The sequence below is a fragment of the Chromobacterium sp. CCUG 30098 genome (assembly GCF_059916605.1).
Window position 1 is genome coordinate 1 of the sequence record NZ_JAUCGS010000008.1, and the last position, 56,038, is coordinate 56,038.

Sequence of the window (56,038 nt, forward strand, 5' to 3'; positions counted from 1 at the left end):
CGAGCTGGGCGAGATCGAAGCCGCGCTGCTGGACCAGCCCGGCGTCGCCCAGGCCGTGGTCCTGATCCGCGAGGACGTGCCCGGGCAGCGCCGGCTGGTCGCCTACGCGGTGCCCGCCGCCGGCGCCCAGGCCGACGTCGCGCGCTGGCGCGACGCGCTGGCCGCCCGCCTGCCCGACTACATGGCGCCCGCCGCCTGGGTGGCGCTGGACGCGCTGCCGCTGACCCCCAACGGCAAGCTGGACCGCCGCGCCTTGCCGGCGCCGGAGCTGACACTGGCCGAACACCGCGAGCCGGTCACCGAAAAAGAAAAGCTGCTGGCCGAGGCCTTCGCCCAGACCCTGGGCCTGGAGCGCGTCGGCCTGGACGACAGCTTCTTCAACCTCGGCGGCGATTCGCTGCTGGCCTTGCGGCTGAAGGGCCTGGCGCTCAAAGCCGGCGTCTCCTTCGAACTGGCCAGCCTGTTCGAACACCACAGCGTGGCGCTGCTGGCCGCCCATGCCGAACAGGCGGCGGCCGCCGCCGCGCCGGCGGAGCCCTTTTCCCTGCTGGACCCCGCCGACCGCCGGCGGTTGCCGCCGGACGCGGTGGACGCCTACCCGCTCAGCCAATTGCAGCAGGGCATGCTGTTCCACAGCGCCTTCCGCGACGGCTCGACGCTATACCACAACATCGTCGGGCTGGCGGTGTCCCTGCCTTACGACGCCGCCGCGCTGCGTCGCGCGCTGGACGCGCTGTGCCGGCGGCACGAGCTGCTGCGCACCCGCTTCGCGCTGGACGGCTATCTCGAACCCTTGCAACTGGTATTGGCGACGGCCGCCATTCCACTGGGCGAAGGCGATCTCAGCCACTTGCCGCCCGCCGCGCAGCAAGAAACCCTTACGGCCTTCATCGCCGCCTGGTCCAAACAAGCTTTCGATCCCGGCGCCGCGCCGCTGCTGCACGCCCACGCCCACCGGCTGGGCGAACGGCGCTTCCACCTGACGCTGCGCATCCACCACGCCATCCTCGACGGCTGGAGCGACTCCGTCTTCATCGTCGAACTCGCCCAGCTCTACCAGGCCGAGCTGGCCGGCCAGCCCTGCCGGCTGCCCGCGCTGGCCAGCCGCTACCGCGACTACATCGCGCTGGAGCGCCAGGCGATGGCCTCGCCGGCCAGCCGGGATTTCTGGCGGGAACAGCTGCGCGGCTACGAAGCCGCCGCCGCGCTGCTCGCCCGCGAGGACAGCGCCGCCGCGGCCGACGGCCCGCTGCAGATCCACGCCGACATCGCCATAGACGAGCCGGTTTCGACGGCGCTGACCGCGCTGGCGCGCCGCTTGAACGCGCCGCTGAAATCGGTGCTGCTGGCCGCCCACCTGGCGGCGCTGGCCATGCTGACCGGCAAAAGCGGCGCCTGCACCGCGCTGGTCACCAACGGCCGGCCGGAAACCGCGGACGCGGAGCATATGGTGGGCCTGTTCCTGAACTCGGTGCCGCTGCGCATGGAGATCCGGCGCGAACCCTGGACCCGGCTGATAAGCCGCGTGATAGACGCGGAACGGGCGCTGCTGCCGCACCGGCGTTATCCGCTGGCCACCATGCTGCGCGACGCCGGCCTGCGCGACGCCGGCGAGGCCATTTTCAATTACACGCATTTCCAGGCGCTGGAAGCGCTGGCCGACTGGCGCCAGCAGGACAGCGCGATGGACAACAGCTTCGCGCTGCAAATCAATTTCCGCCCCGACGGCGCGCGCATCGCCGGCAGCCTGACCGCCCACCGCGACGCCCACGACGCCGACGCGCTGCGGCGCTACGCTCGCTGCTACGCCGCCGTGCTCGCGCAGCTGGCCGGCGACCCCGACGGCCCGGTGCGCCGTCTGGACCTGCTGGACGAGGACGAGCGCCGCCTGCTGCTGGATGACCAGGCCAGCGCCCGCGACATCGCGCCGCTGCCGCTGTGCGAGCTGTTCGAGCGGCAAGTCCGCCGCGCGCCGGACGCGCCGGCGCTGGACTGCGACGGCGAAACCTTGAGCTACGCCGAGCTCAACCGCCGGGCCAACCGGCTGGGCCGGCGGCTGATCGCCGCGGGCGTCGGCCCTGGTCGGCTGGTGGCGGTCGCGCTGCCCAAATCGGCGGCGCTGCTCGTCGCGCAACTGGCGACGCTGAAAGCCGGCGCCGCCTATCTGCCGCTGGACCTCAACTACCCGGCGGAGCGGCTGGCGCTGATGCTGGACGACGCCCGCCCCGCCCTGGTGCTGAGCGACGCCGGCTCCGCCGCCCGCCTGCCGCAAACCGCCGGGCCGGTGATGGCGCCGGAGGCCGACGATAGCTTCGCGGACGGCGACATCGGCCAGCAAGAAAGGCTGCGCCCGCTGACGGCGGACGATCTGGCCTACGTGATCTACACCTCCGGCTCCACCGGCCGGCCCAAAGGCGTCGCGGTCGGCCACGCCGGACTGGCCAGCCTGGCGCAAGACCTGAAAGAGCGCTGCGCGCTGGACGCGTCCGCGCGCGTGCTGCAATTCTCCTCGCCGGGCTTTGACGCCTCGGTGCTGGAAATGCTGATGGCCTTCGCCGGCGGCGCCTGCCTGGTGCCCGCCAACGCCAGGCAGCTGGACGCCGACAGCCTGCCGGGCACGCTGCGCGCCGCGCGCGTCAGCCACGCGCTGCTGCCGCCGGCGCTGCTGGCCATGCTGGAACCGGCGCCGGATCTGCTGCCCGGCGCGCTGTTGGTCGGCGCCGACGCCTGCCCCGCCGAGGTGGTGGCCAAATGGGCACGCGGCCGCCGGATGATCAACGCCTACGGCCCCACCGAATCCACCATCTGCGCCACCCTGAGCGACCGCCTGACCGACGGCGCGCCGCCCATAGGCCGGCCGGTGCTCAACAGCCAGGTCTATCTGCTGGACGAGGCCTTGCAGCCGGTGCCCGCCGGCGTCGCCGGCGAGCTGTACGTGGCCGGCGCCGGCCTGGCGCGCGGCTATCTTAACCGCCCCGCGCTCAGCGCCGAGCGTTTCGTCGCCAATCCCTTCGGCGCGCCCGGCAGCCGGCTCTACCGCAGCGGCGACAAGGCGCGCCGCCTGGCGGACGGCCAGCTGGAATTCCTGGGCCGGCTCGATCAGCAGATCAAGCTGCGCGGCTATCGCATCGAGCCGGGCGAGATCGAGGCCGCGCTGCGCTCGCAAACCGGCGTGGCCCAGGCCGTGGTCTTGCCTGTCGACGACGACGGCCGCAAGCGCCTGGTCGCCTACGCCGTCCCGCGCGCCGGCGCGAGCCTGGACGGCGCGCGGCTGCGCGCCGGGCTGGCCGCCGGCCTGCCCGACTACATGGTGCCCGCCGCGGTGACGGTCTTGCCCGCGCTGCCTTTGAACGCCCACGGCAAGCTGGACCGCGGCGCGCTGCCGGCGCCGGTCTTCGCGGCCGCGCCGCAACGCTTGCCGGCCACGCCGCTTGAACAGACGCTGGCGGCCTTGTTCGCGGAGACGCTGCGGCTGCCGGCCGTGGATCTGGACGCCGGCTTCTTCGAATTGGGCGGCGACTCGCTGCTGGCGATGCGGCTGGCCGCCCTCATTCGCGGCAAGCTGGGCGTCAAGCTGTCGATGGAACAGCTCTTCCTCGCCCCCAGCGTCGCCGAATTGGCGCGGCGCCCGGCGTTTGGCCGCCCGGACGAATCCTCGTCGGCGGCCGGCGGCCGCTCGTTCTGGCTGACCGTCCGCCGGCAAGACGGCGCGCCGGTCTCGCTGCGCTGCGACGGCGAGCTGGAGCTGCCGGCCTTGCGCCAGGCCTTGCGCGCGCTGGGCCGCCGTCACGCCGTCCTGAACGCGCCGGCCGAAACAGGGGCGACGATCAAGACCGCCAACGGCCTGGCCTTGCCCGCCGCGCTGCGCCAGGCCGCGGACAGCGGCGCCGGCGCGCCGATCGCGCCGCTGCTGCGGGAGCTGGCCCAGGCTTACGCCGCCCGCGCCGACGGCGGCGCCCCCGATTGGACGCCGCTGCCGCGGCCATACGCCGACTACGCGGACTACGCCGCGTCGCAGGCAGGACTCAGCGAGGCGACGGCTCCGTCCGGCACGCCGGCTTCGCGCCCTTTCCCTCCCTCTTCCACGACATTGGAGCAAGCATGAACACTCCCCATCCCGACGCGGCCGTCTATCTGAAAAGCGGCGTCAAACTGGAACCGCTGTTCCACCGCTGGTACGCCTGGAGTCATCTGGTGTCGCCGGTCCAGCAGGCGATCAATCTGGCCTTCCGCCAGATTCCGCTGCTGCGCTCCTTCATCGCCAACCCCAATGTGCACGTCGCCGCCTCCAAGAACCCCCAGATGCTGGGCGGCCCCTTCCTGGAACTGCCGGCCAGCGATCTGCCCGCGGTGCGCCGCCTGCTGCAGGACACGCTGAAGGACGCGGCGCCGCTGCTCCGCTTCGCCGAAGACCTGCAAAAGCTCAATCGCCAGCTGCAGCAAACCGCCAGCGGCCACAGCCTGGACGCGGTCTACGCCGAGTTGTCGCCCACGCTGGCCGGCCTGGTCGAAGTCAGCTACGACCTCAACCATCACCCCGGCCTCCGCGTGCTGGACTCCTTGCTGAGCTATCCGGACGCCGCGGACGCGGACCGGCAGGCGCTGGCTTTCAGCACCGAACGCGACGAGCAGCGCCATTTCTTTCTGAACACGCCCCGGCTGGACGGCGACGCCAGGCTGGTGCTCCCGCTGCCCTTCGCCGCCCCCCATCACGAAGCGCTCGCCGCCAGCCGGATACGCGCCGTCCCTTACGCGGAGCTGAAGCAGGCGCTGAAGGTGCCGGCGGAGCAGGAAGCCCGCTTCCGCGGCTTCTTCGACACCGAAGCGCCACAGCGCGAGCAGCCCGAGTATCACGGCGGCGACGTGCGCATCCGTTATTTCGGCCACGCCTGCGTCTTGCTGCAAACGGCGTCCACCTCGGTCCTGATCGATCCCTTCGTCACCTGGGACCGGGATGGCGAACCGCAGCGGCTGACTTTCGACGATCTGCCCGACCATATCGACTACGTGTTCATCACCCACAACCATCAGGACCACTTCAGCCCGGAGCTGCTGCTGCAATTGCGCGGCCGCATCGGCCGCCTGCTGGTGCCGCGCCACAACAGCCGCAGCCTGGCCGATCCGTCGATGAAGCTCACGCTGCGCGCGCTCGGTTTCCGCAACGTGTCCGAACTCGAGCCGATGGAAAGCGTGCGCTTCGACGACGGCGAAATCGTCAGCCTGCCGTTTTACGGCGAGCACGCCGACCTGGACATCGAAAGCAAGCACGGCATGTTCCTGCGGCTGAAAAACCGCCGCTTCCTGTTCCTGGCGGACTCGGACTGCAAGGACCGCGCGCTCTACCGCCGCATTGTGGAGCGTCTGGGCAAGGCGGACACGCTGTTCATCGGCATGGAGTGCGACGGCGCGCCGCTCAGCTGGCTGTACGGCCCGTACACCGGCAGCCCGCTCAGCCGGCGCGACGACGAATCCCGCACCTTGTCCGGCTCGGACTGCGAGCACGCCTGGAGCATCGTCGAGGAGTTCGACTGTAAGAAGATCTATGTCTACGCGATGGGGCAAGAACCCTGGATGCGCTTCGTCACCGGCCTGGAGTATTCGGCCGACAGCAAGCAGATCGTCGAGTCGAACAAGTTCCTCGAGCGCTGCCGCGCCGCGGGCCTGAGCGCGGAACGGCTGTACGGCTGCAGCAGCTTCAGCTGCTGAGCCTGTGCAATGTCCGCCGCGCGTCGCGGAAGCCGACACGGTGAAAGCCGCCTGGAAATGCTCATGCGCCCCAAGCACATGCCGTTTTCCAGCGGTTTTCGCCCTGTCTCGCCTTCGCTCGCAAAACGTAAAAGCTTCCAGGACGCCGTCGCCGGCTTGGGGCGCGGGGCTGAATAAAGGCTTGCTCTTGTCGACTGATTGCCGACCCAAGGTATTCGCTTATGAAATTTTCACTCGATGCCGGCTACGGCTGGCTTGCGTCCTTGCAACAGGAACGACTGTTCCACCTGGATCCGCTGGCGCCGGACGCCGCCTCATGCTCGTTTCCCGTCGTGCTGCGGATAAGCGGCGCGCTGGACGCCGCCGCATTGGAGACGGCCCTGGCCGCGGTCGTGGCCAAACACGAGGCCTTGCGCACGACGATGGCCTTCGACGGCGACGAACTGCTTTGCTCGACGCGGCACGCCTGGCCCGGCCCCTTGCTCCAGCCGACGCGCCCGGAACCGGCGAGCGGGGACAGCGCCGGCCTGGCCGCGGCCGTCCGGGAAGTCATCGACCGCCCCTTCGATCTGGCGACGGGGCCTTTATTTCGCTTTGCTCTCTTTCAGCCGGCGGATGATGAGGCGAGCCTGGTCATGGTGTTCCATCAGGCTGTTTTTGACGCCTGGTCGGCCGGCATCCTGGCTACAGACCTGGACACGGCTTATGCCGCCGCCTTGAACGGCGGCGATGTCGAGCTCGCGCCCAATGCGCTCGATTACGCGGACTTCGCCCATTGGCAGCGCGAACCATGGCGCGCCGGCGCGCCCCGGCCTTCGCTATTGAGCGCGGACGGTCCGTTGCCGGCCACGATATCGACGGACGGCGCTCAATGGGCGCTCAAGCTCCCCTCCGAGCAGGAACAGCAGCTGCGCCGGCTTCAACAGGAAACGGGAGACGCCTTGCTGGTCGTTTTCTCATCCTTGCTCGGCCTTTTCCTGGGCGCGGAAAGCGGCCGGGATGAAATCCTCATCGACGCGTCCGTCCCGGGGCGACGCCACGCGGAAGCCAATGAAATCATCGGCCTGTTTGAAACCCCGCTCCCGCTGCGCTTGCGCCTGGACGCCAAGCCCACTCTGCGGGAGATGCTGGACCAGGTCCGCACGCAGGGCGCGGAGAACCGGAACATGGCGTTTGAACCCTCCGCCGCCTTGGAGCCGCCAGGGTTTCAAGTCGCCGCGCGGGTGCGAAAACGCCCGCTCTGGCGTCTCGCCGGCCTGCGGCTGACCGAGCAGGCGGCGCATGCCGGACGCGCGAAGCGCGACTTGAGCTTTGTGCTGGACGAACGCGACGACGGCCTCTGGCTGACGCTAGAGTACGCCGACGCCTTGTTCGAAGCCTCGGCCGCCCAGCGGCTCTTGAACGGGCTGGTCCGCTTCGCCGCGCAATGCCTGGCCGATCCCGCCCGCCGGCCGGACGCCTTGCCGACGGCTGATGAGCAAGAACTCGCCAGCCGCGGACAAGAACGGGACACCGGCGCGCTCGCGGCGTTGGCGCGGCCCCAGGCCGACGCCCGGCTGGGCCAGCTGTCCAGCAATCAGCAAAGCCTGTATTTCTTTGAGAAACTGGCCCCGGACCGCGCCTTGTACAATGTCCCGCTGCATCTGGAGATGCGCGGCCAGCTGGACCCCGCCCGCCTGGAGGCGGCGCTGGAACAGCTGCTGAAACGCCATGAAGCCCTGCGCGCGCGCTTTGTGGAAACCCCGGCCGGCCTGCGGCAGGACATCGGCGCGCCGCCCTCCCGCGTACTCGAAACCGCGGATCTCAGCCAACTGCCGCCGGACCGCCGCGACGCCGGCTTCGCCAGCCTGGAACGGGATGTCAGCTCGACCCCTTTCGACCTCGCCGCCGGCCGGCTCTTCCGCTTTTGCCTGGCGCGCCGCGGCCGCGAACACTGGGTGTTGCTGATGGTGTTTCACCACATGGCGTTTGACGGCCATTCCGCGCAGATATGGCTGCGCGATCTGCGGACCCTGCTGCGAGGCGGCGCCTTGCCCGCCGTGGGGCCGGCGATGACGGTGAGAGAGGCCGCCGCCGAGGAGCGGGCCTGGCAGCGCAGCCGCGACTACCAGAGGACGCTGAGCCGCTGGCTAGACCGCCTGGCGGGAACCGCGGCCCCGCTCAATCTCAGGCCGGACCGCCCGCGCCCGCTGCGACGCGACTACGCCGGGGCCTTCCTGGAATGCGCCTTGCCCCAGGCGCTGCTGGGCGAGCACATCCAGCGCGCCGCCCAGCTTGGCGCCTCGCCGTTCATGGCCGTCGCCGCCCTGCTCGCCGCCTATCTGTCCGCGCGCGGCAATCAGGCCGACGTCTGCCTGGGCTTCCCCCATGGCGGACGCGGCGACGGCGCGATCGAGGACACCATAGGCAATTTCGTCAATTTGCTCGCCATGCCGGTGCGGATAGAGACCGCCGACACCCCGCGCAACATCATCGAAAAAGTGCGCCAAACCGCCCAGGCGAGCTACGCCGGCTACCGGGTGCCGTTCTCCTCCCTCGTCGATCGGCTTGGCCTGGAGCGCGTTCCCGGCCAACACCCGGTCTTCCAGGCGGTGGTCACCGTCGATCAAGACTTCGACGGCTGGACGCAGGACGGCCTGACCGTGGCCTTGCTGCCGGGCAGCAACCCTATCGCCAAGTTCGACCTGGCCTTCGGCTTCAATCTGGCGCGCAGTTGCGTCCGCATCGAGTACGCGACCGATATGTTCGACCCGGCGTCGATTGAAGCCATGGGCGCGGAACTATCGGCCTTGCTGTCCCAGTGCGTGCGGGGCTTCGACGCGCCGCTGCGGCAGGCCGCCGGCGCGACGGCCGCCGGGGAGGTGCCGCGCGCCACGCCCAAGCTGCTGAGAAAACCCAAGCCGGCCGGCGCCGGGAACGCCGGCTTGGCGGCGGACGCGACGTGAGCCCATGTCAAGCGCCGACAACTGACCAACCGCCGGAGGGCGCAAAGCGCTCTAGCCGGCAGGACATGCAAAACCAATGACTCATCCAACAGAACTCAGCGCCTGCCAAACGCTTGCCGAGGCCTTCTCCCGCTCAGTCCAGCGCTTTCCCGACCGCATCGCCGTGCAATGCGCGGCGGCTTCGCTCAGCTACCGGCAACTGGATCAGCGGGCGGACGCCCTGGCCCGCCGCCTCCGCGCCATGGGCGTGACCGCCGAAACCCTGGTGGGCTTGTCCGTGCGCAGATCATCCGATCTGATCGTCGCCATGCTGGCCATCCTGAAAGCCGGCGGCGCCTACCTTCCGCTGGACCCGGAGTATCCGGCGGAGCGGCTGGACTACCTCGTCGGCGACGCCCGGCCCAAGCTCATCGTCGTGGATGCGGCATCGCGGGAACGGCTGGCCGCCGCCGCGTCCGCCAAGGACATCCCGCAGCTTGATCTGGACGCTTTTGCGCCATCGCGCGACGAGACGCCCGTGGGCGGCGGCACGCCGAATCGCGACAACCTGGCTTACGTCATCTATACCTCGGGCTCGACCGGAGGCCCCAAAGGCAGCCTGATCACCCACCGCAATGTGCTGCGGCTGTTTGCCGAGTCCCAGCCTTATTACGACTTCGGGCCGGAGGACGTCTGGCCCTTGCTGCACTCCTACGCCTTCGATTTTTCGGTCTGGGAAATCTTCGGCGCGCTCTTGCATGGCGGCGCCCTGCTGGTCCCGGACCTGGCCACCATTCGAGACCCTTCCGCGCTGCTGGCGTATTTGCGGCGGCATGGCGCGACGGTGCTCAATCAGACACCGTCCTTCTTCTATCAGCTGGCCCTGTATCTGAGCGAACATCCGGAACAGCGCGAGGCCCTGGAATCGCTGGCCTTCGTGGTGTTTGGCGGCGAGCGGCTGGACCTGACCCAGCTCAAGCCCTGGTTCAAGACCATGGGCGACGAGGGCCCGGTGCTGGTCAATATGTACGGCATCACCGAGACCACCGTGCACGTCACCTTGCACGTGGTCGACGCCGACGAGACGAAGCATAGGAAGTCCGCCGGCATCGGCTCGGCCTTGCCCGACTTGTCGCTGTTCCTGCTCGACGAGGACTTGCAGCCGGTGGCGCCCGGCGAGGTCGGCGAGCTGTATGTCGCCGGTCCGGGACTGGCGCGCGGCTATCACGGCCGGCCCGGCCTGACCGCCGAGGCCTTCATTCCCTGCCCCTTCCCCGGCCGCGAAGGCCAGCGGATGTACAAAACCCAGGATCTGGCGAAGATCGATCCGCACGGCGAGCTGGTTTACGAATCACGCAAGGGCGGCTACCTGAAGATCCGCGGTTTCCGGGTTTCGCTGGCCGAGATCGAATCCGCGCTCTGCGAGCTAGACGGCGTCGCCAACGCGGTGGTCCAGACCTCGTCCGAGGACGGGCGAGATCTGGTGTCGGCCTATCTCCGCTTTGCGTCCGCGCCGATGAGCTTGCGGGAACTCCGCCAGGCGCTGGCGGAAAAGCTGCCCGGCTTCATGATGCCGCACCACTTTCATTGCATCGACAGCCTGCCGCTGACCGCTCACGGCAAGATCGATCGCAGCCGTTTGCCGCACATGGCGCGGGCCCTGAGCGACGAACGCCCGCCGGACGCGCCGGCCTCGGCCAATGAAGCCGACATGACGGCGATCTGGAGCCGGATACTCGGCGTGGAACGTCTTGGTCCTAACGATGATTTCTTCGCCTTGGGCGGGGACTCCATCCGCGCCGTGGAACTGATCATGGCGCTGAATCGCGCCGGCTGGGCCGCCACGGTGGAAGACGTGTTTCACTCGCCCAATGTCCGGGACCTGAACGACCGCAGCCTGCGGGGCGAAACCGGCTTGCCGCCGACGCGGGCGAAACGCGCGAACGCCGCGTCCGACATGCAGCGCCTGATGCTGGAGCACTATCAGGCGGCCCCGGCAGGGCTGGGCGTCTATCACGTGCAGCAGTGGTTTGACTGCGTGGACGCGGCGCTCGACATCGGACGGCTCATGGAGGCCTTCCGCTTGGAGTTTTCCCGGCATCCCGTTTTCCGCACGCTCTTCGTCCGCGACGGCGACGCGATTCTCCGCACCGACGCGGGCAGGGAACGGGTGCGCCTGGACGCCGTCGACCTCCGGCGCGACGCCCCTGCCCGGCGGCGGGCGCGGATTGCCGAATACGCGCGCGCCGATCTCCACGCGCCATTCGCGCCCTTCGAGGAGGCAAGCGAAACGGCGCGGCTGCGCTTCTTCCAAACCGAGGACAGCCGCTGCGTCGTTTTCCTGAGCATCCACCACGCGATAGACGACGGCTGGGGGCAGCAACGCTTTTTCGACGCGGTATTCCAGCGCTATCAGCGCCATGACGCCATCGCGCCGCCGGCGCGCGCGGACGTGTTTTCCGAATACGTCGCCCTCCAGCAGCGCATGGCCCTGGACCCGGCGGCGATTGAATACTGGCGGCGAGCGCCGTTTGCCGGCGCGCAGACGCTTGAGCGACGGAGAACGCCGCCGGCCGGAATGACGGAGCACAAAAAACGCATCGCGCCCCGGCTGGTGGCCCGCGTCGGCCACTGCGCGCGCGCGCGGCGCATCCAGACGCGATCCTTGTATTTGGCCGCCGCCGGGCAAGCGATCGCGCGCGCGACCCGGGACCCCCAGGTCTTGATCGGAATGGTGGTCAACGGCCGGGTGCCGGAACTGAGCGATCCGCTGGACGCGGTGGGCCTGTTCTGGAATTTGCAGCCGCTGTCGTTTCAGGCCTTGGCGTGTCCGCTGGAAACGGCTGAGGCCATCCACCAGCGCCTGCTGCTGCAGGAGAAATACGCGCTCTACCCGCTCAGCGCGATTTTCGATGCGCGCAGCCCCGGCCGGGAGTTCCTTTACACCTTCAACTTCACGAATTTCCGGGCGCGGGATTCGAAAACGGCGGATTTGCGGGACTGGGACGGCGTGGATCGCTTCCACTACCCCGTCAATATCGCCGTCCATCTGGACGAAGGCTCGGACATCGCCGAATTCCGGCTGAGCGGCGATCCCGCTTATTGCGGCGAGGCCGCGGCGGACGCGCTGTTCCAGGCTTTCGAAGAAGCGCTGGGCGTCGCCGTCGGGGAGCTGGCCGGCCTAGGCGCTTGACGCGGCCGCGCGAGGCCGGCGCTCCCGGCCTCAGCGCGACAGCAAGGCGGCCACTCGCTTGGCGGTGGCCTTGGCCGACTGCGGGTTTTGCCCGGTCACCAGCCGGCCGTCCACCACCACCTTGGGCATGAACGGCAGCCAGGCTTTTTCATAGCGGGCGCCGCGCCGCCTCATTTCCTCCTCGGCGTTGTAGGGCACTTTGCCGGCCACGCCGGCCAACACTTCCTCCCGCCAGGAAAAGCCGGTCAGCCGGCGGCCGGCCACCAGCAGCGCGCCGTCGGACAAGCGGATATTCAGCAGGCCGCAATAACCGTGGCACACCGAGGAAACGACGCCGCCCTGCTCGTAGATCTCGCGGGCGAGCCGCTGCAGGCCGGCGTGCTCCGGAAAATCCCACATCACCGCGTGACCGCCGGTGAAATAGATCGCGTCGAACGCCGCCGGGGCGATGTCTTCCGGCTTGGCGGTATCCGCCAGCAAGGCCCGCTTATCGGCGCTGGCCAGCCAGGCCCGCGCCGAGGCGTCGGCGTTCGGCCATTTCAGCGAGCGCGGCTCCAAGGGAGAGGCGCCGCCCAGCGGGCTGATCAACTGCTGCTCCCAGCCTTGCGCGGCGAACACCTCGTAAGCGTGGCTCAATTCAGACAGCCACAAACCGGTGGCTTCGGACGGATCGGCGTAGTGAGCGACATTGCTCACCACATGCAGAATGCGCTTGCTCATGACGGCTTCTCCTCATCAAAGCGCCGCTGGGGTTTGAACACGGTTTGCGTCGGCCGTTTCCGGCGGCGGGCCTGCGCCACCTTAAGCTTCAAGTCCGCTTGAGGGTCAAGGCATTTCACCTGAGCCTAAGCGCCCGTTTACGACTTTTCCGGGAGCGGGCCTTGCCCGCTTCCCGGCGCTCCGCCCGCCGCGCCGTCCTCGTCGCGCAGGCGGTTCAACACCCATTGGGCCCGCTCGTCGCAGGCCAGCCCTTCCGGCCCGTTCTCCATGCTGGCGATCACCAGCCGCAACTGAGCCTTGTTCTGCTCCAGCCGCTGCTGCAAGCGTTCGATCTCGGCCACTTTGCGCATGAGCCCCGCCAGCAGGTCCTCATGCTGCCAGGCCTTAGGCTCCGTCGGCAGCAGACGGCGAATCTCCTCCAGGGAAAACCCGGCGCTCTGGGCGCTGGCGATGATGTCCAATATCCACAGCGCTTCCGGGCCGTAATCGCGGTAGCCGTTGGCCCCGCGCGCCACCGCCCGGATCAGGCCGCTGGCTTCGTAAAAGCGAATGCGGGAGGCGGTCATGCCGCAGCGCTTCGCCAATTCTCCAATTTTCATCCGCGTTCTCGATCGGGGCTTGACATTAAAGTTAACTTTAAACCTATGGTTGAGCCAAGATCAAACCCGGAGCGCGCGCTCATGACCCTATTCAGCCCCTTGACCCTTCCCAACGGCTCCAGCCTGCCCAACCGCATCGCCAAGGCGGCGATGGAAGAAAACATGGCGGACGCGGACCAGGCTCCGTCCGATGCCTTGATGAGGCTTTACCAGGCCTGGGCTGACGGCGGCGCCGGCCTGCTGATCAGCGGCAACGTGATGGTGGACGGCCGCGCGATGACCGGGCCGGGCGGCGTGGTGCTGGAGGACGAGCGCCAGATGGAGCGCTTCCGGCGCTGGGCCCGGATCGGCCGCTCCCGCGGCGCGCAGTTCTGGTTGCAGATCAACCATCCCGGCCGTCAGATGCCGGCCAATCTGGGCCAGGCCACCTGGGCGCCGTCCGCGGTGCCGCTGGACCTGGGCAAGATGTCCAGGCATTTCGCCCTGCCGCAGGCGATGACGCCGCAGGGGATCGCCGATGTGATACGGCGCTTCGCCCGCAGCGCGGGCCTCGCCGAGCAGGCCGGTTTCGACGGCGTGGAAATCCACGCGGCCCACGGCTATCTGCTCAGCCAGTTCCTGTCCCCGCTGTCCAACCAAAGAACGGACGCCTGGGGCGGCCCGCTGGAAAACCGGGCCCGCCTGTTGCTGGAGATCGTCAAAGCGGTGCGCGCGGAGGTGTCCCCGGGCTTCGCCGTGGCGGTCAAGCTCAATTCCGCCGATTTCCAACGCGGCGGCTTCAGCGCCGACGACGCCCGCCAGGTGGTGCTCTGGCTCAATGAGCTGGCGGTGGATCTGGTCGAGCTTTCCGGCGGCAGTTACGAAGCGCCGGCAATGCAGGGCGAGGCCCGCGACGGGCGCACCCTGGCCCGCGAGGCCTATTTCCTGACGTTCGCCCAAGCGCTCCAAACCGTGGCCGCCATGCCGGTGATGGTCACCGGCGGCATCCGCCGCCGGCCGGTGGCCGAACAGGTGGTGGCCAGCGGCGTGGCCATGGCGGGCATCGCCACCGCGCTGGCCCTGGACCCCAGGCTGCCCAGCGACTGGCGCCAGGGCAAGGACACCGCTCCGGCGCTGCCGCCCATCGCCTGGCGCAACAAGCCGCTGGCGGCGCTCGCCAATATGGCCGCGGTGAAGTTTCAGCTGCGCCGGCTCAGCCAGGGCAAGACGCCCAAGCCCCAGGTGTCGCCGCTGCGGGCGCTGATCCAGCAGCAGCTGGCCGCCGCCTGCCGCACCCGCCGCTATCGACGCTGGGCGGCGCAACGCTGAGCCGGCGGCCTCAAGCGCCCGGCAGCGCGGCCAGAAAGCGCTTCAGCGCCGGGTTGGCCGCGTCCTTGCGGCTGACGAAGCTCAGCGGCATCGGCAAGGACAAATCCCGCAACCGGAAGAAGCGCGCCTGGGCCGGCGGCCGGCCCAGATTGGCCGAGTTGACGATGGCGGCGCCGATGCCGGCGCAGACCAGCGACAAGATCGCCGTTTCGGTGCCGGCCTCCTGCGCCACCCTAAGACGCACGCCCAGTTGCCGGCAAGCGCTGATCAGGCGGTCGTAATAGCCGGGATAGGCCTCGCGCGGCATGGTGACGAAGGGCCGGTCCGCCAGGCTGCGCAACGCGATGGGGCGGCTCTCGTCGTGGCCGGTGTCCCAGCAGCGCGGCAGCGCCAGCACCACGTCGTGCTCCAACAAGGGCAGGCCGGCCAGGCTTTCCGGCAAGTCTTCGTATTGGTAGATGAAGCCGCCGTCCAGCGCGCCCTCCTCCAGCGCGCTCAATTGCTGCGGCGTGTTCAGCACGCTCAGCTCCAGCGCCACCTCCGGCGCCTCCGCCTGGAAGCGGCTGAAAACCTGGGGCACCAGGCCGTCCCAACCGGCGTTCTCCACGCAGCCCAGCCGCAGCCGGCCCAAAAGTCCGGCGGCCACGCGCCGCGCGCTCTCGGCCGCGTCGTCCAGCGCGGCCATCGCTTTGCGCACCTCGCGCAAATAGCTTGCGCCGGCCGCGGTCAGCTTGAGGCCGCGCGGCGAACGCTCAAACAGCGGCAGGCCCAGCTCTTGTTCCAGGTCCTGGATCTGCCGCGACACCGCCGGCTGGGTGATGTGCAGATGCTCGGAGGCCAGGCGCACGCTTTGGTGCTCGGCCACGGCGATGAAGTAACGAAGATGGCGCAATTCCATGCGGGGTCTTTCAGCTTGGATATGCCTTTAAGTTATCACGAATTAATAATTCGGCATTGGAAAGCATGGATAATTTCCGCGATAGTGACGGTCAAGCCGCCGGCCGCGCCGGCGCGCACCCTAGCCGCAGAGACCCAAATGGACACCATCAGCCCCACTTATCAACTTGGCGACGCCAAGATCACCCGCGTGACGGACACCCTGCTGCACGGCCTGGCCCCGTCCTTCCTCTACCGCGACTGGAGCGAGACGCTGCTGACGCAAGAGCCGGGCTTGCGCGGCCTGCTGGACGCCGACGGCGCGCGCCTCACCCTGAGCGTGCACAGCTGGGCGGTGGAATGGGCCGGCCAGGTTTTCCTGATCGACACCGGCGTCGGCAATGACAAGGAACGCGCGTTCAACCCGTTGTTCCACCGGCTGCAAACGCCCTTTCTGGAACGCCTGGCCCGCGCGGGCATCCAGCCCGCGGACGTCGACCACGTGTTGCTGACCCATTTGCACGCGGACCATGTGGGCTGGAACACGCGGCGGATCAACGGCCAGTGGACGCCCACCTTTCCCAAGGCCCTCTATGCTTTGCCGCAAGGCGATCTGGATTTCTTCGCCACGCCGGAAGCGGACAGCCGGCGCATGGTGTTCGACGACAGCGTGGCGCCGGTGATCGCCTCCGGTCAGGCGCGCGTGATCGGCCTGGACGGCGGCGACTACCAGGACGGTTTCCGCTTCCACCCCACGCCCGGCCATTGCGCCGGCCATATGTCGATTTCGCTGAGTTCGCGCGGCGAGACGGCGCTGTTCTGCGGCGATGTGATGCATACGCCGATGCAGGTGTACCGGCCGGAATGGAATTCGGTGTTCTGCCGGGAGCAGGACGCGGCGCGGGCATCCCGGCGCTGGCTGCTGGACTTCGCCGCCGAGCGCCGCGCCCTGGTGTTCAGCGCCCACTTCGCCGACAGCTCCGCCGGCCGGGTGACGCGCCGGGACGGCGGCTTCGGCTGGACCTTCCTCTGAGGCGCCGCTTAACGATCCGCCGCCTCCGTGGGGCGTCCCCGTCCACGCGGCTTTGAAACGCCGACGACAAGCTGCTCTAATCCTTAATCTCAATGCCTTGCGCCAAGCCTTGCACAGGCCCCCAACCTAGGAACTCCTCATGGCCCTTCCCACCCTCGCGCCGGAGGCCGTCGCCGCCCTGGCCCAGGCCGCCGGCCTCAAGCTCGCCCCCGATCGCCTGGAGGCCGTCGCCGCCACCCTGGCCTTCATCCGCGCGGAAATCGCCAAGCTGGACCGGCTGAGCCCGGCCGACGCGCGCTCAGCGCCCCCCTTCGACCCGGACTGGAGGTAAACGCCGTGCAAGCCTATCAATTGAGCATTGTGGACGCGGCCCGGCAGATAGCGGACGGCCAGTTGTCGCCGGTGGAGCTGACCCGCTCGGTGCTGGAGCGGGCGCAAGAGAAAGAAGACCAGCTGTCCGCCTATGTCACGCTCGCCGCGGATCAGGCCATGGACGCCGCGCGGCGGGCCGAGCAGGAAATCCGCCGCAAGGAATACCGCGGCGTCTTGCACGGCATCCCCTACGCGCTGAAAGACCTGATAGACGCGGCCGGCCTGCCCACCACCGCCAGTTCGCAAGTGCGCCGGCATCACCTCGCCGCCGCCGACAGCGAGGTGGCCGCCCGGCTCAAACAGGCGGGCATGATCTTGACCGGCAAGACCCATACCCATGAATTCGCCTTTGGCCTGACCACGCCGCAAACCAACAATCCCTGGGAGCCGGAGCGTTCCCCCGGCGGCTCCAGCGGCGGTTCCGCCGCCGCGGTGGCTTATGGCGGCGCGCTGGCGGCGCTGGGCACCGACACCGGCGGTTCCATCCGGGTGCCGGCCGCCTTGTGCGGGCTGGTGGGCCTGAAGCCCACTTACGAACTGGTGTCCCGCCAAGGCGTGGTGCCGCTGTCCGGCTCGCTGGACCATGTCGGCCCCATCACCCGCACCGTGGCGGACGCCGCGGCCTTATTGGACGCCATCGCGACGCGACGGCCGCCATCGGCCGACAGCTACCGCCAGGGCCTGGGCCAGGGGGTGGAGGGGCTGCGCGTCGGCGTGGCCGGCAATTATTTCTGCGAGCATATCGCGCCGGACATCCAGGCCGTGCTCCAGGATCAGCAGGCCGAACTCGCCGCCGCCGGCGCGACGCTGGTGGAGGTCGAGATCCCGCTGACCGATTTCATCCTGCCCATCCAATGGGGCCTGATAGCGCCGGAAGCCGCCGCCTATCACCGGGACGCGCTGCGCCGCGCGCCGCAGCTGTACGGCGACGAGGTGAGGACGCTGCTGGAAGCCTGCATGCTGGTGCCGCAGAACGAACACGCCCAGGCCCAGGCCGCTCGGATCGCGCTACAAACCGCCTGGCGCCGGCTCTTCGCCGACATCGACCTGCTCTTGGTCCCCACCGTGCCGCACACCGCGCCGCTGCACGGCCAGGACAGCTTCGTCTGGCCGGACGGCGTCGAGGAGAGCGTGGTCTCCGCCTATATACGGCTGAGCACGCCCGCCAATGTGCTGGGCCTGCCGGCGCTGACGGTGCCGGCCGGCCTGGACCGGGCGGGGCTGCCGTTCGGCGTACAGCTGATTGGCCGGCCTTTCGACGAGCTCACGGTGCTGCGCGCCGGCCAGCTGATAGAGAGCCGCTGCCAAACCCGGTTTGACCTGCCGCGGGCCTAAGAAGCTGTTCACAGCCTGCCGCGCTTCGCGACGCGTGGCGCGGCGGGCGCCGCTTAAACATGCTCATGCGCCGCCTGCGCATTCCGCTTTCTCAGCGGCTCCCGCCTTGTCTCGCCCTGGCACGCGAGATTTTGAACAGGCTTGTGGACTGTCCGCATCGCGTCCGCTCACAAACCGCCCAGCGAACCGTCGCGCAGGCTCTTGGCCATGGTTTTGCAGGTATGCAGAAAAGCCGCCACCGCCGGGCTGACGTGCTTCCGGCTGGGCACCGCCAGGCCCACCGCACGCCGCACCATGGGCGCCAGCGGCTTTTTCACCACGCCGGGGCATAAGGCCAGCAAGGGCGCCGGCACCGCGAGATCGGCGACGATGGACACCCCGGCGCCGTTCTCCACCATTTTGACGATGGTGAGAATCTGGGCGTAGCGGTGCTTGACCCTGGGCCGCAGGCCGGCGGTTTCAAACAATCTCTCAATCAGCGCGGTATTGCCCGCCAGCGTCATGATGAAGGGCATGTCGCACAAATCCGCCAGCCGCGCCGCCGGCTGGCCGGCCAGCGGATGGCCGGCCGGAATCAAGGCCACGAACTGGTCCTCCACCAGCGGCAAGGTGTCGAAACGATCGTCCGGCAGCACCACGAAGCCCACGTCCACCCGGCGCTCGCTGACCCATTGCGCCACTTCGTCGTCCTCGCCCTCTTCCACGAACACGTCGATTTCCGGATAGCTGGCGCGGAACTGCTCGAGGATGCGCGGCAACAGCAGCAACGAGGAGGTGGTGCCGAAGGAGCCGATGCGCAGCACGCCGCGGTTCAGGCCGCGCGCCGCCGACGCCTCCTGACGGATCGCCTCGGCCACGCCCAAGAGTTCGCGCACGCGCAACAGCAGGCTGTTGCCGGCCTCGGTGGCCTCGATGCCGGCCTGGCCGCGCGTCAGCAGGGTCAGCCCCCATTCCTTCTCCAATTGCCTGATCGCGTGCGACACCGCGGATTGGCTGATGCCCAGTTTGTCCGCCGCCGCGGTGAAACCGCCCAGCTCCGCCACCAGCGCAAAGATTTCCAGCTGCGTAAAGGTCATGACCGTCTCGTCCACCCATGAGCAAATGCTCATTTTTCCATGAATTCAAACAATCAATAGTATATACGCACCCACATAGCATCAGGAGGCCGGGCGGCGCGCCCGGCGCCCACCATGAATCACTCAAGCACCCTCGCCGTCGCGGCGCAGCCCGCCCGCGCGCAAACCGCGCTCAGGCCGGCCCTGTCTCTGAAACTGGCGCTGACCGCGCTGTTCTGGGGCGGCACCTTCATCGCCGGCAGAGTGCTGGCGCAATCCATGCCGCTGATGACCGCCGCCTTCGGCCGCTTCCTGGTGGCCGCCCTGCTGCTGGTGCTGGTGGCTTGCCGGCTGGAAGGCGGGCTGCCGCGGCTGAACCGCTCGCAGATCGCCGTCACCGCGTTTCTGGGCTTTACCGGCATTTTTCTCTACAACGCCTGTTTCTTCGGCGCGCTGGCGCGCATTCCCGCCGGCCGCACCGCCTTGTTCGTCAGCCTCAATCCCATCATGACCGCGCTGGCCGCCAGCCTGATTTTCCGCGAGCGCCTGGGCCTGCGCCGCTGGGCCGGCATCGCCGTGGCCTTGCTGGGCGCCATGGTGGTCATCACCCGCGGCGATCTCGTCGGCACGGTCCACGATTTCAGCCAGTCCTTCGGCGCCGGCGAAGCCCTGATGAGCCTGGCGGTGCTGAGCTGGGCGGCCTATACGCTGGGCTCGCGCAAGGCGATGGAAACCCTGAGCCCGATCGCGGCCACCACCTACGCCACGCTGTGGGGCCTGGCCTTCCTGTCCCTGGGCGCGGCCGGCGAGATCGGCTCCGTTCCCTGGGCCTCCTTCGGCTGGCGGATCTGGCTGTCCATGCTCTATCTGGGGGCCATAGGCACCGTGGTGGGCTTTATCTGGTATTACCAGGGCATCCGGGAGATCGGCCCCTCGCGCGCCGCCGTGTTCACCAATCTGGTGCCCGCCTTCGGCGTGCTGCTGTCCGCGGGGCTGCTGGGCGAACCCATTCTGGCGTCCATGTTGGCGGGCGGCGCGCTGGCGGCGGCGGGCGTGTCCCTGACCAACCGCAAGTGAGCGTTCGGCCGCGGCCGCCCCCGCCGGGCGCGGCCCTCGGGCAAGCCCTTAGTATGAATACCTAAACCACGGCTTTTGATTTGCAAAACGAATAAAATCGCATTGACAGTCAAGGTCGCGCTGCTAGGCTTCAATTCCCAAACCCCTTAGGGAGAAGCCCCATGGCCAGCCCGCTCACCCTGTTGATGCCGGTCATTCCCGGCACCAGCCTGGAAGCCATCGCCGCCACTCTGGCGGAATACGAACCCACCCTGCATCAAGCGCTGACTTCGATCGGCACCGTCCATTACGCGCGCACCTTGCTCTTGGACCGCTCCGCCGCCAATCTGCAGCCCACCGGCAAAAGCAGCGACAACTACGTGATCGCGGTCATCACCGAGTACGACGGCAGCTTCAACGCCTACATCAACGACTTCGTCGCCCAGGTGGGCACCGTCTTCGACGCGCTGCTGCAATTCGTGGTGGGAGGCAAGGCGCTGACCCCGGTGGCCAATAATGTGGCGGCCTTTCAGGCCTTCATCGCCCAGAACGACGCGTCCCAGCATATTCCCAACAACGGCGGCGGCGGCAAGGACGACAACGGCTTGTACCAGGCCTATCCGTACACGGTGCAGACCATACTCGCCGCGCTGGACTGAAGCGCGCCCGCCAGGCGCAGGCGGCCCGCCCGCTTGCGCCTTAGAGCCTGTTCAAAGTCTCGCGAGCAAGCGCGAGTCAAGGCGAAAACGAGCGAAAAAGCGGAATGTACGCGTGGTACATGAGCAGCTTGAGCGGGTACTCGCCGAGCAGCGTTTCACGAAGCGCAGCGGACTTTGAACAGCCTCTTACACCCGTCCCATTGCTGAAAGGCATGCCATGAACAGCCCCGACCTCCCGTACGACGACATCCAAGGCACGATTCTGCGCGGCTACCGCGTGGACCTGGCCCGGCATTTCATTCTGAGCGTTAGCGACAAGGCCGCCGCCGGCGAGCTGATCCTGAAACTGGTGGAGGGCCGGGACGGCCTGCCGAGCATCACCAGCGCCAAGCGCTGGCTGCAAAAACCGAACAGCTTCCTGAACATAGGCTTCACCTGTCCCGGGCTGCGCATGCTGGGCGTCGGCGCCGAGCAGCTGGCCAGTTTCGAATCGACCTTCCAGCGCGGCGCCACCGATGGCGACACCGCCAGCCTCGTTGGCGACATCGGCGCCAGCGCGCCTGAAAAATGGATAGGCGGCCTGGCTAATGGCGAGCAGGTGCACATCGTGCTCAGCTTGTGGGTGGCCAAAGACCCGGCGCTGCTGGAAAGCCTCAGCGCGCGGCTGCGTCAGGCCTTCGCCGGCGCCGTCAGCGAACTATCCGCCCATGACGCCCAGGCGCTGCCTGACAATCAGGTGCACTTCGGTTACCGCGACAGCATCGCCCAGCCCACCATCGCCGGCGCCCCGCCGCGCAAGCGCCCGGAACCGGACGATCAGGCCGTCATCGCCACCGGGGAATTCCTGCTCGGCTACACCAACGAGGGCAAGGGCGTGTACTCGGTGCAACCGCCCGAGCTCAGCCGCAACAGCAGCTATGCCGCTTTCCGCATTCTGGAACAGGACGTGGCCGCTTTCGACGCGTTCCTGAGCGAATACGCGGCCAAGGCCGGCATCGATCCCGAACTGCTGGCGGCCAAGGTATGCGGACGCTGGCGCAACGGCAACCCGCTGACGCTGCGGCCGGACGAGGCCGGCGCCACGCTGCCGACCAGTCAATTGAACGACTTCAACTACGTCAATGCCCAGCCGTCCCAAGACGACACCCTGGGCCTGAAATGTCCAATAGGCTCCCACATCCGCCGCAACAATCCGCGCAACGGCGCGGTGGTGGGCACCGACAGCGCCCACCACCGCATCGTGCGCCGGGCCATGCCTTACGGCCCGGCCTACGACCCCGAACACCCCTCGGCCGCGGCCCGCGGCCTGATCGGCTACTTCATCAACGCCAGCCTGAGCAATCAGTTCGAATTTCTCAGCAGCCAGTGGAACCTGCTCAGCGACTTCGTCAAATCCGCCACGGAACCGGGCAATCCGGACGCCGGCAACGCGGTGTTCAACATCAGCGGAGAAGACGTCTTCCTCGGCGTCAACGACGCCGCGGACAGCAGCTTCACCCTGGCCGCGCCCGGCCGCTCGGGCAAGAACAACACCGTGTTGCAGGGCTTCTCGCGGATGATCACCACCCGCGGCGGCGCGTATTGCTTCCTTCCCGGCATCGGCGGGCTGCGCTACCTGGCGCGGCTGGCCAGCGGCTAAGAGCCTGTTCAAAGTCTGCTGCGCGTCGTGAAGCCTTGCACGGTGAGAACGAGCTCAAAATGCTCATGTACCACGTGTGCATTCCGCTTTTTCGCTCGTTTTCGCCTTGTCTCGCCCTTGCTCGCGAGACTTTGCACAGGCTCTAAGACGCGTCGGCCGGCCGCCCGTACTGCTCGCGGATGAAGTCCGTCATGTGCGCGGCCAGGATCTGGTGCACCTCCTGGCTGGGGTGCACCTCGTCGTGGAACAGGTGGCGATGCGAACTGTCCAGCGGCCGCGCGTCGCCGGCGAAGCCGAGCACGCGCGGCAGGTCGATATAGCCCTCGTGCTTATTGTGCATCGTGTCGTAATCCACTGTTTCCGCCAGCTCCATCAGGTAATCCAGCTTGGCGCCGATATCGAAGAAACGGAGGGTCACCCCGGCGTCGCGGTAGCGGGCTTGCAACGCCTCCACCGTCTGGCTCAGCTGCCGGTTATGCCGCTGAGACAAGTCGTGCAGCTTTTCGGCCTCCGCCGGCGGCTGTTTGCGCGCGTTCACGGTTTTGGACAGATCCGGCGCGCCGGCCACCAGGATGTCCTTGACCCCCTTGGCCACCAGCTTGTCGATCTGCCGCTCGTAGGTGCGGATCACCTTGTCCACGTCGGTCTTGCCGAAAGTCATGTAGTCGTTGGAGCCCAGGGCCAGCACCGCCATATCGCCCGGCTGGAAGTGGTGCTTATTGATCTGGCGCTCCATATGGGAGATGAACATGAAGGCCGGGTTCCACTTGGAATACTTGCCGGCCACCGCGCCGCCCTCGGCGTAATTGACCACCGGCTTGCCCAGAAAAGCCCTGGACGCCAGGAAGTCCGGCCAGGCGAAGCCATTGGTGAAACGCCCTTCGTAGTACTGGCGCGAGGACGGCATCACCCCCAGGGTTTTGCTGAGCATGCGGCCTTCGGAGTCCGACAGGCTGTCGCCTATCACCACCAGGCGCTGGATATGCCCCAGGCTCTTGCCCTCCCCGGCGGCCGCGGCCGGCGTCTTGGCCTGCACCGCCTGGTTTTTCAGCGCCAGCGCGAACAGCGCTTTTTTGTCGAAGCCAAGCGAGGCGACGGAGTCCGAGCGCGACAGCGTGGAAGGCTCGTGCCGCAATTGCCGCAGCCGCATGATCAGCCTGGACGCCTCCGCCAAGCGCGCCTCCTCGCGCCGGGCGCAGTGCCTGGGAACCAGCAGTTTTCCGGGTACGAGTTTGCAAGTCATCGGCATGGCGTAAGCTCCTGTGCGCGATCCGCGGCGCGGTCAATGGGTTTTCAATGTGCCGCAGCATGCCCAAGCGCGAGCCCGCAAGCTTGCTTAAAACGATCACGCCGCCGGTCAAGGCGCGCAAAAAAGCCCTGCCGAGGCAGGGCGCTTGCCGTAGGCCGCCGCGATCAGCGGCTCTTATCCCGATGAAACGCCAGATGCTCGCTGGCGTAACGCCTCTGCTCCCGCAAGAAGCCCTGAATGCCCTGCCGCATCGCCACTGCCATGTCCGGCCGCTTTTCCGGCTTGCAGATATAGGTCCACAGAAAATCCTCCTGCGTGTCCGGCTGGATGTCCTCCATCTTGGCGTGCTCGAACTCGGTTTCCCGCGATTCGCCGTTCACATCGAAAGCCACCGTCATCGGCATCATGATCAGGCGCTGCCGGCAATGGATCTCGTACAGGGACTGGCTGTAGGCGTAAGCCGTCATCGGCTTGTCCGCCTCGAATCTGGGCGCGCACAGCGTCCAGAACTTGACGGTGCCGTGCGGCGATTGCGCAATGCTGTCGGTATCGATCAACAAGCCGCCCTCGCTGGGGTTGAAGTAGGTGAAATCCCAGCTGGAGGCGCTGGCCATGGAGGACAACAAGATAAAAACGCAGGCAATGACTTTCAACATTCTGATTCCCAATATTTTTCCAATCGATACGCGCAATGCAGCGGCGGCGGGCATGATAACAGCCCTGGTTTTTCCTTGTGAATGGCCGGGCCCACTCTGAGTCAAGCCCGCGGAGCCGAAACACGGCAAGGCGAATCGGCGCTGCTCAAGGCCAAGGCTGATAAATGGGTCGCGGATCAAGGGCTTTTTCTTACACTTGAGCCAACCGTCCATCGGCCCGCGGCCGGAATCGTTTTCTGAAAGTCTTCCCCGCCACTCAGCCTTCACACTGCGCCCCAATAAAATAACCATGCGGCAAACCTGGGTTCGCTCCCCAGCGCGTCCGTCGCCGTCCCCTTCGGACGGCGCGCCGAGACGCCGCCGCTCCAAATCAGCACCTCGCCGGGAAAACCGCCATGAGCACCATTCCAACCGCCATCCAACTGCGGGCGCAGCAGTACGACCTGTCACGCCTGCAAGACCACAAGGAACACAGCCGCGTCGGCATGCGCAAAGACGGCATGCTGGTGCTGTACACCGGTCGCAGCTATCTGCTGCACCCGGAACAAACCCGGCGCGCCAGGGACTTTCTCCGCGCCCGGGGAGCCGTCGTCGGCTCCGGCCCGCTCAAGCTGTCCGCTTTATTGCGCCTGAGCCCGCCCGTCGTCGCGCCCCGCAACGCTCCGCCGCCGGCTGGGGACAGGAGCTCCTGCCTGCTGCTGCGCAGCCTGATGCAACAGCAAGTCCGCGTGATTCGAGAAGAACTGGGCCTGCTGCGCAGCGCCTGCGTGGTGACGCGGGCCAAGCAACGCCTCGCCCAGCCAGAGGCCAAGGCGGACGCCCCGCTCCCGCAAGCCATGCCGCCGGCGCTGCTGCGCCGTTTCAAGATGGTGGGCGTGGCTTTCGAGCGCCCGCCGGCAAGCTACGCCGAATTGTTGTCCGGCATCCAGGCCTGCGGCCGGCCGAAACAGATCGCCGTCGCGGAAAGAAAACTGGGCAAGGTCGATCTCAGCTCCGCGCCCAAGCCCGGCAAGGTCAAAAGCCTGCTCGCCGCGCTGGCGCGCGCATCGGAGGACGCCTGGACCCAATGTGCGCGCGCGCATGGCGGCGAGCAGGCGCGCGCTTTCCGGCAAACCGCGTTCATCCAGGGGTCGACGATAGGCGAACAAGGCGTTTGCTTCCCGCTGGTCGTCAAATGGTTGGCCAGCCAGCGCAGCTGGCCAAACGAGGCCGAGGCCTTTTTCCGCGACATCGAAACCGAGGGCGGACGGGACGAGGTGATGGAACTGGCGGTCAACAGCTATGTGTGGCGAAGCGTAGACGCCATCGCCGACTATTTCGCCGTCTATGGCTTGAGCCCTCGCGGCTACAGCGAAAGTCCGGGCTTCAAGATCGCGCTGGAGCGCGACGGCCTGTACAACATCGGCATCCGCCCCGCCCAAGGCGTCGGCCACGCCTTGGCGGCCAGGGTGGATCATGCCGCGCGGACATTCCGGTTTTTCGATCCCAATAGCGGGGAATACGCGCTGCCGTCCGCCGAGGCCCTGGCCGGCTTTGCGCAAGACTACCTGGCGCTGGCCTACCCTGCGCTGGACAAGGGCAGCGATGTGATGCGGCTGGAGTAGCGCCCGCTCCAAACCTCATCGCCTGAATTTTCCGCGCGCCAATCCGCATAGAATGCGCTTGCTGCGCGCGGCGCTACTTCCCTCTTCCAACGCTGAAACGCCGACAGGAGGCCCATCTACTTGCGCGCATCCGCGCCGCCCGTTCCATTTGCCAGTCCCCCCCTCTTTCGCCAACAAAATCCGTATGGCATTTTGTGCGTTTTCCCGGCTCGCGCCGCCCTACCTCTGTCTACCGGAGAACGTTTTGAAACGCACACTTTCGATGCTGGCCCTGGCCGGCGCCGGCTGGCTGGCCTGCGCCGGCGCATCCTGGGCGCAAGCCTCCCCCGCCGGCAGCGCTCCCAGACTGGCGGCGCGGCTGGCGGTCTGCGCCGCGCCGTGGAAGGCCGCCACGCCCTATCCGGCCGGCAGCGTGGCCAGCCATCACGGCGTCAACTTCACCGCCGTTTACTGGACCCAGGGCAACACGCCGGACGCCAGCAGCGGCGCGGCGGAAATCGGCCAGCCCTGGACCGCCGGCGCGCGCTGCGCGCTGCCCGGCAAGGCCAAAGCGGCCAATCCGGACGCCAACTTCTCCCCCAGCACGCTGAAATTCCTGAAAGCCAACACCGGGCTGGACGGCGAGCAGTGGAACAACATCATGAAGTTGGTGAACAAGCCGGAGCAAGACTCGCTGGATTGGCCCAAGTTTTACGGCTATTGCGAGGACATCGACGACGAACGCGGCTTCACCATCGGCATTTTCGGCGCCACCACCGGCGGCCCGCGCGATCAGGGGCCGGACGGCCCGACGCTGTTCAAGGAGTTCGACGCCGCCAGCGGCGCCGGCAATCCCTCTATTGCCGGAGGACTGGCGCGCGCCGGGGTGCGCGGCGGCATGCAAGGGCCGGTGCTCAAGATCAGCGACAGCGAGAAGGTGTTCTGCGGCAAGATAGCCGCACTGCAAAACAACGCCGCCTGGCGCGAAGCGATGTGGCAGACCTTTTACAAGGTCTACATCCAATACAGCGTGCAACAGGCGCGCCAGCGCGGTTTCGGCAGCGCGCTGACGATAGGCTCCTTCGTGGACACCGCGCTGAACCAGGGCGCCAGCGGCGGCTCCGACACGCTGCAGGGACTGCTGTCCCGTTCCGGCGGCAGCGGCGACGAAAAAACCTTCATGAACCGTTTCCACGCCGAGCGCAGCAAGGTGGTGGACACGAATGAATACAACCAGCCGCCCAATGGCAAGAATCGCGTCAAACAATGGAGCGGCCTGCTGAGCCAGGGCGAGACCGATCTGAAAGACGCCGACGCCGCGGTGCTGAAAGCCACCAGCTGGAAGATGAAGTAAACCTAGGCATGGGAAAAGGCCCTGGCCCGCGCGGCGAAACTCCCCGCGAGGGCCGGGCCTCGGCATGGAAGCTTGGCCGATGAAGGGCTGGGACGTGCGCTTCCGCCCAGGAGATTGACTACGGCGTCAACAGCGCTCGAATGTGACGATCGGCTGTTCTGGTGCTAATCAGCGTATCCAAAGCGTTCAAGCCATGGTTCAGCTCGGCCGAGCGCTCCGTCTGCCCAAGATTCGGAACAATCTGATAAGCCATGCGCCCGCTAAAAGGCTGGCGTCCGATAATTCTTTCCGCCACCGCCTGCTTCAACTCCGCGCCGCCCAACTCTGCTCCCGCCTCTTTAACAGCTTCGGCCAATGGTTGTTTCCATGGCTGCATATCGTAGTAAGGCATTTTTCCGGTCAAGGACAGAAACTCGCCCAAGGATTGATCGCCGCTGGCCATGCCTGAATGAGCAAGACACATGAAGTCATGGAAAATATTCTGCGGCAAGGCATTGGCAAAGACAATATTGAGCTGCCCCTGTCCCTCGCCCTTGATTTCCATCTTGTTTTCAAGCCGGCCCGTATCAGGATCGGCAAACGCGATATTGGCCTTGGCGAACAAGGCCGGAAAATCATGTTGCTGGCTGCGCAGGTTCAATATTTCACTGACCTTGTTTGGCAACACCTTCTTGGCGTATCCATCCAGCTGCCTCAACACCATGACGTAATTGGCGTCTTTCCCACTCCCCTTGTTCTCAGTGAGGGTGTTGGCGATAAAAACTTGCGACGCAGTAATACAAGTATCCGAACTGATGTAGGCCAGATGATAGTGACTGTCTTTCGCCAACGAAAGATTGCAGCTATCCAACAGCTTGACCAGCTCCCCTTCAAAACGGTCTTTGACAGTATTGACAGTAAGCGGATCAACGGGCAGATAACCAATCGCGCCCTTGCCGAAACCCAGATTGAACGCGTCAACCTTGCCAAACCCCATTTTCTGCAACAATTCCTGGCGCTCCGGCAACTGCTGACTGGGAGAGGCCAATAAATCCATTTCCTCAATGAGAGCAATGTCACCCTTGGGAAATTGATATTGATCGCATAATCGATTGATGGTCTCGCCCAGCTTCTCGGTTGTCAAAATACCCACGGGAGCCACGATGAATACCGGATTACTAAGGCTGCTGGCATCGTGACCACCCCCATGCAGAGAGATATTGCGCTGACCGGAATCACTTTCGCCACCTCCATTAGCGGAGACGGGCACGATCGTCACGCGGCAGCCTTCCTCTAAAGCAAGATTGGCTATTTTATTCGCCAAGGCATGATCCCCGCCTCCCTCGCAGAATGGGTTGATTAAGACCACGTCGCGGCCACGGATTGATTTGCCTGAGAAATCCTGAACAGGCTGATTTTCGCTATTGGGTACGACAGTTTGAGGCGTATAGGCTGCGATATGATTGATCGGCATGACAAAGCTCCTTTGGTTTCAGCAAAGTTACCAAGGAAGCCAGAAAGCGGCTTGTAAAAAACACTCACGCCAAAAATCAAAAACCATGCGAAACAAATAGACGTGTTGCCGATAAAAAAACACACAGCGATTTATCGAGCGGCCAAGATCAGGCAAGCACGCCTCATGCGAATAAAATAACGGCCTGCTGGCCAGAGCCAATGCTTCCGATGAAGATGCGCGCCGCAGTGCCGGCAGACAATAGATGGTCAGGCCTCGCCCGCCGGCTCCAGGCCCTCCTCCGCCGGCGCCGAGGCCTGCGGCGCGCGGCGCAGCCAACCCAGCGCCCGCGGATGGTCCACCCGCGGGACGCCCTGCTCCATGAGCAAGGGCAGCCGCTCGCGGGCCTCGCCGAACGGGCCGGGGTTCTGCTGAATGATCTCGATGAAATCCGGCCCGGTCCGGCTGACGATGGCGACGTGGCCGTAACGGTTGAAGGTCCAGGGCGCGAACACGATCAGGTCTTCCGCCCGCGGCGCGTCGCCGCCACCGTTGCGGTATTGCAGCAGGCCGCGCTCGGGATTGAGCGCGCCGTTGCCCAGCCGGGACTGGAAGAAATCCCGGGCATGGCCCTTGTCTTGCGGCATCTTGTGGCCAAAACGCTGATAGTAATAGCGTTTGACGAACTCCACGCACTGATAGCGCAGGCCCAGGTTGTAGCCGTCCGGCGCCAGATTGCGTCCTTCCACATGCTGCACGCCGCCGTTGTAATACACGGCGACGCCGTTGAAGGCGTCCACAGGCTCGCCCACCGCGCGGCCCCAGTTGCTGTTCAGATGCGTGGCCGCCCAGTAGGCGCCGCTCAGCAGCGCGAGCAGCGTCAGCGCCGCCTTGCCCTTGCTCAGCTTCATTGCGGTCCGGGCCCGGCTTTGACCGGCTCGTCCAGCCAATCCTCCAGATGACAGGACTCGCCGGAACGGATCGCGTCGATGCGCTCCACTTGCAAGGCCGGCTTGCCGTCCCGCTCCGTGAATTCGCCCAGGATCCGGGCCGAGGTTTTGGCCTGTTCTTCCAGCGCCTGCGGCGACAGGCCCGGCCATTCCGCCAAGGGCCGGCCTTCCTGGCTCAGCAACTGATAGATAGGTTTGCCGATGCTGCAGCGGGTCAGCCGCAAGCTCCCCTCCTGCGCGCTCAGCATGCCGATATAAATATCCGCCGCCATGGCGGCAAACGGCGTCAGCGCGCCAAGGACAAACAGCATCGGTTTTCGCGGGAACATCTCGGTCTCCTTGCGGCCGCCATCGAGACAGGCGGCCTAAAATTCGATCGGCATGTTAACAGTTGCCGTGCCGATGAACCAGCCTCGCCCGGAGCGCGGCTAGCCGCCGCCGGCCGCTCTTGTTATATTGGCGGCCTTCCGTCCTCAGCCCGAACGCCGCCCATGTCCGTCCCCGCCCGTTTCCTTTTCGCCAGCCTGGCGCCGGTCCTGCTCGTTCTGCTGGCCGGCTGCAAGCCGCAGGCGATGCAGGCCAGTTACCACTGCGCCGACGCCACCCGCTTCCACTTCAGCCGCCAGAGCCAGACGGTGGAGCTGATTCGCGGCGAACAGCGTTTTCAGGGCTATATGGACGAACGCGGGCTGCTGACCTGGCCGCGCGACAAGGCCGGCCTGGGGCTGCCGGACAGCTTTTTCATCACGCGCAAGCTGCCGGATGAAATGAAGCTCTACGGCGGCTTCGCCGGCACCGGCCTGGCCTGCAAGCTGGATAAAGGCCGCTGAGCGCCGGCAAGCTATCCGAAGTTCCCCTAGCCGACCTCGCCGAAAGATCAGCGGCTAAAACCCCCATCGCCAACTTTAATGAAATAAGCATATTCCTCGCGCCGTCGGCGCGACGTCGAATCTGCTTTCTCTCACTTTCATTTTGGAGATTCACCATGGCTTGGACCGGTACTGTCGCTGCGAACAATCCCAACGGGGAACCCACCACCATCACTTACAATCCCGGCGATGTGATCACCATTGTCGCGTCGGGCTGGGCAGGCTACGGCCCGCAGCCCAACTGGGGCCCGCAGGGCGACAAGAGCCACCCCAATCAGGGCCTGATCTGCGGCGACGCCTACTGCGGCGCGCTGGTGATGAAGATCGGCGCCGGCGGCTTCATCCCGGTGAACACCGGCCTGTTCCGCTGGAAAGCGCCGGCCAACGCGCAAGGCCAGATCACGCTGTACTACAACGATGTGCCCAGCACCTACGGCAACAACTCCGGCTCCTTCCAGGTAAGCATCGGCAAAGACGCGGTCTGATCCCGCTCTTCCGCTCGCAAGCAGCCCCGCAAGGGGCTGCTCCGCGTCCTTTCCCCGCCTTCACGCTGTCCGAGCCGCTACGCGCTCAATGCTGCGCCGCCAGCCAGGCCAGAGCCGCCTCTCTATCGTCGAACACGCGAAACTGCCGGCCACGGCGCGCTTCGCTCAGGTATTCGCCAAAACGTTCGCCGTAGGCGGCGCCGTCGACGAACACCCCGGCCACGGCAAGACGGTAGTTGACCAGCTTCTGAACGAACTCGCCGGCGAAGCGGCTGCTCAAGTCGAAAAAAGCCGGCGGTAAGGCCTCTTCCGCCAGCAGCACGCGCGGCGCGTCGTGCTCCACGCACAAGGCCACCAAATCCAGCGCCTGGTCCAGGCTCGCCACCCCGGCGCTGCACTCGATCAACTTCGTCTGCTTGACGGTCGTCACTCGGGTTTCCATCGGCACGCTCTCCCTTGCATGAAAAACAAAAGCAAATCATGACTAAGACATGGCCGCGCGACAAGCGCCGTTTGAGCATGGCTCTTAAGACCTGCTCAAAGGCTCGCGAGCAAGAACGCGCCTAGACGGCAAGCACAGAGAGAAACGTGTTTAACACCGCGTCGCCGAAGCGCGACGGACCTTGAACTGGCTCCTAGATCATTCATGCGGATTTTCAATATGGTGGTAGTACCTATATCGGCAGTCTGATCCTTAAACCATATTGATGTCTGCGCAAGCGTAAAAGAAACCGGGCCGGCGGCCGCTCCGCCCGGGCCGCCGCGGCGCTCAATGCAAGCAAGGGTTCCGTTCATGCACCGTCTCAGCCAGATCATCATGCCGGTATTGCGGGATTTGCCCGCGTCCCACCTCAAGCGCGAGCTGCTGCAAGCCTTTGAACGGCACGGCAGCCACTTCGACGCGATCGAATCCGGCTTTGCGCGCCTGACCGCGCGGCGGCAAAGCCCGGAAACGCTGCGGCGCTTTTTCCAGAGCTGGAGCCAGACCAACAATAGCGCGATGACGGTGGCCGGCATCAGCAACCGGCTGACGCTGCTGGTCCACACCGGCCAGCCGGTGGCGGACCGCGAGGCCTTGTTCGCCGCCATGGTCTGTTTGAACCGCATCGTGGACGAGGATTTGGCGGTCACGCACAAGGTGCTGCACGCGCAGATGTACTACAACATGGCCACGGGCATTGTCGGAGATGACCAGTGGCTGTCCCATGCCTATCTCCACCCCAGCGCCAAGGCCTTCAAAAGCTGGAAGGATCATCAGTCGCTGCGCGAGCCGGACCTGGCCGTCGCGCTGCTGACCACGCTGACGCACGAGATCTACACCCATGGCGAGGTGGAATTCATCCTGCCGCTGTTCCGCCGCTGGCTGACCCGGACGCTGGGCTTCGCCGAGCGAGACGCCACCCGCACGCTGGGCTGGATCAGCGTGCACTGCGGCCCCACCGAGAAAAACCACTTCTTCCACGCCATGAACGCCCTAAACCACTACGCGCGGGCCATGGCGCTGGACCTGGAGCGCTACAGCCTGGACGGCATCGTCGGCGCCTATCTGGAGCAAAAGGCGGCGGTGCTGGCGACGGTGCCGCGGGACGCCGCCGCGGAGGCGCTGTGAGCCGGCCGCGGCCTCCGCTTTTGCGGCTGGCGGACCAGGCCGCCGCGCCGCCGCCCTGGCCGCCGGGCGCGCCGCCCCTGTTCGCCCCGGAACAGTTGGCGCGCGCCCGCGTGGAGGTGTCCGCCGACTATCTGAGCAGCCTGCGGCGCCTGAGCGCGCTGCTGGACGCCGCCTTCCGCGCCATTGTCGGCCGCTACTTTCTGGACCCCCGCATCCGGGCGCTCTATCAGCTGCCCAAGGCCATGGAAGCGCTGCTGCGGCGCGCGCACGGCCGGCCTTACCGCGTGGGCTTCTACCGTCCGGACTTCATCTACGACCGCCATGGCCAGCCGCGCATTTGCGAGGTGGGCGCGCGCTACCCGATGAACGGCTGGATGATCAGCCGCTGGCTGGGCCAGCCGGCCGGAGACGACGCCTTCTTGCAAACCCTGCGTCAATGGCATCCACCCGGCTGCGTGGTGGCGCTGACGCACGCCCGCGAACCCGGCACCGAGATTTTCCTGCTGGCGGAAACGCTGCGCCGCGACGGCGTCCACTTTCTGTCCGCCCGGCCGGAGGCGCTCAGCGTCCGCGACGGCAAGCTGCGGCTGGACGGCCGGACGGTGAACCGCTGCATCCTGGAAATGGATCGCAGCGAGCTGCCGCTGCTGCCGGACCGGGTGCTGGACCAGCTGCTGGACGGCGGCGCGTATTTCAACGACATCCGCACGCTGATCCTGGTGCACGACAAGCGGGTGCTGGCGGTCCTGAATCGCGCGGACATCATGCGGGACTGCCTGGACGCCGACGATTACGCGGCCTTGCGCCCCTTTCTGATCCCCTCCTTCGCGCCGGCCTCGCGGGACGAGGCCGAGGCCCTGCTGGCGCGCGCCGGCGACTTCATCGCCAAACCCAGCAGCGGCGGCCGCGGCCTGGGCTCGCTGGTGCGCTCCGCCTGCGGCGAAACCGCCTGGCGCGAACTGGTGCTGGGGCAATGGCCGCAATACATGTTCCAGGACTACATCGAGCAAAGCGAGTTCGTGGACCCGGAAAGCCGGCAGCGCATCCGGCTGGTGGGCATGCAGCTGTGCCGCGACGCGGAAAGCTACGGCCCCGGCGTGTTTCGCGGCTCGGACGAGTTGATCATCAATCTGCACCAGCGCCGCGGCAAGCTGTACTCCGCCGCCGCGACGGCCTGAACCGGTTTCGCGCACAGGGGGCTTCATGCGGCATTCCGTCATTATTCCGCTGTACAACAAACGCGCCTACATCGGCGAGACCATCGCCTCGCTGGCGGCGCAGGAAAAGGCGCCGCACGAGATCATCATCGTCGACGACGCCAGCACCGACGACGGCGCGGAGGCGGCGGAGCAGGCCTTGCGCCACCACGCCCAGGATTTGAGCCGTACCCGCAGCGTGCTGCTGCGGCTGCCGCGCAACAGCGGCCCCGGCGCGGCGCGCAACGCCGGCCTGGCGCGGGCCGGCGGCGAACTAGTGAGCTTCCTGGACGCCGACGACTGCTACCGGCCGGACTGCCTGCGCTTGCTGGAGCAGAAAATGAACGAGCACCGGCTGGACCTGGCGGTGCTGGGCTACGACAGCGCGCCGCCTGAGGAACGCTTTCCGCAGCTGGACGCCTTGCGCGCCGAACTGGAGCCTTTGGAGGACGAAGCCTTCCTGCTGCCCCGCCCGCTGCGCACCGCCGGCCACCCGGACTTCTTCATGGGGCGGGCCAGCAATGTGGCCGCGCGGCGGCAATGGCTGCTGACGCAGCGCTATGTGGCCGGCGCGCGGCTGAACGAGGGCATCGATTTCTGGTACCGGGTGCTGAAAGAGATCGTCGCGCACGGCGGACGCGCCGGCCTGCTGTCCGCGCCGCTGATCCGCTTCCGCATTCTGGCGGACAGCCTGTCGCACCGGCCGTGCCGGGACTGGCGGCTGCTGGCCACCCCGCCCACGGTGCTGCGCTACGCGGGCAGCCAGGACGCGGACGAATTGCGCCTGGCTCGCATGCTGGCGCAGCGCTGGCTGGACTACGCGCAAGAAGCGCTGCCGGACGCGGCGCAGCGGCGCGCCTTCCTGAGCCGCCACCGTCCGCTGCTGATCCAGCTGGGGCTGACGCCGATGGACGCGGCCAGGCTGCCGGCATGAAGGCGCCGCCCGCGCCGGCCCGCCAGCAGGCCTTGCTGCGCGAGTGCTTCGAACTGGCCCGCGCCCACCCCTTCTATCGCACGCTTTACCGCGGCGTGGCTTGCGCCGAAGACGCGCCGCCGCTGGAGAAGGCGACGCTGCAAGCCGCGCTGGAGACGTTTTCGCCGGAGCGGGAAGCGTCCGGCCTCTATCTGGTGCGCTCCGGCGGCAGCACTCGGGCGGCGCTGATCTTCCCGGTGGACATTGCGGAAAACCTGGCCCAGCGGCAGGCGCTGGCGGACCGGCTGCGCGCCGACGGGGTGTTCGGTCCCGCCAGCATCGCCTTGAACCTGTTCGGCTACGCCAATCTCTACCGCACCGCCGCCATCGTCGACGATGTGCTGGAACGTTGTCAGGCCACCACGCTGCCGATGAGCGCCCACGCCGCCGACGCCGACATCCTGGCCGCGGCGCGGCGATTCCGCCCCAGCCACGTGCTGGGCACCCCGTCGCGGCTGGCCTTGTTCGCCGCCCATCTGGCAGCCGCCGGCGAGCGGCTGGAGATTCCGCAGCTGCTGTACGCCGGCGAAACCCTGCACGCGTCCACGCTGGCGCGGCTGCGCGCCGCGCTGGGCGCGGCCCAGGTCTGGTCGCTGTACGGCGGCGCGGAAACCGGCATCTGGGCCTGGAGCGACGCCAGCCGCCGCCCCGGCCTGTTCCGGGTGCTGCCTCGGGTGGCTGCGGAGGTCCTGCGGCCGGACGCCGCCGGTTACGGCCGCATCGCGGTCAGCAACGCCTGGCGGCGGCGCCTCCCTGTGTTCCGTTACTGCCTGGGCGATATCGGCCGCTGGGTGGAGTGCGACGGCGAACGCTGGCTGGAATTGCGCGGCCGCGACGGCCGGTCCTTCCGCCTCAATGAAACCACGTACGAGTTGGATGATTTCGCGCAACTGGCCGGCGCGGAGCACGCTTTCCAGATCCAGCTGGACCGCGACCCGGCCGGCCGCGAGCGGCTGACCCTGCTCTTGGCCGAACATCTGGACGCCGGCCCGGAAGCGGCCTTGCGCGCGCGCCTGGCGGCTTTGCTGGGCCTGGCGCCGGATGACGGCGCCTTCGCGCTCGGCTTGGCCGCGCGGGCGCGATGGCGGCTGGACCCCGTCACCAGCAAGACGCCGCCCATCGTAGATTTGCGGGACTGAAGCCGCCGGCGGACCGCCGTTCCGGCCGTCCGCCGCCCTTGCCCGCCGCGCGCTTACAAGGTCTGGAAGTAGAAGCGGTAATCGCCCTGGCCGAACAACATCGACATGCTGGTCAGATTGCTGTTGGCCGGCGTGCCCACCAGGGTCAGGATGGGAATGGAATCGTGACCGTATTGGTAGGCCTGGGTCTGCGGGTTGTAGCCGAACTGGTAGAAGGTGTCCACGCTGCCCACCTTGAAGGCGTACAAGCGGTACGTGCTGCCGTCGAACAACATCGACCAGCGGTGGAAGTCGGTGTCTCCCGGCGCGCCGGTGACGTTCAGGGTGGGAATGGAGTTGTAGCCGTACTCATAGTGGTTGGTGGAGCGGTTGAAACCGAACTGGTACAGCACCGTGGGCGCGCCCAGGCGCCGCAAATACAAGCGATAGGTGCTGGTGCTGCTGTCGTAGAGCATGGACACGCTGCTGGCGTCCGCGTCCGGTGGCGCGCCGGTGATCTTCAACTCCGGGATGGAGTGGAAGCCGAACTCGTACTTGGACGTGGCCGGATTGAACGCGGCCTGGTACAAGGTGTCCGCGCTGCTGCCCTTGAAGAAATACATCCGGTAATACTCGCCGTCGTTGAGCATGGTCCAGCGCGCCCAATTGGTGTCGCTGGGCATATTGGCGATCGACATATTGGGAATGGAGCCGCCATAGGCGAACTTATACGTGCTGGTATTGGGCACATAGGCGAACTGATTGACTGATGGCATGACGCTTTCCTCCAAAGTGAGTCAGCTGCCCAGGCGCGGGCCCAAGGCCGGCGACCTCCCTACGGCAACAGCAGCTGACAAAACCCGCGCAAACGGCATGACGCCGGCGCGGCGCGCGGGCTGGCGCGTTCAAGCGGGTTTTGCCAGCGGTTCTACCCCTGGCTTGAGGTGATGATTGCGTGATTGCGCATGGATCTCTCCTCCCCCGCGCGGCGGCGCGGGCGAACAAACAGCCACTAAGTCGTCAATCAGGGGCGGGCGCCTTGGCGCGGACGAGGCGGGGCCGATAATGGCGGCGATAGGGACTTCGACTAGCCAGTAATAGCATCTTGAAAACCGGGCGTGCCTGTACTTTCGGACTGGGTCGGCGGCTCTGGTTACAGTCGTTACATATTGCGCGCTATGCCGTCCACCGCCTCCCCCCTAAAATGCACGCCATCTGACGGCGCCGCCGGCGCGCCGCCTCATCCAAGGGAAAGCAAGATCAATGAGAACAAAGGGATTCATCAGCCTGGCCCTGGCCGCCCTGCCGGCCTTGAGCCAAGCCGCCATGCCCATCGCCCAACTGAACCAGCACGCCGAGCGGATTTTCAAGGATAGCCAGGCGGTGGGCATGGTGATGGTGGTCGTCGACAAACAAGGCGGCCTGCAACGCTTTTACGGAGAAACCCGCCCGGGCAGCCGCCAGACGCCGGACGCCAATTCGCTGCTGCGCATCGCCAGCCTCAGCAAGCTGATGACCAGCGAAGTGCTGGCGGCCATGGTCCTGGACCAACGGCTCAAGCTGGACGATCCGCTGCGGAAGTTCGCGCCGGCGGGAAGCGCGCAGTCCAAGGCCCTGGCCGGCCAGCCCATCACCCTGCTCCACCTGGCCACCCACACCAGCGGCTTCCCGCGCGAACTGCCGGGCGTCAAGCCGCGCGACACGCCGGTTTTCGTCTGGCCCAATCAGCAGCAGCGCTGGCGCTGGCTGGCCAAGACCAAGGCCCGCTTCGCGCCGGGTCAGAGCGCGCAATACTCCAATCTGGCTTACGACTACCTGGCCGACGCGCTGGCCGTCGCCGCCGGCAAGCCCTATCCGGCACTGCTGCGCGACACCGTCACCGGGCCGCTGGCCATGCGCGACACCACCTTCAGCCCCAGCCCCGCCCAATGCGCGCGCCTGCTGCGCGGCGTGGAGGCCAGCCCCTGCGTCAACACCAGCGCGGCCATAGGCAGCGGCGGCGTCTATTCCACCGCCGCCGACATGCAACGCTGGCTGCAGGACCTGGTGCGGCCGCAAAACGAGCAGCGCAAGCGCCTGTACCAGCAAACCTTCCAGATGCGCTATCAGCGCGCCGAATTGCGCAGCCTCGCCGGCATGGACGTGCCCGGCAAGGCCGATGCGCTGGGCCTGGGCTGGGTGGCGATGCACGAACAGCCGGACACCCGGCCCTTCCTGCAAAAAACCGCCGGCGGCGGCGGCTTTTTCAGCTACGTCGCCATCGATCCCCAGCGGCAGACCGCGGTATGGGTGGCGCTGACCCGCGGCAAGCAGACCCGCTACCAGGCGATGAGCGACGGCGTGAACCAATTGCTGCTGGCGCTGAACCGCTCCTAAGAAAGCCGCTTGCGATTCGCCGCGCGTCGCGGTGCCCGATGCGGCAGACGCCGTTTCGAAATCCCCCTATCGCCCAGGCGCATGCGGCTTGATCGGACGCAAGGCCTCGCCTCGCTCGCGGGGCCTTGAACAGACGCCAAACGGCCCTGGCGACGCGCAGACGCCATGACTCGCGCCGCTCCTTCTTTTCCCACATCCTCATCGACAAGGAGGCATCGTCATGCCCGCAATGAATCGCCGCGTCCTGCTGCTGGCCTGCGCCGCGCTATCCGCCCACGCCCTGGCCGCCGCGCCTTCGCCCCAAGCCGCCGTCGACGCGGAAATCCCGGCGCTGATGCGCAAGCACGGCATCCCCGGCATGGCGGTGGGCCTCGCCGTCGACAGCGGCGTTCAGGTTTACAACTACGGCGTCGCCTCCAAGGCCGACCATAGGCCGGTAACGCGCGCCACGCTGTTCGAGATCGGCTCGCTCAGCAAAACCTTCACCGCCGCGCTAGCCAGCTATGCCCAGGCCGAAGGCCGGCTCTCGCTGGCCGACCCCGTGACCCAGCACCTGCCGGCGCTGGCCGGCGGCGGCCTGGAACGGGTCACGCTGCTGAACCTGGGCACTCAGACCTCAGGCCTGCCCTTGTTCGTGCCGGACGACGTCGACAACGCCGGCACATTGCGGCGATTCATGCGGCGCTGGCGCCCCAGGCAGCCGGCGGGCGGGCAGCGGGTCTATTCCAATATCGGCATCGGCGTCCTGGGCCAGATCGCCGCCGCCAGCATGCGCATGCCCTACGCGGCGGCGGTGGAAGGCAGGATCTTCGCCAAGCTGGGCATGGACAGCAGCTTCGTCAACGTCCCCGCCCAGAGAATGCGCGACTACGCCCAGGGCTACGACAAGAACGACAGGCCCGCGCGGCTGACTCCGGCCCTGCTGGCGGACGAGGCCTACGGCGTCAGGACCAGCGCCGCCGACCTGGCGCGCTTCCTCAACGCCAATATGGGCCTGCTGCCCATGGCGCCCAAGCTGCGGGCCGCGCTCGAGGACACCCATATCGGCTACTACCGCGCCGGGGTGCTGACCCAAGGCCTGATCTGGGAACAATACCCGTATCCGGTGGACCTGCCGCGGCTGCTGAGCGGCAATGCCCCCGCCTACATCTATCAGGGCATGCCGGCGCAGCGCCTGGATCCGCCGCTGCCGCCGCAAACGCGGGCCTTCATCAACAAGACCGGGTCCACCAACGGCTTTTCAGCTTACGCCGCCTATATCCCGGAAAAACGACTGGGCATCGTGCTCTTGGCCAACAAGTCCTATCCGCTGGCCGAGCGAGTGAGCGCCGCCTACCGCATCCTGGCGCGGCTGGACGGCGGACTCGCGCCCGCCGCTCAACCATGATCCCGCACGGCCGTCGTCGCTAACCGGCGGTCTTGAGCACAACGATGGACGCGACCAGCAGCGACAGATAGGCAAGCTTTTTATTGCTCTTTTTATCGCCCCAGAACAGGATGCCGGTCACCACCGTGCCCACCACGCCAATCCCGGTATAAGCGGCGTAAGCAATAGACATGTCTATGGTTTTCATCGCCAGATAGAGAAGGAACAAGGAGCTGCTCAAGCCCGTCGCATACAGCGCGCAGCCCCTGACATACCGCTTCAGCGCGATGTCCCGTATCCCCACCACCACCAGAATTTCCAGCACGCCCGCCGCCAACAGATAAAGCCAGTCCATTTCAGTCTTTCACTTGCTTGAGTTGCACCACCGAAAACAGGATCACCGCAATCGCCAGCATCGCCACCGGACTGAACGGCTTGCCGAACAAGGCCACATCCAACAGATAAGCGCCTACGGTTCCGAAGATCACGAAAAACACATAGGCGGTCGACGCGCCCATTCTCTTGGTCGCCAGCACCAGCAAGGAGAAACTGCCGATGATGCAGACAATGGTCGCCAACCATTCCAATGCGCTTTCCGAGCGCTTCAAACCCGCGGCCCACAGTACTTCCAAACCGCTGGCAAACAGCAACAATACCCAGCTAAGCATCTTTAACGCCCCTTCCCCGACTCAATCATCAAAGCCCGTTCAGCCGTCGCGGCACACGCCCGGAGCCTATTTACGCACCCTCGGGCAAGAACGGAAAAACCCTGCGGCGGCCCACTTGATAATGAGCGCGCCAAGAACGTCTTCAGCGCTCCGCCAATCGCTCAATATCTTGGAACGCGTCCCGCCACTCCTGCTCGCTCATCTCGGCCAGGCCGAAGTAGCGCAGCATGAACGCCCCTTCCACCGCCAGATAGGCCACGCGCGCGCGGCGGCCCTCCTCGGTGGCCACGTCCAGCTTGCCCAAGCGCTCGGCATGCCAGGCCCGCACCCAGTCTTTCTGATCCTTGGACTCCAGCATGGCGCTCAGATGGCAGGCGGCGCGGGCGATCAAGGCCTCTTCCGTCGCGGTGATGCGGACATGGGTTTTGACTTGCTCGACGCTGGACAGCTGTTCGGCGGCGACGCCCGCGGTTTTCTCGAAACACGCGTCGTAGTGCTTGCCCCAGCGCTCCAACATGGCGTTGACCAGATTGCGCTTGGCGCCGAAACAGGACTGGACCCCGCCCTTGCTGATGCCCACGGCCTTGGCCACGGCGTCTATGGTGAGGGCGGCCGCCCCCTTGCGTTCTATGATCTCTTCCGCCGCGTCCAACACCTGATTGCGATCGATGGATCTGGGTTTGCTCACGATGCCTCCCGGCTCATTGAATACATACGTATGCATTCTATTGAATCCCAGGAAATAGCGTCAAGCGCGCGATGGGCGTCGCAACTAGGCCGGCGCCAGTTCCTGAGTGAACAAGGTCTGGCCGGCCACGTCCTTCAGCCTCACCGTCATCGCGCGGCTGCGGGCGTCTATGTCCACCTGGCCGAAGAACTGCATGCCGGCCAGCGGCGACAGGTTCTGCGTCTCCGGCGCCTTCTGGTACACCACCTTGGGGCCGAAAGTCATGTCCAGCGGATTGGGACCGAAGGTGCCGGCGTTCAACGGACCGGAGACGAACTCCCAGAACGGATTGAAGTCCGCGAAAGCGGCGCGTTCCGGATGGTAATGATGGGCGGCGGTGTAATGCACGTCGGCGGTGAACCACACCACGTTGCGGATATCGCGGCGCTTGATCTCGCCCAGCAGCCAGGCCAGCTCCAGTTCGCGCCCCAGCGGCCGGCCGTGGTCGCCGTTGGCCATCGCCTCCCAGCGCGCGCTGCCGTCCGCGTTCTTGCCGTCGGCCACCTGCAGGCCCAGCGGCATGTCCGCCATCACCGCCTTCCAGACGCCCTTGGAAGCCTGCAAGCCTTCCAACAGCCATTGCAGCTGCGCCCGGCCCATGAAGTTCGCGCCCGGCTCGCCCTCCCGCTGCAGGTTGGCGCCGTTGGCGTCGCGATAGCTGCGCATGTCCAGCACGAAGACATCCAGCAACGGCCCTTGCGGCAGATGGCGATACACCCGCTCGTCCTCGCCGTTGCCGTGAAGCCGCAGCGGCGCGTACTCCAGAAAGGCGCGGGTGGCGCGCGCCTGCAACACGCCTATGTTTTTCTCGCGGTAACGCGGGTCGGCGGACAAGTCCTTGCCGTCGGACCAGTTGTTGACCACCTCGTGGTCGTCCCATTGCCAGATCTGCGGCACCTCGGCGGCAAAGCGCCTCACATTGGCGTCCATCAGGTTGTAGCGATAGCGGCCGCGGTATTCGTCCAGCGTCTCCGCCACCTTGCTCACTTCCGGCGTCAGCAGATTGCGCCAGATCTTGCCGCCCTCCACCGCCGTCTCGGCCGCCATCGGGCCGTCTGCGTAAATGGTGTCGCCGCAATGCACGAAGAAATCCGGCCGCTGCCGGCGCATGGTTTCGTAGATGCGCATTCCGCCCCAGTCCGGATTGATGCCGTAGCCCTGGCCGGCGGTGTCGCCGGACCAGACAAAGCGCAGATCGCGCGCCGTTTCCGCCACAGTGCGAAAGCTCCCTGTCACCGGCTCGGACCAGGCCCGCGGATGGACCGCGTCTTCAAAACGCGCTCTCACATACAGCCGCTCGCCGGCCGGCAGGCCGCTCAGATCCACGCGCGCGGTGAAGTCGCCGGCCTCGGTCGCCCAGGGGCCCCGCACCTGGCGCGGGCTGGCGAAGCGCTCGCTGCGGTCCCACTCCACCACCAGGCGCGAGGTCCGATCGGAGCGCGCCCAGACAATGGCGCGGTCCGCGCTCGCGTCGCCGATCTGGATGCCGGAATTCATCCGCGGGCGCAGACGGTCCGAGCTGACGACGGCCGGCGCGGCCAGCGCCGGCCCGGCCAGCAACAGGCCGCCTCCGGCAAGCGAGGTTTTCAAAAAACGGCGGCGATCCATGGCGTTCTCCGGTGTTGATCAAGACAGTCAAAACGCCGATCTTGCCGCGGCAAGATGACGCCAGGATGTCCCGCTAGCGGATTTTACGTATTTCATTCGCGCGCTTGATCGCATATACCTCAAACACCCCGCCGCGCGGCCCCCCGAGCCGGCCCGCAGTCAACGGGCTCCGCCAACAGGTTCAAAGGAAAGCACATGCTCTGGGACCCCGGGCCGCCCCCGCCTTTCTCCTCGCTGTTCGAGCACGCTCCGCTGGCAAGCTATCAGGCTCTCCCGGCCAAATTCCGCCTGGAATGGGGCCCCGTCTACTATCGCGGCCGCCTGGACGGCAGCGCCAAGGTGCTGATCGTGGGACAGGACCCGTCCGCCGATGAAAACCTGACGCGCCGCGCCATGGTCGGCACCGCCGGCCAGCGGGTGCAGGGCTTTTTGCGCAAGCTGGGCCTGGACCGTTCCTACGTGATCGTCAACGCCAGCCTGTACAGCATTTACGGCCAGTTCGACACCGAGATGGCCGGCTTCATGGACCAGGCCGCGGTGCGCGCCTGGCGCAATCAATTGCTGGACCAGCTCAAGCAACCCGGCCTGCAAGCGGTGATCGGCTTTGGCAAGGCGGCGGCCAAGGTGCTGGACGACTGGCCCGGCGCGGCGTCCTTCAAGGCCGCGCAGCGGCTGTTCCAGCCGCAGCATCCCACCGCGCGCTCGCCCGGCGCGCTGCTCAAATCCTGGAACCAGACCCTGGCCGCGCTGGCGCCCTTGCTGAACCCGGACCCCGGCCTTGCGCCGGACCCCACGCCCTATGAGCTGACGGGCTTTCGCGAGCAGGATCTGGCGCGGATTCCCGCCGCGGACCTGCCCTTCGGCATGCCGGCCTGGCTGGGCCAGGGCGATATGGCCACGCGGGTGATCAAGGGCCAGGCCAAACTGAAAACCCCGGCCGCCAACGCCTCCATTCTGTGGACGGCGCAGGCGGACCAGGGCTGAACCGGCGGGAGAAGCAAATGAAAAGCCTGGGATGGCTGCTGTGCGCCGCCGCGCTGTTGCCGGCCCACGCCGGGGTGACGGTGACGCCGGGCGACGACGAACACTTGGTGATACGCGGCCGCCTGGTGCTGGCGGAACAAGAGAGCGACGGCCGGCTGGTGCTGGCCGGCGACCGCATCGTCTGCGCCGGCGCGGACTGCGCCGAGCCCCCCGGCGCCACCGTGCTGGACGTGAGCGAGGGCTACGTCTTTCCCGGCTTCATCGACGCCCACAACCACGTGGCCTACAACGCGCTGCCCAAGTGGACGCCGCCCAAGCTCTACCAGAACCGCGGGCAATGGCAGCGCGCCGCCGCCTACAAAACCTTCAAACGCCCCTACGATCAATTGAAGAAAAGCGGCCTGATCTGCGAAATGGTGAAATACGGCGAGGCCAAGGCGCTGATCAGCGGCGTCACCACCATACAAGGCTCGCCCGCCGGCCGCTGCCTGCAAGGGCTGATCCGCAATGCGGAGAACCCCCAGTCCGGCCTGCCGGTCTCCTCCGCCCACGTCCGCACCTTCATCCTGGACGTCGGCGGCGCGCCCAAGATCGACTGGAACGCGACCGACGCCTTCCTGATCCACGTCGCCGAAGGCGTGGACGCCGACGCGCTGGCGGAGTTCTCCACGCTCAAGGCCAAGGGCCTGCTCGCCCCCGGCACCGCCGTCATCCACGGCACCGCCTTCGGCGACGAGGAGTTCCGCCAGATGGGCGCGGCGGGCAGCAAGCTGATCTGGTCCCCGCAAAGCAATCTGGCCCTGTACGGCCGCACCACCCGCGTCGACCTCGCCTTGCGCCACGGCGTGCCGGTCTCGCTGGGCGTGGATTGGAACCCCACCGGCAGCGACAATCTGTTCGACGAACTGCGCGTGGCGGAAAGCGTCAACCGCCGGCAATTCCAAAGCGCGATCCGGGAACGGGACTGGGTGGCCATGATCACCCGCCACCCGGCGCGGGCGCTGGCCCTGGACGACTACATCGGCGAACTGCGCGCCGGCCTGAAAGCCGACGTCGTCATCCTGTCCAGCCGCGCCGCCGCCCCCGGCCAGGCGCTGCTGGACGCCAGGCTGCGCGACGTGGCCGCGGTGCTGGTGGGCGGCCGGCTGCTTTACGGCGACAGCGACGCGATGGCGGCGGCCGGCCGCGCCGATTGCGACGCGCTGACCGTGGACGGCGCGCCCAAACGGCTCTGCATGCAAACCGCCAAAACGCCCAAGGGCGAGCAGCGGCTGGACGACGTCCGCGCCGCGCTGCGCAGGGTCTACGCCGGCGTGGCGCCGCTGGCGCCCTGAGCCCGCCGCTCAAAGTCCGCGCTCCGCGACAGCGCCGATCCGGCGGCGCGCGCCCATGCCCGCCGGTCCCCGCGGCGTCTCCGGCATGCGTGGATACGCAATGGACATTCCACTCCCTGCTTACGAGTGCATATGCTATAAAACAGCAAAATATGATTAATTCATAAACACCAAATCCGTTGATCAATGGAGCTTTGGCGCATGCAGCAAACTCCCGCCTCCGGCAACGACGCCTTCGAGTTTCTGTCCACGCTGCCGCCCAGCCGCGCGCAGCGCCGGCTGGCCCTGGCCGCCATCGTGGTGTCCATGCTGGTCTTCGTCTGCGCGCTGCCCTTCGCCAAGCTGCCCCTGCCCAAGGTGCCCGCCTTCATTCCCGCCTATCAGGCGGCGATGGCGGTCTGCGATCTGGTCACCGCGGCGCTGTTGTTCGGCCAGTACGCGATCTTGCGCGCTCGCGCCTTGCTGGCCTTGGCGACGGGCTATTTGTTCACCGCGCTGATGGCGATGGCGCATTCGCTGACCTTCCCCGGCGTGTTCGCGCCGGGCGGCCTGCTGGGCGCCGGGCCGCAGACCACGGCCTGGATGTATATGTTCTGGCACGGCGGCTTTCCGCTGATGGTGCTGGCCTACGCGCTGCTCGCCCAGCGCAACGACGGCCCCAAGCGCTTCGCCAGCGCGCTGCCGGCGGTGCTGGGCTGCGTCGCCGGCTCGCTGGCGCTGATGGCGGCGCTGACGGCGCTGGCCACGCTGGGCCATCCCTGGTTTCCCCCCATCATGCAAGGCAGCCGCTACACCCCCATCATGTTCGGCGTGGTGTCCGCGGTTTGGGGCTTCAGCGCGCTGGCGCTGCTGCTCTTGCTGCGGCGCTGGACGCGCACCTTGCTGGATGTCTGGCTGGCGGTGGTGATGACGGCCTGGCTGTGCGACATCGCCCTGTCCGCCATGCTCAACGCCAGCCGCTTCGACCTGGGCTTTTACGCCGGCCGCGGCTACGGCCTCTTGTCCGCCAGCTTCGTGCTGATCATCCTGCTGCTGGAAAACGGCCTGCTTTACGCGCGGCTGGCGGACACCGCCGGACAATTGCGCGTGGCCAAGCAGCAGGCGGAAGACGCCACCCAGGCCAAATCGATGTTCCTGGCCAATATGAGCCATGAAATCCGCACGCCGATGAACGCCATCATCGGCATGTCCTATCTGGCGCTTAAAACCAAGCTGAGCGGGCAACAGCGCGACTACGTCAACAAAATCCACAACGCAGGCACCTCCCTGCTGGGCATCATCAACGACATCCTGGACTTCTCCAAGGTGGAGGCCGGCAAGCTGGAAATGGAGGCCGAACCGTTCTGGCTGGACGATGTGCTGGAGGCGGTGTCCTCGCTGGTGGCGCAAAAGGCGACGGACAAATCGCTGGAATTGCTGTTCGAAGTGGGGTCGGACGTGCCCAAGGGGCTGGTGGGCGACGCCCTGCGGCTCAGCCAGGTGCTGATCAATTTGAGCAATAACGCGATCAAGTTCACGGAAAAGGGCCAAGTGGCCATCATCATCAGCCGGCTGGAACAAGTGGGCGACAAGGTCCAGCTGCGTTTCTGCGTGCACGACACCGGCATCGGCATGAGCGAGGAACAGGCGGCGCGGCTGTTCCAGCCGTTCAGCCAGGCCGACGGCTCCACCACCCGCCGCTTTGGCGGCACCGGCCTGGGCCTGACCATCGCCAAGCGGCTGGTGGAGCTGATGGGCGGCTCCATCCGGGTGGAATCCGCCCCCGGCTGGGGCAGCCTGTTCATGTTCAACGCCTGGCTGGGCGTGTCCTCCGCCGTGGACACCCGCCGCCAGGGCCTGCCCGGAGAGATCAAGGGCCTGCGCGTGCTGGTGGTGGACGACAACGCCTCGGCGCGGGACATCCTGTCCGACCAACTGCGCTCACTGGGCTTCTACGCCCACGCCTGCGCCTCCGGGCCGGAGGCGGTGGCGGCGATCGCCCAGGCCAATCTGGACCGGCCTTTCGACGCGGTCTTCGTGGACTGGATGATGCCGGGCATGAACGGGGTGGAAACCATCTCCCAGATTCGCAGCATCAGCCGCAGCATCAAGGTGGTGCTGGCCACCGCCTTCGGCCGCGACGACGTGCGCGCCCAGGGCGAGCTGAGCGGCTGCGACGCGGTCCTGATCAAGCCCGTCAGCCTGTCCTCGCTCTACGACGTGGTGCTGGCGATGTTCGGACCGCAACGGGACCACGGCCTGGTGGCGCTGACCGAGGAATTGCCGCGGCTGGACGGCGTGCGCCTGCTCTTGGTGGAAGACAATCTGGTGAATCAGCAGATCGCCGTGGAACTGCTGGGCGACGCGGGCGCGCTGGTGACCTTGGCCAATCACGGCGGCGAAGCGCTGGCGCGTCTGGCCGCGATGGGGCCGCAAGGCTTCGACGCGGTATTGATGGATGTGCAGATGCCGGTGCTGGACGGCATCTCGGCCACCCGGCAGATCAAGGCCGATCCCCAGTTCGCCTCCTTGCCGGTGCTGGCGATGACGGCCGACGCGCTGTCGGAGGAGCGGGAGGACTGCATGAGCGCCGGCATGGACGACTACATCGCCAAGCCGATAGACCCGCATACGATGTTCCAGACCCTGCTGCGCTGGGTGAAGCCGATCCCCCCAGGCGCGGAGATCCACCGCGCCTCCTCGTCCGCGCTGGCGCTGCCGGACATCCCCGGCCTGGATCAACAGGCCGGCTTGAAACGCGTGGCCGGCAAGCGCGAGCTGTATCTGCACCTGCTGCGCCAATTCATCGCCGAGGAAGCGGACGCCGCCGCGCGGCTGTCCGCGGCGCTGGAAATCGGCGACTACGTCCAGGCCGAACGCACCGTGCACACGCTCAAAGGCGTCAGCGGCAATGTGGGCTGCGTGCAGTTGCAGGAGGCGGCCACCGTGCTGGAGCGGGATTTGCGCGCGCGCGGCGCCATTCATCTGGCGCCGCTGGAACAGGCGCTGGAACAGGTGATGACGGCGCTACGCGCCGGTCTGGAAGCGGAAGACCGCTTATCCGGCGCCGGCGCGCCGACGGCGGACGCGCCGGCCGGCCCGGCGCTGCTGCAACAACTGGCCGCCCTGCTGGCCGCCAGCGACGGCGACGCGCTGGAACTGTTCCTGCAACAGACGCCGGCGCTGCGCGCCCTGTTCGGCCCCGATGAATTCGCCGACTTCGAAAAAGCGCTGAACCACTTCGATTTCGTCAACGCGCTGACTCTGCTGCGCCACGCCGCGGCCGCCCAGCGCATCCCCTTGCCGGAGGACATAAGATGACGGACTCCGCCCCGACGGCCCCGCGTCAGACCGTTCTGATCGTGGACGACACCCCGGAAAACCTCACCTTGCTGTATGGCTTGCTGAAAGACCATTATCGGACCCAAATCGCCAACAGCGGCGAGCGCGCGCTGGAACTGCTGGAAGGCGACGCGCTGCCGGATTTGCTGCTCTTGGATGTGATGATGCCCGGCATCGGCGGCTTCGAGACGTGCCGCCAGGTCAAGGCCAACCCGCGGACCGCGCGCATCCCGGTGATCTTTCTGACCGCGATGGGCGAGAACGAGAACGAACAGGCCGGCTTCGACGCCGGCGCGGTGGATTACATCATCAAGCCCATCTCGCCGCCCATCGTGCTGGCCCGGGTCAAAACCCATCTGAGGCTCAAGGCCGCCGCCGACTTTCTGGAAGACAAGGCCGCCTTCCTGCAAACCGAAGTGGAACGCCGCATCCACGAGGTGCAAGTGGTTCAGGACGTCACCATCCTGGCGCTGGCCTCGCTGGCGGAAACTCGCGACCATGAAACCGGCAACCATCTGCGCCGGACGCAGAACTACGTGCTCGCCCTGTGCACCCAATTGCGCAATCACCCGCGCTTCCAGGCCGTGCTGGAAGAGGAGACCATCCAGGAACTGTTCAAATCCGCGCCCTTGCACGATATCGGCAAGGTGGGCATTCCGGACGACATCCTGCTCAAACCGGGCAAGCTGACGCCGGAAGAGTTCGAAATCATGAAAACCCACACCACGCTGGGACGCGACACCATCGCCGCGGCGGAGCGGCTGCTGGACTCCCCCAGCAGCTTTCTGCGCCACGCCAAGGAGATCGCCTACAGTCATCAGGAAAAATGGGACGGCAGCGGCTACCCCCAGGGCCTGACCGGCGACGACATTCCGGTGTCCGCCCGGCTGATGGCGGTGGCGGACGTCTACGACGCCCTGATATCCCGCCGCGTCTACAAGCCCCCCTTCCCCCATGAGCAGGCGGTCGCCATCATCCGCGAAGGCAGCGGCAAGCATTTCGACCCGGACATCGTCGCCGCCTTCCTGAGCATGACGGAAACCTTCCGCGCCATCGCCCTGCGCTATACCGACTAAGCCCCCCCCTCCCAACCAAGCGCCGCGCCAAGACCGCGCAGTATTCCGCAACAGCAATAAAAAAAACAGCCCGCGCCGGATAAACGGCGAAGGCTGTTTTTACATTCCAATCAAAGCGCCATGGCCGCCCTCAGCGCTTTTTCATTTGTGGGGACGCCGTTTAGGAAAGCAGAGATTTAACGGTGCTGCTGGTTTTATGCTCCACCAGCAAGGGCTCCATACTGTCTCTTTTAGTCACGTCCAGATCATGCTTGGAAATGATTTCCTTCAATTGGCAAGCCAATTCCGACATGCTGTACGAGCCCGCTTCAATATCGATCAGCAAACCGTCCACCCGGCTGCGGCTCATGCGGTTGCTTTTCCACTTGCGCTCGAAGCCGCCCGCGGCGGCCAGGCTGGACAAGGCCGCGGCGATCGAGGTCAACACCGTGGAATAACCCTTCAGGTCATGCCCTTGCACCTGCAGCAAGCCGCCCACCACCACGCTGCAGAGAATCGATCCGAAAATGGCCGTATGATGGGCGAAGCTCCAAAGCCGCTGACCTTTGCTAAACCAGTTTCGCCATCTCATGGCTTCCTGCCTGAGCGCCTCTTTATCCATCATATTTCCTCCTCGCTGAGAAGTACGCATTTGCGGCCAGTCATGAAGTCAACATAGTCAATCCAACTGAAGTTGCAAATATTGACGCGTAAAAAGCCCATTAATTTGAAATGGCCCTGGCCGAATTCGACGCTTGAAGGAACAACGCTTAAAAACTGAAATTTCCCGGAAGACCCGGCGCGTCCCAGAAAAGCGGAAAGAGAAAATCCGGGACGCCCCGCTCAAAAGCGCATCGATAAATCTATCAATCTAGACCACGGTCTTGATTCCCGAAAGTCTGATTTCCCCCTTTCCGCGCGGCGACGCTTGCAAGAGAAATCCTGAATCTGTTTCAAGCGGAACCCTATGACAATCGTCGTCTCTCGCCGACGCCGCGCCCTGCTCCGGCCCCCGACGGCGCTTGAATTCGTACGAAAAGCGCCGCGGAACTAGCCTTGGCCGCGCATTGTCTATATAATCTGGATTCTTATCTGGGGGCGACCTGGTTTCGACGAGGGTTGCGAAGCAGATGAGGGCATACCGGGATTTCAGTCACCCCGTAAAACACTGAGTTTATTTAGTCGCAAACGACGAAACTTACGCTCTGGCAGCCTAAGGGCTAGCTAGACACTACAACGGTTCGCAGATGGGCCGGGGGCGTCAAAACCCTGTAGTGTCACTTTACATCTGCTAGTGCTATGTCGGGTTACTTGGCATAGTGCGAAACAATAGGTAACTCGCCAAAGTCCAGCCTGTCCGTCGGCGTGGCAGCGGTTAAATCCAAATGACACGACTAAGTATGTAGAACTCACTGTAGAGGACTTTCGGACGCGGGTTCGATTCCCGCCGCCTCCACCACCAATTCCTAGCAAAATCAATTGCTTACGAAACAAAGCCCCGTTCATACGGGGCTTTTTTTTGGGCTATTTGGGGTAGGTTGGTCAGCCTTTTGGTCAGCCTTCCCGGTGCCCTATTCTTCCGTTCTTACCACCGTCCCCAGATGCATACCAATGGGCGGCGCACAGCCGCTATCAGCATCGCATGCCATTCCATCCGGGACAAGTGCCTCCATCGACCAGCCCCGCCGGGTAAACCTTCAGTACTCGGTTGACATCCAACATCCATCGTGTAATTTGAATTTGTACGCATTCAAATTTCACGATCATGACTTCACACCCACCCAGCCGGCCAGCCGCCGGCGGCCTGCTGCTGCCCGTCGCCGCCGCCCCGGTGCGCGCCGGCTTCCCCTCCCCGGCTGACGACTACCTCGACGACGCCATCAGTCTGGACGGCTATTTGATCAGCGACCCGGCCGCGACATTCCTTGTCCGCGTCCGCGGCGACTCAATGCGCGGCGCCGGCATCGATGAAGGCGATCTCCTGGTTGTCGACAAAGGTCTGACGGCAAATCACGGCGACATCATCATCGCCGTTGTCGACGGCGAGTTCACCGTCAAGCGGCTTCACAACACCTGGCGCTCGATGTACCCCCGGCAGATCGTGGACGGCATTCAGCGCGATTTGATGCTGACGTGCTACAAGGGACTGACGGATAAGGGTGTGTCGCGGAGGTAGAACAAAAGAAGCCAAGTGGGCCCCAACACCGGGGCTCACTTAGTAAAATCAAGAGACAACGTCGTTGCGGCAGCGCAACTGTTGCCCCGGTGAAGCAATCCTGTTCTTGCTATCTTGAATTTCGTAATACATAATTCAAGTAACAAAACGCCACATGGAGCAGGACATGGAACTGTTTCACACCTCGCAGGAAGCCATCAGCCAGATCAATGCCCACGGTCGCTATGGCTCGTTCCTGTTCTTCTCCAGCCATATCTATGCAATGACCGCCGGCAGCGTCAAGGCTTACTCCATCGAACTGGACGAATCGGAATGCATCGGCGCCGGCGAACTGTTCTATCACGACGACGCCGCCAAGCTGGAAGGCCTGGTAGCAGAGCTGGCCACCCGCTACGGGATTGACGAAGACACCGCCGGGGCGCTGATCGATGAATCGAAATCCATCTACGACATCGAATCCAACGTAGAACCGGAAGACCTGGGCGACGCCTCTTGGGACATCCAGCACGCCACCGCCCGCGCCGCCGCCCTGCTCGGCTTCCGCGCGGTGCGCGTGTTCGACGAACAAGGCGCCAGCTACATGGTGGAGATGCTGGGCCGGGAGCAAGAACTGAAAGAGGTGGAAGCATGAAAGCCAGCAAATCCCAAGCGGCCAAACGCGCTGCCGATCAGGCCTTCGACGTCGATCTGGAGCATGTCCTTCATGGCGGCGCACGACCAGGGGCCGGCCGCAAGGCCTCGCAGAACCCGGCCAAGTCTGGAAGCATCCGCTTAACCCCGGAACGCTGGGATAAGCTGCGTGCGCTGGGTATGGACTGGCTAAGCAGCCAGATCGACGCGGCCACGTTGCCGGAAGGCGGACGAAAATGAAGGCTACATGGACGCCGGATGAAATAGCACTCCTCCGCAAGCACTACCGGCGTATGCCGGCTGAAAAGCTACAAGCGCTCTTGCAGCGCTCGGCGCCGGCCATCCGGGCGAAGGCGAATAGCCTTGGCCTGTCAGGGGACAGGCACCGCCCAGTCAGTCAGATCGAGTGGTCCGATGATGAACTGGCATTGCTGGGGAAGGTGTCCGATGCTGAGCTTGGCAAATTGAAGGGGGTAAGCCTGGACGTGGTGAGGAGAAAGCGAGTTAGCCTCAACATCCCGGCTACAGTGCCTGTGGTGTGGCATCAGTGGACTGACGAGGAAGCCGCGCAGTTGGGGACCATGCCCGATGCGAGTCTGGGCAAGAAACTAGGCCGATCTTTGGGGGCGGTTAGAGCCCAGCGTCTGCGGCTTGGCATCCCTGCGTTTGCTCCGCACACAAAGTGGACGCCAGAAATGGATGCCTTGCTCGGCAAAAGCAGCGACAAAACCGTGGCGCAGAAGTTGAGCGTGAGTCTTGACCTCGTCAGACAGCGGCGATCCCGTCTCGGGATTCCCGCACACCCCGAATCGCAGACAGCCATCCACTGGCCTGCATCCATTTTGGAGAGGCTCGGGTCTGTCAAAGATAGCGTGCTGGCAAGAGAGGCAGGCATTCCCGCTCGCACCATCACCCGCAAGCGAAAACAGTTGGGCATTCCGCGCTACCGCACATCGAAGAAACCTCGGCTAGCCCCGGCAAGCGCCAGACCAGAATGGCGCACCGTCATGGATTTGAGCCAGCCGGATTTCTATCGTGCCATATCCGCCCACCACCTGGCCGCCACCGGTCAGCCGCTAACATACGCGGCACTGTCCGAACTTTGCCTGTGGCCTGCCAGCCGCCTGCAAGAATGGCTTACTTCTGGCAGCAATCAACAGCCCATGGCGCTGCCGGTCCGGCATCATATCTGGCTGGCGGTGTGTAACGGCATTACTGCGCGCGATCCGAGTTGAGGATCACTTGGCAGGCACCGAGCCCCTTGGCTGCTTTGTCGGAGTCGCTAGCGATTGAGTACTGCTCAATCCCAAATCGCTCAAGAGCCTCTGCAAGTTTTGCTCGCTGCGCTCCAGAAAATTCGGCGGCTGCTTCTCCATCACGCTGGCCGGCGCCGGCGGAAGCTTCGGGCAGATTTCCGGCACCGGCAGCGCGCTGGTCGCGCAGCCGGAGAGCAGCACGCAGACGAGCAACAGCCCCCTGCTGTTCAATTTTCCCATGCTCCAACTCCTTCTGATAGGCGGCAGCTGCCGCGTTGTCACTGCGAGCGGTTGCCTGTTCCTGTGCCCTGGCCGCCTTCTCGCCGGCCGCAACCCGCTCCGCCGCCTCGGCGCGCTGGCCCGCGGCGTCACGCTCGGCCAGCGCCGACCGGTAATGCCAGCCGGCGGCGGCCAACGCCCCCACCAGCGCCAGCACAGCCAGCAGTTTCAATTGCGCAAACATAGCTCCCTTTCCGCGGCTCGCCGCTTGACCAGGCCCGGCAGTTGCACGCCCTTCGCGTAGCTCCAGCGCGGCAGCTCATTGCACGCGCCGCGCCAGTCGCCGGCGTTCAACTTGCGCAGCATGCTGGAGCGCGAGAACGCCGTTTCGCCGACGTTGTAGACGAACGAGCCCAGCGCCGCCTTGCGCGTGTCCGGCAGCGGCACCTTGACCAGTCGGTCAACCGCGGCCATCGATTTGCCCAACTCCCCCGCCAGCAACTCCTTGCACTCCTCCACCGTCCGCGTCTGCCCCAGCTTTACCCCGGCCGTGCTGCCGTAGCAGATCGTCGGGATGCCCACCGGGTCGAGGTACGCTTTGGTCCTCAGCCCTTCGAACTGCGACACGATGGCCACGCCCAGCGCCAGCGCACCGCTCACGATGAATTTCGCCTTGCTCATTTCCCCGTCCTCCATTCCTTGATCACCGCCACGTAGCGCCGCGCCGCCGCGACGACCTTCGGCCCCGACGTGAAAAACAGCATCAACAGGTAGGCGATGGTCAGGATGCTGACCCAGTCCGCCACGCTGATGCCGTACAAGCTGACCGCGCTAATCGTCACCGGCGGCGCAGCCTTGACCGCTTCTGATGCGAACTCCCCCGCTTTGCCCATGTCCCGCATTTCCCCTCCCAGAAATAAAAAATGGGCCGTAGGCCCAGGTGGTGTATCTATTCGTTTACGTGCATTAGGCCGGCGGCGCCGGCCATGCGATTGAGGCTGGGTAGCCTTGTTGTTGAGAAATTCTGGCGAGTTCCACGCAGTAGCGCTTCCACGCAGTTAGCAAGCGTTGCTCCTGCGCTGTCGCAAGGCCTAGTTCCTGCGCGTCATCCAAAGGCCGGCGCTGGATATAGGCCGCTGCCAATCGCTGCTGCATTTCATGCTGCGCCTGCACATCTAGTGCCGCGCGCTGAGCATCCTCATCCACTTGCCAGGTGTTTTTGTCCCACACGGCAAATGGTGGAGGCTCCAGCTCAGTAGCCTGCATGCCGTCTGGAGTGTCACCAATTTGTGCCTCCACCGGTAATCCGCTGGACTTACTCCACAATTTGAGCGCACGAAAATCCGCCATCAATTGCCAGCCTCCTTCGCGATAGATGGCAACTTGCATATCTCCTACTTGAGGCGGTTCTTGATCGGTGGCGTGAGCCGGAATCAACCAGGTCTCTATAACATCAAGCGGCGAGAGATCGGCCATCGTAGTTCCCAGATATTCACCAGATTCTGGGTGATAGACATATACGATTTTTCCCATTTCATATCTCAAGTCTTGATGCAGGCCAGCATCGCAATATTCCGCGGCCTAGTTTCTGCATTTTGATCGTTCGGCAAGTTCTGATAGCCAACATTGGCTGTCGCAGCCTGCCCCAGGATGATTGGATAATTACTCCCACTTGTAGGATTTGGCCCAACGAAGTAATTCGTCCAGACATCGCGAAGCTTCACGATATCTGTTTGCGCGCTGCCAAACGCCCGACCAACGTCAACAGGACGACCATCACACCAACCGCGGATAAACTCACCTCGCAAATCAGGTAAATTAAAGGTCGTAGAGCCATCCCCTCCGCCATATGTAGTGCCAATTGCAGCGAATAATGCGGAGTATGTCGCCCTAGAAACCGCGGCGCCATTGGCTTTTAACCATCCCGATGGAGCAGAGGAAAACGCAAAGTACGCTACCTGTCCAGCCGGTGACGCTTGCGCAACACTCTGCGTACTAGCCTTGCCCACTGTCAGACTCTTAATGTCTTTCCCAACCTCCGTGAAACCATCAAAAACCCTAGAGGCAAGCGTCATTACGCTTTACTCGCGTTGTACACTGCCACGAAATTGGTCTCGGGGTCCCCGATGCCAATGTTGGCGCAGGCCTGGGCCTTTTGGGATGTAGTTAAAGTCTGAGCATCGGCATAGCTAACTCGATTATTGACGGCAGTCAGCAGGCCAGCGATGGCGCTGTCGTCCGCCCCGAGCTTCTGCTCGATCTCCAGCAGCGTGTCGTAAGCGGAACTGGCGCCGCCCAGGATCTGGGACTTGAGGTCGGCCAGCAGTTGGACGACCTTGGCCGACGAATAGGCTTTGCCAGCGCTCGCC

General features: G+C 65.8%; 51 protein-coding genes and 1 other RNA gene (1 of these 52 cut by a window edge). 30 read left to right on the top strand and 22 right to left on the bottom strand.

All coding sequences use genetic code 11. The features are described from left to right. From QUG03_RS17095 to QUG03_RS17110, 4 genes are all read left to right on the top strand, one after another. Positions 1-4,105 (top strand): amino acid adenylation domain-containing protein (locus QUG03_RS17095; protein ID WP_500820472.1); only part of this gene is annotated, 4,105 nt, incomplete at its 5' end. Continuing rightward, positions 4,102-5,706: an MBL fold metallo-hydrolase gene (locus QUG03_RS17100; protein WP_500820473.1), complete on the top strand. Its 1,605-nt coding sequence runs from the start codon at positions 4,102-4,104 to the stop codon at positions 5,704-5,706. The genes QUG03_RS17095 and QUG03_RS17100, both read left to right, overlap by 4 nt. 221 nt (positions 5,707-5,927) lie before the next feature. After that, positions 5,928-8,651 (top strand): condensation domain-containing protein, encoded by a 2,724-nt coding sequence (locus QUG03_RS17105; RefSeq protein ID WP_500820474.1) that lies wholly within the window; start codon positions 5,928-5,930, stop codon positions 8,649-8,651. 76 nt (positions 8,652-8,727) lie between these two features. Beyond that, positions 8,728-11,823: an amino acid adenylation domain-containing protein gene (locus QUG03_RS17110; protein ID WP_500820475.1), complete on the top strand. Its 3,096-nt coding sequence runs from the start codon at positions 8,728-8,730 to the stop codon at positions 11,821-11,823. Positions 11,824-11,853: 30 nt separating this feature from the next. On the opposite strand, the gene QUG03_RS17115 is transcribed toward QUG03_RS17110, so the two are convergent. Both QUG03_RS17115 and QUG03_RS17120 read right to left on the bottom strand, forming a co-directional pair. Further along, on the bottom strand, positions 11,854-12,543 hold the full coding sequence (locus QUG03_RS17115; protein WP_107799548.1) for a type 1 glutamine amidotransferase domain-containing protein: 690 nt from the start codon (positions 12,541-12,543) through the stop codon (positions 11,854-11,856). Positions 12,544-12,680: 137 nt separating this feature from the next. Continuing rightward, the gene (locus QUG03_RS17120; RefSeq protein WP_500820476.1) at positions 12,681-13,142 is read right to left on the bottom strand and encodes a MerR family transcriptional regulator; all 462 of its coding nucleotides are present in this window, start codon (positions 13,140-13,142) and stop codon (positions 12,681-12,683) included. Between the two features lie 81 nt (positions 13,143-13,223). On the opposite strand from QUG03_RS17120, the gene QUG03_RS17125 reads away from it, so the two are divergent. After that, positions 13,224-14,450, top strand: coding sequence for an NADH:flavin oxidoreductase/NADH oxidase family protein (locus QUG03_RS17125; protein ID WP_500820477.1), 1,227 nt, complete (start codon positions 13,224-13,226; stop codon positions 14,448-14,450). A 10-nt stretch (positions 14,451-14,460) separates the two neighbouring features. Here the strand turns inward: QUG03_RS17125 and QUG03_RS17130 are convergent, their stop codons facing one another. Then, positions 14,461-15,348: a LysR family transcriptional regulator gene (locus QUG03_RS17130; protein WP_500820478.1), complete on the bottom strand. Its 888-nt coding sequence runs from the start codon at positions 15,346-15,348 to the stop codon at positions 14,461-14,463. A 138-nt stretch (positions 15,349-15,486) separates the two neighbouring features. Here QUG03_RS17130 and QUG03_RS17135 point away from each other — a divergent pair, with 138 nt between their 5' ends. The 3 genes from QUG03_RS17135 (at position 15,487) to QUG03_RS17145 (ending at position 18,066) form a co-directional block, all read left to right on the top strand. Continuing rightward, positions 15,487-16,359 (top strand): MBL fold metallo-hydrolase, encoded by an 873-nt coding sequence (locus QUG03_RS17135; RefSeq protein WP_500820479.1) that lies wholly within the window; start codon positions 15,487-15,489, stop codon positions 16,357-16,359. A 139-nt stretch (positions 16,360-16,498) separates the two neighbouring features. Continuing rightward, positions 16,499-16,690 carry a hypothetical protein gene (locus tag QUG03_RS17140; protein WP_227103504.1) on the top strand — a complete coding sequence of 64 codons (192 nt, stop codon included), beginning with the start codon at positions 16,499-16,501 and terminating at the stop codon, positions 16,688-16,690. Between the two features lie 5 nt (positions 16,691-16,695). Next, the gene (locus QUG03_RS17145) at positions 16,696-18,066 is read left to right on the top strand and encodes an amidase (RefSeq protein ID WP_500820480.1); all 1,371 of its coding nucleotides are present in this window, start codon (positions 16,696-16,698) and stop codon (positions 18,064-18,066) included. 167 nt (positions 18,067-18,233) lie between these two features. Here the strand turns inward: QUG03_RS17145 and QUG03_RS17150 are convergent, their stop codons facing one another. Continuing rightward, complete coding sequence (locus QUG03_RS17150; protein ID WP_253315290.1) at positions 18,234-19,142, bottom strand: LysR family transcriptional regulator; 909 nt, start codon at positions 19,140-19,142, stop codon at positions 18,234-18,236. A 114-nt stretch (positions 19,143-19,256) separates the two neighbouring features. Here QUG03_RS17150 and QUG03_RS17155 point away from each other — a divergent pair, with 114 nt between their 5' ends. The 3 genes from QUG03_RS17155 to QUG03_RS17165 all read left to right on the top strand — a co-directional run bounded on the left by QUG03_RS17155 (position 19,257) and on the right by QUG03_RS17165 (position 22,475). Then, a complete protein-coding gene (locus QUG03_RS17155; RefSeq protein ID WP_107799555.1) occupies positions 19,257-20,198 on the top strand; it encodes a DMT family transporter in 942 nt (313 codons plus the stop codon). 161 nt (positions 20,199-20,359) lie between these two features. After that, on the top strand, positions 20,360-20,836 hold the full coding sequence (locus tag QUG03_RS17160; RefSeq protein ID WP_227103511.1) for a hypothetical protein: 477 nt from the start codon (positions 20,360-20,362) through the stop codon (positions 20,834-20,836). Positions 20,837-21,053: 217 nt separating this feature from the next. Then, the gene (locus tag QUG03_RS17165; RefSeq protein WP_500820481.1) at positions 21,054-22,475 is read left to right on the top strand and encodes a Dyp-type peroxidase; all 1,422 of its coding nucleotides are present in this window, start codon (positions 21,054-21,056) and stop codon (positions 22,473-22,475) included. A 142-nt stretch (positions 22,476-22,617) separates the two neighbouring features. On the opposite strand, the gene QUG03_RS17170 is transcribed toward QUG03_RS17165, so the two are convergent. Both QUG03_RS17170 and QUG03_RS17175 read right to left on the bottom strand, forming a co-directional pair. Then, positions 22,618-23,724, bottom strand: coding sequence for an SGNH/GDSL hydrolase family protein (locus tag QUG03_RS17170; RefSeq protein ID WP_500820482.1), 1,107 nt, complete (start codon positions 23,722-23,724; stop codon positions 22,618-22,620). Between the two features lie 164 nt (positions 23,725-23,888). Then, the gene (locus tag QUG03_RS17175) at positions 23,889-24,380 is read right to left on the bottom strand and encodes a surface-adhesin E family protein (RefSeq protein WP_227103517.1); all 492 of its coding nucleotides are present in this window, start codon (positions 24,378-24,380) and stop codon (positions 23,889-23,891) included. A gap of 395 nt (positions 24,381-24,775) precedes the next feature. Between QUG03_RS17175 and QUG03_RS17180 the strand changes: the two genes are divergently transcribed. Then, a complete protein-coding gene (locus QUG03_RS17180; RefSeq protein ID WP_500820483.1) occupies positions 24,776-25,984 on the top strand; it encodes a hypothetical protein in 1,209 nt (402 codons plus the stop codon). A 244-nt stretch (positions 25,985-26,228) separates the two neighbouring features. Next, the gene (locus QUG03_RS17185; protein WP_227103522.1) at positions 26,229-27,317 is read left to right on the top strand and encodes a chitosanase; all 1,089 of its coding nucleotides are present in this window, start codon (positions 26,229-26,231) and stop codon (positions 27,315-27,317) included. Positions 27,318-27,435: 118 nt separating this feature from the next. Here the strand turns inward: QUG03_RS17185 and QUG03_RS17190 are convergent, their stop codons facing one another. From QUG03_RS17190 to QUG03_RS17200, 3 genes are all read right to left on the bottom strand, one after another. Beyond that, positions 27,436-28,770: a hypothetical protein gene (locus tag QUG03_RS17190; RefSeq protein WP_227103524.1), complete on the bottom strand. Its 1,335-nt coding sequence runs from the start codon at positions 28,768-28,770 to the stop codon at positions 27,436-27,438. Between the two features lie 248 nt (positions 28,771-29,018). Then, positions 29,019-29,660, bottom strand: a complete 642-nt coding sequence (locus tag QUG03_RS17195) for a CHAP domain-containing protein (RefSeq protein WP_500820484.1) — start codon at positions 29,658-29,660, stop codon at positions 29,019-29,021. Next, the gene (locus QUG03_RS17200) at positions 29,657-30,028 is read right to left on the bottom strand and encodes a hypothetical protein (RefSeq protein WP_235088306.1); all 372 of its coding nucleotides are present in this window, start codon (positions 30,026-30,028) and stop codon (positions 29,657-29,659) included. Before QUG03_RS17200 ends, QUG03_RS17195 begins: the two co-directional genes overlap by 4 nt. Before the next feature lie 162 nt (positions 30,029-30,190). Here QUG03_RS17200 and QUG03_RS17205 point away from each other — a divergent pair, with 162 nt between their 5' ends. Both QUG03_RS17205 and QUG03_RS17210 read left to right on the top strand, forming a co-directional pair. Continuing rightward, positions 30,191-30,529 carry a hypothetical protein gene (locus QUG03_RS17205; protein WP_500820485.1) on the top strand — a complete coding sequence of 113 codons (339 nt, stop codon included), beginning with the start codon at positions 30,191-30,193 and terminating at the stop codon, positions 30,527-30,529. Between the two features lie 155 nt (positions 30,530-30,684). Continuing rightward, a complete protein-coding gene (locus QUG03_RS17210; RefSeq protein WP_107799565.1) occupies positions 30,685-31,053 on the top strand; it encodes a LecA/PA-IL family lectin in 369 nt (122 codons plus the stop codon). An 85-nt stretch (positions 31,054-31,138) separates the two neighbouring features. Here the strand turns inward: QUG03_RS17210 and QUG03_RS17215 are convergent, their stop codons facing one another. After that, complete coding sequence (locus QUG03_RS17215) at positions 31,139-31,495, bottom strand: DUF4180 domain-containing protein (RefSeq protein ID WP_500820486.1); 357 nt, start codon at positions 31,493-31,495, stop codon at positions 31,139-31,141. Between the two features lie 351 nt (positions 31,496-31,846). On the opposite strand from QUG03_RS17215, the gene QUG03_RS17220 reads away from it, so the two are divergent. From QUG03_RS17220 to QUG03_RS17235, 4 genes are read left to right on the top strand one after another with little or no spacing between them, the layout of a single operon-like run. Continuing rightward, complete coding sequence (locus QUG03_RS17220) at positions 31,847-32,662, top strand: hypothetical protein (protein WP_227103532.1); 816 nt, start codon at positions 31,847-31,849, stop codon at positions 32,660-32,662. Beyond that, on the top strand, positions 32,659-33,840 hold the full coding sequence (locus QUG03_RS17225; RefSeq protein ID WP_500820487.1) for a hypothetical protein: 1,182 nt from the start codon (positions 32,659-32,661) through the stop codon (positions 33,838-33,840). The genes QUG03_RS17220 and QUG03_RS17225 overlap by 4 nt, the downstream gene beginning before the upstream one ends. Positions 33,841-33,865: 25 nt before the next feature. Then, positions 33,866-34,792, top strand: coding sequence for a glycosyltransferase family 2 protein (locus QUG03_RS17230; protein WP_227103534.1), 927 nt, complete (start codon positions 33,866-33,868; stop codon positions 34,790-34,792). Next, positions 34,789-35,970, top strand: a complete 1,182-nt coding sequence (locus QUG03_RS17235) for a hypothetical protein (protein WP_500820488.1) — start codon at positions 34,789-34,791, stop codon at positions 35,968-35,970. Before QUG03_RS17230 ends, QUG03_RS17235 begins: the two co-directional genes overlap by 4 nt. Positions 35,971-36,023: 53 nt before the next feature. Here the strand turns inward: QUG03_RS17235 and QUG03_RS17240 are convergent, their stop codons facing one another. After that, entirely contained in the window at positions 36,024-36,725 is a 702-nt protein-coding gene (locus QUG03_RS17240) for a hypothetical protein (RefSeq protein WP_107799571.1), read from the bottom strand. A gap of 487 nt (positions 36,726-37,212) precedes the next feature. Between QUG03_RS17240 and ampH the strand changes: the two genes are divergently transcribed. After that, entirely contained in the window at positions 37,213-38,325 is a 1,113-nt protein-coding gene (ampH, locus tag QUG03_RS17245; RefSeq protein ID WP_488905807.1) for a D-alanyl-D-alanine-carboxypeptidase/endopeptidase AmpH, read from the top strand. A 220-nt stretch (positions 38,326-38,545) separates the two neighbouring features. Beyond that, positions 38,546-39,712: a CHC family extended-spectrum class C beta-lactamase gene (blaCHC, locus tag QUG03_RS17250; protein ID WP_199225878.1), complete on the top strand. Its 1,167-nt coding sequence runs from the start codon at positions 38,546-38,548 to the stop codon at positions 39,710-39,712. A 19-nt stretch (positions 39,713-39,731) separates the two neighbouring features. Here the strand turns inward: blaCHC and QUG03_RS17255 are convergent, their stop codons facing one another. The 4 genes from QUG03_RS17255 to QUG03_RS17270 form a co-directional block, all read right to left on the bottom strand. Further along, positions 39,732-40,046: a DMT family transporter gene (locus QUG03_RS17255; RefSeq protein WP_227103540.1), complete on the bottom strand. Its 315-nt coding sequence runs from the start codon at positions 40,044-40,046 to the stop codon at positions 39,732-39,734. A gap of 1 nt (position 40,047) precedes the next feature. After that, on the bottom strand, positions 40,048-40,359 hold the full coding sequence (locus QUG03_RS17260) for a DMT family transporter (protein WP_235088289.1): 312 nt from the start codon (positions 40,357-40,359) through the stop codon (positions 40,048-40,050). Positions 40,360-40,501: 142 nt separating this feature from the next. Continuing rightward, on the bottom strand, positions 40,502-41,047 hold the full coding sequence (locus tag QUG03_RS17265) for a TetR/AcrR family transcriptional regulator (protein ID WP_227103543.1): 546 nt from the start codon (positions 41,045-41,047) through the stop codon (positions 40,502-40,504). Between the two features lie 84 nt (positions 41,048-41,131). Next, complete coding sequence (locus tag QUG03_RS17270) at positions 41,132-42,694, bottom strand: alkaline phosphatase D family protein (protein WP_500820489.1); 1,563 nt, start codon at positions 42,692-42,694, stop codon at positions 41,132-41,134. Positions 42,695-42,889: 195 nt separating this feature from the next. Here QUG03_RS17270 and QUG03_RS17275 point away from each other — a divergent pair, with 195 nt between their 5' ends. The 4 genes from QUG03_RS17275 (at position 42,890) to QUG03_RS17290 (ending at position 49,409) form a co-directional block, all read left to right on the top strand. Then, positions 42,890-43,678 carry a uracil-DNA glycosylase family protein gene (locus QUG03_RS17275; protein ID WP_500820490.1) on the top strand — a complete coding sequence of 263 codons (789 nt, stop codon included), beginning with the start codon at positions 42,890-42,892 and terminating at the stop codon, positions 43,676-43,678. 17 nt (positions 43,679-43,695) lie between these two features. Next, positions 43,696-45,012, top strand: a complete 1,317-nt coding sequence (locus QUG03_RS17280) for an amidohydrolase family protein (RefSeq protein ID WP_500820491.1) — start codon at positions 43,696-43,698, stop codon at positions 45,010-45,012. A 201-nt stretch (positions 45,013-45,213) separates the two neighbouring features. Continuing rightward, entirely contained in the window at positions 45,214-48,312 is a 3,099-nt protein-coding gene (locus tag QUG03_RS17285) for a response regulator (protein WP_500820492.1), read from the top strand. Continuing rightward, a complete protein-coding gene (locus QUG03_RS17290; RefSeq protein ID WP_486635351.1) occupies positions 48,309-49,409 on the top strand; it encodes an HD domain-containing phosphohydrolase in 1,101 nt (366 codons plus the stop codon). Before QUG03_RS17285 ends, QUG03_RS17290 begins: the two co-directional genes overlap by 4 nt. Positions 49,410-49,569: 160 nt before the next feature. On the opposite strand, the gene QUG03_RS17295 is transcribed toward QUG03_RS17290, so the two are convergent. Next, positions 49,570-50,013 carry a hypothetical protein gene (locus QUG03_RS17295; protein ID WP_146176650.1) on the bottom strand — a complete coding sequence of 148 codons (444 nt, stop codon included), beginning with the start codon at positions 50,011-50,013 and terminating at the stop codon, positions 49,570-49,572. 469 nt (positions 50,014-50,482) lie between these two features. On the opposite strand from QUG03_RS17295, the gene ssrA reads away from it, so the two are divergent. From ssrA to QUG03_RS17320, 5 genes are all read left to right on the top strand, one after another. After that, positions 50,483-50,847: a transfer-messenger RNA gene (gene ssrA, locus QUG03_RS17300) on the top strand. A gap of 306 nt (positions 50,848-51,153) precedes the next feature. Then, the gene (locus tag QUG03_RS17305) at positions 51,154-51,564 is read left to right on the top strand and encodes a LexA family protein (protein WP_500820493.1); all 411 of its coding nucleotides are present in this window, start codon (positions 51,154-51,156) and stop codon (positions 51,562-51,564) included. Between the two features lie 166 nt (positions 51,565-51,730). After that, positions 51,731-52,195, top strand: coding sequence for an AcrIF11 family anti-CRISPR ADP-ribosyltransferase (locus QUG03_RS17310; RefSeq protein WP_500820494.1), 465 nt, complete (start codon positions 51,731-51,733; stop codon positions 52,193-52,195). Then, positions 52,192-52,434, top strand: coding sequence for a hypothetical protein (locus QUG03_RS17315; protein ID WP_500820495.1), 243 nt, complete (start codon positions 52,192-52,194; stop codon positions 52,432-52,434). The genes QUG03_RS17310 and QUG03_RS17315 overlap by 4 nt, the downstream gene beginning before the upstream one ends. Beyond that, positions 52,431-53,429 carry a hypothetical protein gene (locus tag QUG03_RS17320; RefSeq protein ID WP_500820496.1) on the top strand — a complete coding sequence of 333 codons (999 nt, stop codon included), beginning with the start codon at positions 52,431-52,433 and terminating at the stop codon, positions 53,427-53,429. The genes QUG03_RS17315 and QUG03_RS17320 overlap by 4 nt, the downstream gene beginning before the upstream one ends. On the opposite strand, the gene QUG03_RS17325 is transcribed toward QUG03_RS17320, so the two are convergent. The 6 genes from QUG03_RS17325 to QUG03_RS17350 form a co-directional block, all read right to left on the bottom strand. Then, positions 53,407-53,913 carry a hypothetical protein gene (locus QUG03_RS17325; protein WP_500820497.1) on the bottom strand — a complete coding sequence of 169 codons (507 nt, stop codon included), beginning with the start codon at positions 53,911-53,913 and terminating at the stop codon, positions 53,407-53,409. The two genes, QUG03_RS17320 and QUG03_RS17325, sit on opposite strands and share 23 nt — an antisense overlap. Next, a complete protein-coding gene (locus tag QUG03_RS17330) occupies positions 53,898-54,350 on the bottom strand; it encodes a lysozyme (RefSeq protein WP_337883598.1) in 453 nt (150 codons plus the stop codon). The genes QUG03_RS17325 and QUG03_RS17330 overlap by 16 nt, the downstream gene beginning before the upstream one ends. Further along, positions 54,347-54,571, bottom strand: a complete 225-nt coding sequence (locus tag QUG03_RS17335) for a hypothetical protein (protein WP_157222068.1) — start codon at positions 54,569-54,571, stop codon at positions 54,347-54,349. The genes QUG03_RS17330 and QUG03_RS17335 overlap by 4 nt, the downstream gene beginning before the upstream one ends. Positions 54,572-54,635: 64 nt before the next feature. Then, the gene (locus QUG03_RS17340; protein ID WP_500820498.1) at positions 54,636-55,202 is read right to left on the bottom strand and encodes a tail fiber assembly protein; all 567 of its coding nucleotides are present in this window, start codon (positions 55,200-55,202) and stop codon (positions 54,636-54,638) included. Between the two features lie 8 nt (positions 55,203-55,210). Continuing rightward, positions 55,211-55,744, bottom strand: coding sequence for a phage tail protein (locus tag QUG03_RS17345; RefSeq protein WP_500820499.1), 534 nt, complete (start codon positions 55,742-55,744; stop codon positions 55,211-55,213). Further along, positions 55,744-56,038: the 3' portion of a hypothetical protein gene (locus QUG03_RS17350; protein WP_500820500.1), read on the bottom strand. The gene runs 179 nt beyond the window's last position; the window shows 295 of its 474 coding nt (coding positions 180-474); the start codon falls outside the window, past its right edge — the gene reads right to left on this strand; it ends in the stop codon at positions 55,744-55,746. Before QUG03_RS17350 ends, QUG03_RS17345 begins: the two co-directional genes overlap by 1 nt.

Excerpts from the sequence above, each read along its gene's own strand:
- QUG03_RS17100 (WP_500820473.1), top strand. The coding sequence starts at position 4,102 with ATGAACACTCCCCATCCCGACGCGGCCGTCTATCTGAAAAGCGGCGTC.
- QUG03_RS17105 (WP_500820474.1), top strand. The coding sequence starts at position 5,928 with ATGAAATTTTCACTCGATGCCGGCTACGGCTGGCTTGCGTCCTTGCAA.
- QUG03_RS17110 (WP_500820475.1), top strand. The coding sequence starts at position 8,728 with ATGACTCATCCAACAGAACTCAGCGCCTGCCAAACGCTTGCCGAGGCC.
- QUG03_RS17115 (WP_107799548.1), bottom strand. The coding sequence starts at position 12,543 with ATGAGCAAGCGCATTCTGCATGTGGTGAGCAATGTCGCTCACTACGCC.
- QUG03_RS17120 (WP_500820476.1), bottom strand. The coding sequence starts at position 13,142 with ATGAAAATTGGAGAATTGGCGAAGCGCTGCGGCATGACCGCCTCCCGC.
- QUG03_RS17125 (WP_500820477.1), top strand. The coding sequence starts at position 13,224 with ATGACCCTATTCAGCCCCTTGACCCTTCCCAACGGCTCCAGCCTGCCC.
- QUG03_RS17130 (WP_500820478.1), bottom strand. The coding sequence starts at position 15,348 with ATGGAATTGCGCCATCTTCGTTACTTCATCGCCGTGGCCGAGCACCAA.
- QUG03_RS17135 (WP_500820479.1), top strand. The coding sequence starts at position 15,487 with ATGGACACCATCAGCCCCACTTATCAACTTGGCGACGCCAAGATCACC.
- QUG03_RS17140 (WP_227103504.1), top strand. The coding sequence starts at position 16,499 with ATGGCCCTTCCCACCCTCGCGCCGGAGGCCGTCGCCGCCCTGGCCCAG.
- QUG03_RS17150 (WP_253315290.1), bottom strand. The coding sequence starts at position 19,142 with ATGACCTTTACGCAGCTGGAAATCTTTGCGCTGGTGGCGGAGCTGGGC.
- QUG03_RS17155 (WP_107799555.1), top strand. The coding sequence starts at position 19,257 with ATGAATCACTCAAGCACCCTCGCCGTCGCGGCGCAGCCCGCCCGCGCG.
- QUG03_RS17160 (WP_227103511.1), top strand. The coding sequence starts at position 20,360 with ATGGCCAGCCCGCTCACCCTGTTGATGCCGGTCATTCCCGGCACCAGC.
- QUG03_RS17165 (WP_500820481.1), top strand. The coding sequence starts at position 21,054 with ATGAACAGCCCCGACCTCCCGTACGACGACATCCAAGGCACGATTCTG.
- QUG03_RS17170 (WP_500820482.1), bottom strand. The coding sequence starts at position 23,724 with ATGCCGATGACTTGCAAACTCGTACCCGGAAAACTGCTGGTTCCCAGG.
- QUG03_RS17175 (WP_227103517.1), bottom strand. The coding sequence starts at position 24,380 with ATGTTGAAAGTCATTGCCTGCGTTTTTATCTTGTTGTCCTCCATGGCC.
- QUG03_RS17180 (WP_500820483.1), top strand. The coding sequence starts at position 24,776 with ATGAGCACCATTCCAACCGCCATCCAACTGCGGGCGCAGCAGTACGAC.
- QUG03_RS17190 (WP_227103524.1), bottom strand. The coding sequence starts at position 28,770 with ATGCCGATCAATCATATCGCAGCCTATACGCCTCAAACTGTCGTACCC.
- QUG03_RS17195 (WP_500820484.1), bottom strand. The coding sequence starts at position 29,660 with ATGAAGCTGAGCAAGGGCAAGGCGGCGCTGACGCTGCTCGCGCTGCTG.
- QUG03_RS17200 (WP_235088306.1), bottom strand. The coding sequence starts at position 30,028 with ATGTTCCCGCGAAAACCGATGCTGTTTGTCCTTGGCGCGCTGACGCCG.
- QUG03_RS17205 (WP_500820485.1), top strand. The coding sequence starts at position 30,191 with ATGTCCGTCCCCGCCCGTTTCCTTTTCGCCAGCCTGGCGCCGGTCCTG.
- QUG03_RS17210 (WP_107799565.1), top strand. The coding sequence starts at position 30,685 with ATGGCTTGGACCGGTACTGTCGCTGCGAACAATCCCAACGGGGAACCC.
- QUG03_RS17215 (WP_500820486.1), bottom strand. The coding sequence starts at position 31,495 with ATGGAAACCCGAGTGACGACCGTCAAGCAGACGAAGTTGATCGAGTGC.
- QUG03_RS17220 (WP_227103532.1), top strand. The coding sequence starts at position 31,847 with ATGCACCGTCTCAGCCAGATCATCATGCCGGTATTGCGGGATTTGCCC.
- QUG03_RS17230 (WP_227103534.1), top strand. The coding sequence starts at position 33,866 with ATGCGGCATTCCGTCATTATTCCGCTGTACAACAAACGCGCCTACATC.
- QUG03_RS17235 (WP_500820488.1), top strand. The coding sequence starts at position 34,789 with ATGAAGGCGCCGCCCGCGCCGGCCCGCCAGCAGGCCTTGCTGCGCGAG.
- QUG03_RS17240 (WP_107799571.1), bottom strand. The coding sequence starts at position 36,725 with ATGCCATCAGTCAATCAGTTCGCCTATGTGCCCAATACCAGCACGTAT.
- ampH (WP_488905807.1), top strand. The coding sequence starts at position 37,213 with ATGAGAACAAAGGGATTCATCAGCCTGGCCCTGGCCGCCCTGCCGGCC.
- blaCHC (WP_199225878.1), top strand. The coding sequence starts at position 38,546 with ATGCCCGCAATGAATCGCCGCGTCCTGCTGCTGGCCTGCGCCGCGCTA.
- QUG03_RS17255 (WP_227103540.1), bottom strand. The coding sequence starts at position 40,046 with ATGGACTGGCTTTATCTGTTGGCGGCGGGCGTGCTGGAAATTCTGGTG.
- QUG03_RS17260 (WP_235088289.1), bottom strand. The coding sequence starts at position 40,359 with ATGCTTAGCTGGGTATTGTTGCTGTTTGCCAGCGGTTTGGAAGTACTG.
- QUG03_RS17270 (WP_500820489.1), bottom strand. The coding sequence starts at position 42,694 with ATGGATCGCCGCCGTTTTTTGAAAACCTCGCTTGCCGGAGGCGGCCTG.
- QUG03_RS17275 (WP_500820490.1), top strand. The coding sequence starts at position 42,890 with ATGCTCTGGGACCCCGGGCCGCCCCCGCCTTTCTCCTCGCTGTTCGAG.
- QUG03_RS17280 (WP_500820491.1), top strand. The coding sequence starts at position 43,696 with ATGAAAAGCCTGGGATGGCTGCTGTGCGCCGCCGCGCTGTTGCCGGCC.
- QUG03_RS17285 (WP_500820492.1), top strand. The coding sequence starts at position 45,214 with ATGCAGCAAACTCCCGCCTCCGGCAACGACGCCTTCGAGTTTCTGTCC.
- QUG03_RS17290 (WP_486635351.1), top strand. The coding sequence starts at position 48,309 with ATGACGGACTCCGCCCCGACGGCCCCGCGTCAGACCGTTCTGATCGTG.
- QUG03_RS17295 (WP_146176650.1), bottom strand. The coding sequence starts at position 50,013 with ATGATGGATAAAGAGGCGCTCAGGCAGGAAGCCATGAGATGGCGAAAC.
- QUG03_RS17305 (WP_500820493.1), top strand. The coding sequence starts at position 51,154 with ATGACTTCACACCCACCCAGCCGGCCAGCCGCCGGCGGCCTGCTGCTG.
- QUG03_RS17310 (WP_500820494.1), top strand. The coding sequence starts at position 51,731 with ATGGAACTGTTTCACACCTCGCAGGAAGCCATCAGCCAGATCAATGCC.
- QUG03_RS17315 (WP_500820495.1), top strand. The coding sequence starts at position 52,192 with ATGAAAGCCAGCAAATCCCAAGCGGCCAAACGCGCTGCCGATCAGGCC.
- QUG03_RS17320 (WP_500820496.1), top strand. The coding sequence starts at position 52,431 with ATGAAGGCTACATGGACGCCGGATGAAATAGCACTCCTCCGCAAGCAC.
- QUG03_RS17325 (WP_500820497.1), bottom strand. The coding sequence starts at position 53,913 with ATGTTTGCGCAATTGAAACTGCTGGCTGTGCTGGCGCTGGTGGGGGCG.
- QUG03_RS17330 (WP_337883598.1), bottom strand. The coding sequence starts at position 54,350 with ATGAGCAAGGCGAAATTCATCGTGAGCGGTGCGCTGGCGCTGGGCGTG.
- QUG03_RS17335 (WP_157222068.1), bottom strand. The coding sequence starts at position 54,571 with ATGCGGGACATGGGCAAAGCGGGGGAGTTCGCATCAGAAGCGGTCAAG.
- QUG03_RS17340 (WP_500820498.1), bottom strand. The coding sequence starts at position 55,202 with ATGGGAAAAATCGTATATGTCTATCACCCAGAATCTGGTGAATATCTG.
- QUG03_RS17345 (WP_500820499.1), bottom strand. The coding sequence starts at position 55,744 with ATGACGCTTGCCTCTAGGGTTTTTGATGGTTTCACGGAGGTTGGGAAA.